Origin of the sequence: Ruminococcus sp. 5_1_39BFAA (assembly GCF_964240875.1) — a bacterium.
In the GTDB taxonomy this organism is placed as follows: domain Bacteria; phylum Bacillota; class Clostridia; order Lachnospirales; family Lachnospiraceae; genus Blautia_A.
The window spans coordinates 1-57,671 of sequence record NZ_CAXSVO010000001.1 but is presented as its reverse complement, the minus strand read 5'-3'; the positions used below and the strand labels follow the sequence as shown (position 1 = coordinate 57,671).

General features: G+C 47.0%; 57 protein-coding genes and 1 pseudogene (1 of these 58 running past the window's edge). 16 read left to right on the top strand and 42 right to left on the bottom strand.

Annotated features, from left to right (window positions below; all coding sequences use genetic code 11):
* Nucleotides 1–12, top strand: partial view of a polysaccharide deacetylase family protein gene (locus ACESZH_RS00290; RefSeq protein WP_373215990.1) — the 3' portion only. The gene continues 696 nt to the left of window position 1, outside the view; 12 of the gene's 708 nt are visible here — the last part of the coding sequence; the start codon falls outside the window, past its left edge; the stop codon is at nt 10–12.
* Nucleotides 13–83: 71 nt separating this feature from the next.
* Nucleotides 84–1,409 carry a replication-associated recombination protein A gene (locus ACESZH_RS00285; protein WP_373215988.1) on the top strand — a complete coding sequence of 442 codons (1,326 nt, stop codon included), beginning with the start codon at nt 84–86 and terminating at the stop codon, nt 1,407–1,409.
* A 15-nt stretch (nt 1,410–1,424) separates the two neighbouring features.
* On the opposite strand, the gene ACESZH_RS00280 is transcribed toward ACESZH_RS00285, so the two are convergent.
* The 3 genes from ACESZH_RS00280 to ACESZH_RS00270 are packed head-to-tail and all read right to left on the bottom strand — an operon-like array spanning nt 1,425 to nt 3,574.
* Nucleotides 1,425–1,937 carry a DUF4364 family protein gene (locus ACESZH_RS00280; protein ID WP_373215986.1) on the bottom strand — a complete coding sequence of 171 codons (513 nt, stop codon included), beginning with the start codon at nt 1,935–1,937 and terminating at the stop codon, nt 1,425–1,427.
* A 24-nt stretch (nt 1,938–1,961) separates the two neighbouring features.
* Nucleotides 1,962–2,882: a TIGR01212 family radical SAM protein gene (locus ACESZH_RS00275; protein ID WP_373216132.1), complete on the bottom strand. Its 921-nt coding sequence runs from the start codon at nt 2,880–2,882 to the stop codon at nt 1,962–1,964.
* 2 nt (nt 2,883–2,884) lie between these two features.
* Entirely contained in the window at nt 2,885–3,574 is a 690-nt protein-coding gene (locus ACESZH_RS00270; RefSeq protein WP_373215985.1) for a YesL family protein, read from the bottom strand.
* Nucleotides 3,575–3,771: 197 nt separating this feature from the next.
* Between ACESZH_RS00270 and ACESZH_RS00265 the strand changes: the two genes are divergently transcribed.
* Nucleotides 3,772–4,092, top strand: coding sequence for a YerC/YecD family TrpR-related protein (locus ACESZH_RS00265; RefSeq protein WP_373215983.1), 321 nt, complete (start codon nt 3,772–3,774; stop codon nt 4,090–4,092).
* A gap of 26 nt (nt 4,093–4,118) precedes the next feature.
* On the opposite strand, the gene ACESZH_RS00260 is transcribed toward ACESZH_RS00265, so the two are convergent.
* Both ACESZH_RS00260 and ACESZH_RS00255 read right to left on the bottom strand, forming a co-directional pair.
* The gene (locus tag ACESZH_RS00260) at nt 4,119–4,748 is read right to left on the bottom strand and encodes a DUF1836 domain-containing protein (RefSeq protein ID WP_373215981.1); all 630 of its coding nucleotides are present in this window, start codon (nt 4,746–4,748) and stop codon (nt 4,119–4,121) included.
* A gap of 90 nt (nt 4,749–4,838) precedes the next feature.
* On the bottom strand, nt 4,839–5,645 hold the full coding sequence (locus ACESZH_RS00255) for an AraC family transcriptional regulator (RefSeq protein ID WP_373215980.1): 807 nt from the start codon (nt 5,643–5,645) through the stop codon (nt 4,839–4,841).
* Between the two features lie 405 nt (nt 5,646–6,050).
* Here ACESZH_RS00255 and ACESZH_RS00250 point away from each other — a divergent pair, with 405 nt between their 5' ends.
* The 5 genes from ACESZH_RS00250 to ACESZH_RS00230 all read left to right on the top strand — a co-directional run bounded on the left by ACESZH_RS00250 (nt 6,051) and on the right by ACESZH_RS00230 (nt 13,328).
* The gene (locus ACESZH_RS00250) at nt 6,051–8,240 is read left to right on the top strand and encodes an alpha-galactosidase (protein WP_373215978.1); all 2,190 of its coding nucleotides are present in this window, start codon (nt 6,051–6,053) and stop codon (nt 8,238–8,240) included.
* A 297-nt stretch (nt 8,241–8,537) separates the two neighbouring features.
* A complete protein-coding gene (gene pcrA / locus ACESZH_RS00245; protein ID WP_373215976.1) occupies nt 8,538–10,769 on the top strand; it encodes a DNA helicase PcrA in 2,232 nt (743 codons plus the stop codon).
* A 160-nt stretch (nt 10,770–10,929) separates the two neighbouring features.
* Nucleotides 10,930–11,160, top strand: coding sequence for a hypothetical protein (locus ACESZH_RS00240; RefSeq protein WP_373215975.1), 231 nt, complete (start codon nt 10,930–10,932; stop codon nt 11,158–11,160).
* Nucleotides 11,161–11,286: 126 nt separating this feature from the next.
* Nucleotides 11,287–12,921 (top strand): 23S rRNA (uracil(1939)-C(5))-methyltransferase RlmD, encoded by a 1,635-nt coding sequence (rlmD, locus tag ACESZH_RS00235; protein ID WP_373215974.1) that lies wholly within the window; start codon nt 11,287–11,289, stop codon nt 12,919–12,921.
* 35 nt (nt 12,922–12,956) lie between these two features.
* On the top strand, nt 12,957–13,328 hold the full coding sequence (locus ACESZH_RS00230; RefSeq protein ID WP_373215972.1) for a TnpV protein: 372 nt from the start codon (nt 12,957–12,959) through the stop codon (nt 13,326–13,328).
* A gap of 61 nt (nt 13,329–13,389) precedes the next feature.
* On the opposite strand, the gene mobQ is transcribed toward ACESZH_RS00230, so the two are convergent.
* From mobQ to ACESZH_RS00200, 6 genes are all read right to left on the bottom strand, one after another.
* Entirely contained in the window at nt 13,390–15,093 is a 1,704-nt protein-coding gene (mobQ, locus tag ACESZH_RS00225) for a MobQ family relaxase (RefSeq protein ID WP_373215970.1), read from the bottom strand.
* Between the two features lie 427 nt (nt 15,094–15,520).
* Nucleotides 15,521–15,742 (bottom strand): DUF3847 domain-containing protein, encoded by a 222-nt coding sequence (locus ACESZH_RS00220; RefSeq protein WP_373215969.1) that lies wholly within the window; start codon nt 15,740–15,742, stop codon nt 15,521–15,523.
* A gap of 191 nt (nt 15,743–15,933) precedes the next feature.
* On the bottom strand, nt 15,934–16,767 hold the full coding sequence (locus ACESZH_RS00215; RefSeq protein ID WP_373215967.1) for an ATP-binding protein: 834 nt from the start codon (nt 16,765–16,767) through the stop codon (nt 15,934–15,936).
* Complete coding sequence (locus ACESZH_RS00210) at nt 16,764–17,480, bottom strand: replication initiator protein A (protein ID WP_373215966.1); 717 nt, start codon at nt 17,478–17,480, stop codon at nt 16,764–16,766. Before ACESZH_RS00210 ends, ACESZH_RS00215 begins: the two co-directional genes overlap by 4 nt.
* Before the next feature lie 24 nt (nt 17,481–17,504).
* Nucleotides 17,505–17,888, bottom strand: a complete 384-nt coding sequence (locus ACESZH_RS00205) for an adenylate cyclase (RefSeq protein WP_373215964.1) — start codon at nt 17,886–17,888, stop codon at nt 17,505–17,507.
* Nucleotides 17,889–17,891: 3 nt separating this feature from the next.
* The gene (locus tag ACESZH_RS00200; protein ID WP_373215962.1) at nt 17,892–18,809 is read right to left on the bottom strand and encodes a ParM/StbA family protein; all 918 of its coding nucleotides are present in this window, start codon (nt 18,807–18,809) and stop codon (nt 17,892–17,894) included.
* A 265-nt stretch (nt 18,810–19,074) separates the two neighbouring features.
* Between ACESZH_RS00200 and ACESZH_RS00195 the strand changes: the two genes are divergently transcribed.
* Entirely contained in the window at nt 19,075–19,599 is a 525-nt protein-coding gene (locus ACESZH_RS00195; RefSeq protein ID WP_373215961.1) for an N-acetyltransferase family protein, read from the top strand.
* A gap of 90 nt (nt 19,600–19,689) precedes the next feature.
* Here ACESZH_RS00195 and ACESZH_RS00190 read toward each other — a convergent pair whose 3' ends face one another.
* On the bottom strand, nt 19,690–20,544 hold the full coding sequence (locus ACESZH_RS00190; protein ID WP_373216130.1) for a helix-turn-helix domain-containing protein: 855 nt from the start codon (nt 20,542–20,544) through the stop codon (nt 19,690–19,692).
* 232 nt (nt 20,545–20,776) lie between these two features.
* Here ACESZH_RS00190 and ACESZH_RS00185 point away from each other — a divergent pair, with 232 nt between their 5' ends.
* Nucleotides 20,777–20,983 (top strand): hypothetical protein, encoded by a 207-nt coding sequence (locus tag ACESZH_RS00185; protein WP_373215960.1) that lies wholly within the window; start codon nt 20,777–20,779, stop codon nt 20,981–20,983.
* A 5-nt stretch (nt 20,984–20,988) separates the two neighbouring features.
* Nucleotides 20,989–22,167 (top strand): sugar MFS transporter, encoded by a 1,179-nt coding sequence (locus ACESZH_RS00180; RefSeq protein WP_373215959.1) that lies wholly within the window; start codon nt 20,989–20,991, stop codon nt 22,165–22,167.
* Nucleotides 22,168–22,236: 69 nt separating this feature from the next.
* Here the strand turns inward: ACESZH_RS00180 and ACESZH_RS00175 are convergent, their stop codons facing one another.
* Nucleotides 22,237–24,447: an NB-ARC domain-containing protein gene (locus tag ACESZH_RS00175; protein ID WP_373215958.1), complete on the bottom strand. Its 2,211-nt coding sequence runs from the start codon at nt 24,445–24,447 to the stop codon at nt 22,237–22,239.
* A 323-nt stretch (nt 24,448–24,770) separates the two neighbouring features.
* Here ACESZH_RS00175 and ACESZH_RS00170 point away from each other — a divergent pair, with 323 nt between their 5' ends.
* Nucleotides 24,771–24,932 (top strand): hypothetical protein, encoded by a 162-nt coding sequence (locus ACESZH_RS00170; protein WP_283683709.1) that lies wholly within the window; start codon nt 24,771–24,773, stop codon nt 24,930–24,932.
* A 34-nt stretch (nt 24,933–24,966) separates the two neighbouring features.
* Here the strand turns inward: ACESZH_RS00170 and ACESZH_RS00165 are convergent, their stop codons facing one another.
* Nucleotides 24,967–25,905 carry an Abi family protein gene (locus tag ACESZH_RS00165; protein ID WP_373215955.1) on the bottom strand — a complete coding sequence of 313 codons (939 nt, stop codon included), beginning with the start codon at nt 25,903–25,905 and terminating at the stop codon, nt 24,967–24,969.
* A gap of 273 nt (nt 25,906–26,178) precedes the next feature.
* Here ACESZH_RS00165 and ACESZH_RS00160 point away from each other — a divergent pair, with 273 nt between their 5' ends.
* From ACESZH_RS00160 to ACESZH_RS00145, 4 genes are all read left to right on the top strand, one after another.
* Nucleotides 26,179–29,139, top strand: coding sequence for a DEAD/DEAH box helicase family protein (locus ACESZH_RS00160; RefSeq protein WP_373215954.1), 2,961 nt, complete (start codon nt 26,179–26,181; stop codon nt 29,137–29,139).
* Between the two features lie 10 nt (nt 29,140–29,149).
* Nucleotides 29,150–30,835, top strand: coding sequence for a recombinase family protein (locus ACESZH_RS00155; RefSeq protein WP_373215953.1), 1,686 nt, complete (start codon nt 29,150–29,152; stop codon nt 30,833–30,835).
* Between the two features lie 209 nt (nt 30,836–31,044).
* Nucleotides 31,045–31,683: a CatB-related O-acetyltransferase gene (locus ACESZH_RS00150; protein WP_373215952.1), complete on the top strand. Its 639-nt coding sequence runs from the start codon at nt 31,045–31,047 to the stop codon at nt 31,681–31,683.
* Entirely contained in the window at nt 31,680–32,201 is a 522-nt protein-coding gene (locus tag ACESZH_RS00145) for an adenylate kinase (protein WP_373215951.1), read from the top strand. Before ACESZH_RS00150 ends, ACESZH_RS00145 begins: the two co-directional genes overlap by 4 nt.
* A gap of 69 nt (nt 32,202–32,270) precedes the next feature.
* On the opposite strand, the gene ACESZH_RS00140 is transcribed toward ACESZH_RS00145, so the two are convergent.
* The 28 genes and pseudogenes from ACESZH_RS00140 to ACESZH_RS00005 all read right to left on the bottom strand — a co-directional run.
* Nucleotides 32,271–33,839 (bottom strand): recombinase family protein, encoded by a 1,569-nt coding sequence (locus ACESZH_RS00140; protein WP_373215950.1) that lies wholly within the window; start codon nt 33,837–33,839, stop codon nt 32,271–32,273.
* Entirely contained in the window at nt 33,839–34,255 is a 417-nt protein-coding gene (locus ACESZH_RS00135; protein WP_373215948.1) for an integrase, read from the bottom strand. Before ACESZH_RS00135 ends, ACESZH_RS00140 begins: the two co-directional genes overlap by 1 nt.
* Nucleotides 34,256–34,259: 4 nt before the next feature.
* Entirely contained in the window at nt 34,260–35,819 is a 1,560-nt protein-coding gene (locus tag ACESZH_RS00130; protein ID WP_373215946.1) for a recombinase family protein, read from the bottom strand.
* A 52-nt stretch (nt 35,820–35,871) separates the two neighbouring features.
* A complete protein-coding gene (locus ACESZH_RS00125) occupies nt 35,872–36,078 on the bottom strand; it encodes an SHOCT domain-containing protein (RefSeq protein WP_373215945.1) in 207 nt (68 codons plus the stop codon).
* A gap of 115 nt (nt 36,079–36,193) precedes the next feature.
* The gene (locus ACESZH_RS00120; protein ID WP_373215943.1) at nt 36,194–37,165 is read right to left on the bottom strand and encodes a GH25 family lysozyme; all 972 of its coding nucleotides are present in this window, start codon (nt 37,163–37,165) and stop codon (nt 36,194–36,196) included.
* A 1-nt stretch (nt 37,166) separates the two neighbouring features.
* Nucleotides 37,167–37,580, bottom strand: a complete 414-nt coding sequence (locus ACESZH_RS00115; protein ID WP_373215941.1) for a holin family protein — start codon at nt 37,578–37,580, stop codon at nt 37,167–37,169.
* 79 nt (nt 37,581–37,659) lie between these two features.
* Nucleotides 37,660–40,098, bottom strand: coding sequence for a glycosyl hydrolase family 18 protein (locus tag ACESZH_RS00110; RefSeq protein ID WP_373215940.1), 2,439 nt, complete (start codon nt 40,096–40,098; stop codon nt 37,660–37,662).
* A 29-nt stretch (nt 40,099–40,127) separates the two neighbouring features.
* Nucleotides 40,128–40,706, bottom strand: coding sequence for a hypothetical protein (locus ACESZH_RS00105; RefSeq protein WP_373215938.1), 579 nt, complete (start codon nt 40,704–40,706; stop codon nt 40,128–40,130).
* Nucleotides 40,707–40,898: a hypothetical protein gene (locus tag ACESZH_RS00100; protein WP_373215937.1), complete on the bottom strand. Its 192-nt coding sequence runs from the start codon at nt 40,896–40,898 to the stop codon at nt 40,707–40,709. It lies immediately after the preceding gene.
* Between the two features lie 13 nt (nt 40,899–40,911).
* On the bottom strand, nt 40,912–43,434 hold the full coding sequence (locus ACESZH_RS00095) for a phage tail spike protein (RefSeq protein WP_373215935.1): 2,523 nt from the start codon (nt 43,432–43,434) through the stop codon (nt 40,912–40,914).
* A gap of 6 nt (nt 43,435–43,440) precedes the next feature.
* Nucleotides 43,441–44,220 (bottom strand): distal tail protein Dit, encoded by a 780-nt coding sequence (locus tag ACESZH_RS00090; protein WP_373215933.1) that lies wholly within the window; start codon nt 44,218–44,220, stop codon nt 43,441–43,443.
* A 1-nt stretch (nt 44,221) separates the two neighbouring features.
* Nucleotides 44,222–46,942 (bottom strand): phage tail tape measure protein, encoded by a 2,721-nt coding sequence (locus ACESZH_RS00085; protein WP_373215932.1) that lies wholly within the window; start codon nt 46,940–46,942, stop codon nt 44,222–44,224.
* Nucleotides 46,943–47,121: 179 nt separating this feature from the next.
* Entirely contained in the window at nt 47,122–47,499 is a 378-nt protein-coding gene (locus ACESZH_RS00080; RefSeq protein WP_373215931.1) for a hypothetical protein, read from the bottom strand.
* Between the two features lie 11 nt (nt 47,500–47,510).
* Nucleotides 47,511–48,104 carry a major tail protein gene (locus ACESZH_RS00075; protein ID WP_334636643.1) on the bottom strand — a complete coding sequence of 198 codons (594 nt, stop codon included), beginning with the start codon at nt 48,102–48,104 and terminating at the stop codon, nt 47,511–47,513.
* Between the two features lie 5 nt (nt 48,105–48,109).
* Nucleotides 48,110–48,435, bottom strand: a pseudogene (locus tag ACESZH_RS00070) (hypothetical protein).
* Nucleotides 48,432–48,818, bottom strand: coding sequence for an HK97 gp10 family phage protein (locus ACESZH_RS00065; RefSeq protein ID WP_373215930.1), 387 nt, complete (start codon nt 48,816–48,818; stop codon nt 48,432–48,434). The pseudogene ACESZH_RS00070 and the gene ACESZH_RS00065 overlap by 4 nt, the downstream one beginning before the upstream one ends.
* Nucleotides 48,815–49,147, bottom strand: a complete 333-nt coding sequence (locus ACESZH_RS00060; protein ID WP_373215928.1) for a phage head closure protein — start codon at nt 49,145–49,147, stop codon at nt 48,815–48,817. The genes ACESZH_RS00065 and ACESZH_RS00060 overlap by 4 nt, the downstream gene beginning before the upstream one ends.
* A complete protein-coding gene (locus tag ACESZH_RS00055) occupies nt 49,144–49,479 on the bottom strand; it encodes a head-tail connector protein (RefSeq protein WP_373215926.1) in 336 nt (111 codons plus the stop codon). Before ACESZH_RS00055 ends, ACESZH_RS00060 begins: the two co-directional genes overlap by 4 nt.
* Before the next feature lie 19 nt (nt 49,480–49,498).
* Entirely contained in the window at nt 49,499–50,734 is a 1,236-nt protein-coding gene (locus ACESZH_RS00050) for a phage major capsid protein (protein ID WP_373215925.1), read from the bottom strand.
* 15 nt (nt 50,735–50,749) lie between these two features.
* A complete protein-coding gene (locus ACESZH_RS00045; RefSeq protein WP_373215923.1) occupies nt 50,750–51,478 on the bottom strand; it encodes a head maturation protease, ClpP-related in 729 nt (242 codons plus the stop codon).
* Entirely contained in the window at nt 51,475–52,803 is a 1,329-nt protein-coding gene (locus ACESZH_RS00040; RefSeq protein WP_373216129.1) for a phage portal protein, read from the bottom strand. Before ACESZH_RS00040 ends, ACESZH_RS00045 begins: the two co-directional genes overlap by 4 nt.
* Before the next feature lie 16 nt (nt 52,804–52,819).
* Complete coding sequence (locus ACESZH_RS00035; RefSeq protein ID WP_373215922.1) at nt 52,820–54,421, bottom strand: terminase large subunit; 1,602 nt, start codon at nt 54,419–54,421, stop codon at nt 52,820–52,822.
* A gap of 122 nt (nt 54,422–54,543) precedes the next feature.
* Entirely contained in the window at nt 54,544–54,792 is a 249-nt protein-coding gene (locus ACESZH_RS00030; protein ID WP_373215921.1) for a hypothetical protein, read from the bottom strand.
* 4 nt (nt 54,793–54,796) lie between these two features.
* Nucleotides 54,797–55,162 carry a hypothetical protein gene (locus ACESZH_RS00025; RefSeq protein WP_195389584.1) on the bottom strand — a complete coding sequence of 122 codons (366 nt, stop codon included), beginning with the start codon at nt 55,160–55,162 and terminating at the stop codon, nt 54,797–54,799.
* A 131-nt stretch (nt 55,163–55,293) separates the two neighbouring features.
* Complete coding sequence (locus ACESZH_RS00020) at nt 55,294–55,470, bottom strand: DUF5049 domain-containing protein (protein WP_373215920.1); 177 nt, start codon at nt 55,468–55,470, stop codon at nt 55,294–55,296.
* Nucleotide 55,471: 1 nt separating this feature from the next.
* Nucleotides 55,472–55,696: a DUF4314 domain-containing protein gene (locus ACESZH_RS00015; protein ID WP_373215919.1), complete on the bottom strand. Its 225-nt coding sequence runs from the start codon at nt 55,694–55,696 to the stop codon at nt 55,472–55,474.
* Complete coding sequence (locus ACESZH_RS00010; protein WP_373215918.1) at nt 55,687–56,358, bottom strand: virulence protein; 672 nt, start codon at nt 56,356–56,358, stop codon at nt 55,687–55,689. The genes ACESZH_RS00015 and ACESZH_RS00010 overlap by 10 nt, the downstream gene beginning before the upstream one ends.
* Nucleotides 56,359–56,503: 145 nt before the next feature.
* Nucleotides 56,504–57,671: DNA modification methylase (locus ACESZH_RS00005; protein ID WP_373215916.1), on the bottom strand; the 1,168-nt coding region annotated here is incomplete at its 5' end.

The window sequence follows — 57,671 nt, the reverse complement described above, 5'->3', positions numbered from 1 at the left end:
GTTGTTTTGTAGAAAGCATAGGTTGAAAAAAACGGGGGAATGTTTTATAATAAAGAACAAATGTACGATTGGAGACTGCCTTTATGGATTTATTTGAATATGCAAAAGCAAAGACAATGGAAAAAGAGTCGCCGCTGGCTTCCAGGCTTCGGCCATCTTCTCTTGACGAGGTGGTGGGGCAGCAGCACATTGTGGGTAAGGATAAGCTGCTTTACCGTGCGATACAGGCAGATAAGCTGACCTCTGTTATTTTTTACGGTCCTCCCGGAACAGGCAAGACCACTCTGGCAAAGGTGATCGCAAACACCACAAGCGCGGGATTTACCCAGATAAATGCCACGGTAGCCGGAAAAAAAGACATGGAAGAGGTTGTGAAGCAGGCTCAGAATGATCTGGGCATGTACGGAAAAAAGACGATCCTTTTCATAGATGAGATCCACCGTTTTAACAAAGGGCAGCAGGACTATCTGCTCCCTTTTGTGGAGGATGGAACCATTATCCTCATCGGGGCGACGACAGAAAATCCTTACTTTGAGGTAAACGGGGCGCTTTTATCCCGATCTATTGTATTTGAGCTGAAATCTCTGGAAATTCCGGAAATAAAGACGCTGATCCTGAGAGCCGTACAGGATTGCGAAAAGGGTATGGGAAGCTACCACGCGGAGATTGACGAGGATGCCCTGGAGTTTCTTGCGGATATGGCGGGAGGGGATGCCAGGAGCGCATTAAATGCGGTGGAGTTGGGCGTGCTCACCACGCCCAGAAGCCCGGACGGAAAAATACATATTACCCTTGATGTGGCATCGGAGTGCATCCAGAAGCGTGTGGTGCGCTATGACAAAAATGGGGACAATCATTACGATATCATCTCTGCGTTTATTAAAAGTATGCGCGGTTCAGACCCCGACGCTGCCGTCTACTATCTGGCAAAAATGCTTTATGCAGGGGAAGACGTGAAATTTATTGCAAGGCGAATTATGATCCTGGCGTCCGAGGACATCGGAAATGCAGATCCCCAGGCTATTTGCGTGGCCGTGGCAGCCGCACAGGCAGTAGAGCGGGTGGGAATGCCGGAATCCCAGATCATTCTCTCACAGGCTGCCTCCTATATGGCGTGTGCGCCAAAGAGCAATGCTGCGGTGAATGCGATCGCAGCAGCCATGGATTCCGTGAAACGGACAAAGACCACCGTGCCTGCGCACCTTCAGGATGCGCATTACGGCGGGCATGAAAAGCTGGGTCATGGAATCGGATATAAATATGCCCACAATTACCCAAATCATTATGTGGAGCAGCAGTATCTTCCAACGGAGATTCTTGGTACGAAGTTTTATGAGCTGAGTGATATGGGATATGAGAAGAAGCTGAAGGAGCATATGAAACGCATCAAAGGAGAAGAAAATAGCTGAACCGCAGAGAGGAGCTTACAAAAGCTCCTCCATTATTTTTCCGAAAATATCCTGGCATTTGTCGGGCCAGCGGCGGCACATGGCCTTTGCTGCTTCCAGATTCGGCGCGGCAATGTTCAGATCGATCAGGGACGTATTCCGTTCAATGAGCTGGCAGCGGACTGCATACCCGCCCTGGGTGTTAATATAATAGTCTGCAGGCATAAGGATCTGTGTGGGCGTTTCACAGCCGTTTTTTTTCAGATATTCCCGAACCTCTTTTTTAATATCCTCAGATAACTGGTTTTCAAAATAGGACAATGTATTTTTTCCATCCTCAGTCAGCCTATAGTAGGAAGAATTGGAAATCGTCTGCTTCTCTACCAACTCGGATTCCACAAGTTCTGAGACAGCCTGCTGAAGATGAAAATAATTGGTGTACTCGTGCTCCAGAATAAACTCGGAAATCTGGGAATTGGTAAGGGATTCCCGGGAATTTTGAAGCATATATAAAACAATAAGTTTGTAAACCGTAAATGGTGTTGCCATTTTGTACCTCCTGTTCGTGGCACATTAAGTAGCTTTTCCCTGGAAGCTGCCCCGTTCCTTCATGCGGTGGTGAAGACAGTTCAGAACCTCTCTCTTCCGGCTTGCCCACAGCGGAGCGATGAGCAGATCTTTGGGTCCGTCCCCGGTGACACGGTGAATGACAATGGAAGGTTTCAGGTGCTCCAGGCAGTCTGCGACAAGGTCAATATACTCGTCCCGTTCCAGGACCCGGAATTTTCCGGCTCTGTAATCCTCAGCCAGATCGGTTCCTTCCAGAACATGGAGAAGCTGCAGTTTGATTCCCTGGATATCCCGTGAGCTGAGATAATCCATGGTTTCCAGGATATCCTCTCTGGTTTCACCGGGCAATCCCAGGATGGTGTGGACGATCACTTCCAGGCCAGCCGCCCTGAGACGGCTTAAGGCATCCTCAAAACAGCCCAGTGGATAGCCTCTGCGGATATACCGGGCAGTCGCTTCATGGATGGTCTGAAGTCCAAGCTCTACCCACACTGGCTTTAGACGGTTCAGCCGTTCCAGAAGCTCTATCACCTCATCATCCAGGCAATCCGGCCTTGTCCCGATGGATAAAGCGGCAATCTTTGGATGAGAAAGTGCCTCTGAAAAGATTTTTTCCAGATATGCCACAGGTGCATATGTATTAGTATATGCCTGAAAATAAGCGATATACCTCTCGATAGGCCGTTTTGCGCTTACAATGGCAATCTGTTCATTGATCTGTTCTGTGACGGAAAGGGAAGCATCTGCGGCAAAATCCCCGCTTCCTCCCTCGCTGCAGAAAATGCAGCCTCTGTGACCAAGCTTACCGTCCCGATTGGGGCAGGACATCCCGCCGTTTAAGGTGACCTTATAAACCTTTTCTCCAAAACGCTCCCGCAGCATGTAGTCAAGAGAGTGATAAGGCTTTCCGTTCCAGGATGTCATTTTCATAAAGAGGAGCTTCCGGAATCTGGCAGCTCACCGGCAGTTTCCTGCTCCTCATCCTCTTCCTTGGGGATGTAATTGTCAAAAATTTTCACCAGGAAGCGGGAGTTGATATAGGCAACCGTGGAGAAACCAAGCAGCACAAGCAGCATTATGATCGTGGACTGGATCTGGGCGTTGGGAATGAAGAAAACTGCCAGCGGCAGAACACTGATCACGATCATTAAAAACGTATAAGGCAAATGGCGGATGGACATCAGAAAGGCATTAGTAAAGGTATTTCTGATGGTATTATAAAATTTCGCCAGCACCGGATAAATGTAAGTAAACAGCATCAAATACAGAAGAAGGATCACCATGAAAACAAACACCATGACAGTTCCCAGAGTACCTTCTATGTTTCTTGAGATGGTGAGATCAATGTACAGCATGACCGCAGCCAGAAGCATGATGATGTTGATGATCGTTGCCTGTTTGAAATTCTCCTTAAAGGATTTAAAAAAGCTTCTCAGGATATAGGATTCCTCATCCCGGGCCATTTTCAGAGTGACATAAAACATGGCGGTGATAGATGCGCCTGCCGTGATAATGGGAAGGCAGCAAACCACACACAGCAGGTTCAGGATCACCAGATCCGCAACTCTGCTCATGAAACTGAAAAACTTATTATCCATGTTAAAAAAACGTTCCATTTAAACAACTCCTTTTCAAGCGGGTATTTGATAAAGAATAGTATAACGAATATATGGTAAAAAAGCAAATAACAATTATGTCTTTTTATAAAATCTGCCAAAAATTGCTTGATTATCGCGAATTAGCGTGTTAAAATACTGATATTGGGCGGTAATCGTCAGAGGTGAACTTGAATATCATTCAAAGGAGTATAAATATGAGCAAAAACATCAGAACTGAGGCTGTCGACCATCTTTTTGAGGCGATTCTGTGTCTGAAGGATAAGGAGGAATGCTACACATTTTTCGAAGATGTGTGTACCATCAATGAGCTTCTTTCCCTATCCCAGCGCTTTGAGGTTGCAAAGATGCTGATGGACAAACGGACATATCTGGATATTTCAGAAAAAACAGGGGCATCCACCGCAACGATCAGCAGAGTCAACCGTTCTTTAAATTACGGAAATGACGGTTATGAGATGGTCTTTGCCAGAATGAAAGAAAAAGAAGAAAACGGTAAATCTATAGATGAAAAGTAAAAAGCAGGCAGCCAAAAGGCTGCCTGTCATTTTTCTTTAGGAGCTTTCTTTCCTTTCTTAGGCGGCTGCTCAGGAGTCATGGAATCGATCATCTTTTCAATCAGTACCTTTTTCATATACACATCAAAGCTCAGCAGACAGATAAAAGAAAAATTCTTCAGGAAATCCCTGTCTTCCTCCGGAGCGTCGTCAAAGGTGGCTCTGGCAGCATTGTAGTCGCGGAGGAGATTCTTTGTCAAAAGCTCTATCTGTCTCTTTTCCATTCCGAAAACTTCATTATAAATATAAGTCATGTCCTTTTCCGGCGCACCCTTAAAGTATTTGTCCGTAATGGGTCCGAGAAGCGTCTGGATATCGCTTATGGAAAGGATATTTTTAAAATAATAAATAAAGATCAGAACAAGAAGATGCTCTTTGGAATAGCGCTTTTTTTCCGGGGAAGGAAGAAGATTATTCTTTGCATAATTGTTGATCATGGTCTTAGTCAGGATTTTGTCATCCGGATAACGCTTAGTAGAGGAAAGCTGTTCATCCATAAATGTGGTCACCTGATCCATATACAGATCAATATTAGGCAGATCGCCTGGCTTTATATAATCAATCTGGGAAATACCTTTCAAAATACTGTTAATTAAATCCTTCTCGTCGATAGTCATTTTATCACCTCGTACATTTTGTTGTGAGAAAGAAAATTTTCATCTGCAAGTTATATTATATAGTTTTAAATACTACTTGTAAATGTTTTTTTAAACCAATTTGTTTTTTTGACGGTATTCGCGCGGAGAAATGCCGTATACATTCTTGAATGCCCTGGAAAAATGAAGCTGGTTGGGATACCCCGTCTGGACACCCACATCACAGATAGAAAAATCAGTGGTAGTCAGAAGCTGCGCCGCCTTAGACATACGATACCGGATGAGAAAGCTCTGAGGCGACTGTCCCATAGTTTCTTTAAAAATCTTACCAAAGTAACTCCGCTCCAGATTACACCTTGCCGCCATATCCTCCACAGTAATGGGCTGGGCATAGTTCTGCTCGATAAAAGCCACTGCTTCCCGTGTATAAAATTTGGAAAGCTTTCCGTCCTGAATCTTCCGTTTTCTGCTGGAGCCCTGCACAAGAGCATCCATAACCAGATAGACGTGCCCCATAAGATGCAGGGAGGATTCATGGGAGTGCGAGGTCAAATAAAGCATTTCCTGTCCCACCTTTTCTGCATACTCCTCAGACTGCGGAAAAAACACAGGATTAGATGCAGAAAGCCCTGCACTTTCCAGAATTTCCCTTGCACGAAGCCCCGCAAATTCAATCCAGCAATATTCCCAGGGAGCACTTCTGTCTGCAAAATAAGTAGTAATCTGTCCCGGCTCAATAAGAAACCCAGAATTTGCACCAATCTTATACTCCGAACAACTATAATCCGCATTTTCCACACGAAGCGTCCCTCTACCCGAAAGAACATAATGAAACAGATAATTATTCCGTATAAAAGGCCCATACGAGTGAAGCGGCTGACACTTCTCATACCCATATTGATATATATTCAAATCCATAAACCGTTCATCCGAAAGAATATTATATAGAAAATCCGACATAAAATATCTCACTTTCTGCTAAATATACAAATCCATCCAATATCATACACCCCAAGGTGTCCGACTTCGCCCGAACCCAATTTCCTTTAACACGACCAAATAACGTCTTCGCTTGCGAGGCAAAAGCTTCCCGTCAAACAAGCGGGCCAACAGGGGGAGCGCGAGGGGGCATTCGGCCTTCGCTCTCCGAGATTGCCCCCTCGCCCCATTATATACCAAAATGCGTCCCCACTTCAACATTATCCGTGAAAAAAGGCATTATGGTATAAAATAAAAGTATCTTTATATTTACCCAAACGAGCGGGAATGATAAAATCATGCTATCAATCGTTTCGTAAAATACAAAACAGGAGGAATCACATTATGTCTATTATTTTTAATGAAAAAGAATCTCTGTTCAGCCTATACACCAGGAATTCCCTTTATCAGATGAAAGCAGACAACTACGGCGTGCTGCTTCACACGTATTATGGTAAAAAAACAGAGCATATGGATTATTCCTACCTATTATGTGAAAGAGAACACAGCTTTGCGGGAAGTCCATATGAGGCGGGAAATGAAAGATGGTATTCACTGGAAACCCTTCCACAGGAATATCCATCTTACGGCGCAGGCGACTTCCGCAGAAGCGCGCTGCAGATCTGCCGTGCCAACGGTGCCAGCGCGCTGGAGCTTCGCTTCGCAGGTTACGAGATTAAAGAAGGAAAATACAACATCCCCGGACTTCCAGCCGTTTATGCCGAGGAAGGTAATCAGGCGGACACCCTGATCGTGACCTTGAAGGATACAGCAAGTGACCTCTACGTGCATCTCTATTACGGCGTACTGGAGGATCTGGATGTTATCACACGTGCAGTGCGCGTAGAAAACCGCTCTGGCGAAGAGATCTATCTGGAAAGAGTTATGAGCACCTGTCTGGATTTCATGTACGGAGCCTATGATCTTGTTACATTTTACGGGAGACATGAGATGGAACGTCTGTTTTCCCGCACAGCAGTCCACCACGGTGTCCAGTCTGTGGGAAGTACAAGAGGCGCATCAAGCCATCACTACAATCCCTTTGTAATCCTGGCAGAGCAGGGGGCTGGCGAGAAAAGCGGTGAATGCTACGGCATTTCCTTCCTTTACAGCGGAGACTTTCTGGCAGAAGCAGATCATGACCAGGTGAAACAGACCCGCCTTGTGATGGGAATTCACCCGGATAACTTCCATTACTTGTTAAAACCGGGCGAAGAATTCTGGAGCCCGGAAGCAGCTATGGTTTACAGCAGTCAGGGCTTTGAGGAAATGACCCATGCTTATCATAAGGCTGTACGTAACAATATTTGCAGAGGAAAATTTAAAAATGCCCGCCGTCCGGTTCTTTTGAACAACTGGGAGGGGACCTACTTTACCTTTACCGGGGAAAAGCTTCTGCAGATGGCGTCCGAAGCAGCCGATATGGGTGTTGAACTATTCGTTCTGGATGACGGCTGGTTCGGAAAAAGAGATGATGACTGCAGCGGTCTTGGAGACTGGTACGTAAACGAGAAAAAGCTGGGCTGTACCCTAGGAGAGCTTTCCGAAAAGATCAATGGGATGGGGCTGAAGTTCGGACTGTGGTTTGAGCCGGAATGTATTTCCGAGGACAGCGACCTTTACAAAGAGCATCCGGACTGGGCATTCCAGGTTCCGGGAAAATCCCCCATGCGCGGACGGTATCAGCTTGTACTGGATTTTTCCAGAGAAGAAGTGAGAAACTATATTTATGACCAGATGTGCAAGGTTCTGGACAGCGCTCACATTGAATATCTGAAGTGGGATTTCAACAGAAGTATTTGCGATGTTTACAGCGCAAGCCTTCCGGCAGCACGTCAGGGAGAGGTTCTGCACCGCTATGTATTGGGACTGTATGACATTTTGGAGCGCCTGAATCAGAGATACCCGGATATGCTTATTGAGGGCTGCAGCGGCGGAGGCGGACGGTTTGACGCCGGAATGCTTTATTATACACCTCAGATCTGGTGCAGTGATGACACAGATGCCATTGAGCGTCTGAAAATCCAGTACGGTACTTCATTCTGCTATCCGGTGAGCACCATGGGAGCACATGTATCTGCGTGTCCGAACCATCAGACAGGAAGAATTACCCCGATCGGAACAAGAGCCACAGTTGCCATGTCCGGCACCTTCGGTTATGAGCTGGATCCCGCAAAGATTTCCCAGGAAGAGAAGGAGGAGATCCGCGGGCAGATTGAAAACTTCAAGAAATATTATGAGCTGATTCAGCACGGCGACTATTACCGTCTTACCAGCCCGTTTGACAATAGCTGCTACCATGCGTGGGAGTCTGCGGCTACTGACGGCAGTGAGGCACTTGTGAGCGTAGTGGCAAACCATACCTACCCAAATATGGCGCAGGAGACGATCAAGCTCCGCGGTCTTACACCGGAGGCATATTACGAGATGAATGGAAAGAGCTATTTGGGAGCTGCACTGATGTATGCAGGATTTCCTATGCCAAAGCCAACGGTTGAGTACGAGAGTTTCCAGTTCCATTTTGTAAAAAGATAAGAAAATAGCCAGGCTGTTTGCTGCGGGATGAAATGTCCCGCAGTTTTTTTGGTTTCATAGGAATTATGTCGCTAATGCGGTCTGCGCTCCGCTTTGGTCGTTGCTAAACGAGTGCCACTGACACTCAGCAACCCGCCGCAGGAGGAGTATTCCAGCGGACAGTAACTTTTTTCGAACGTATGATTGGATTTTCGGCAGGTTTCGGGTTGTGGGAATGGGAGCTGTTATGTTATAATGTTCGGAAAGGGCTGAGCCAAGGGAAAGCCCGATCAACTTAAAATAAGCAGGAGATTAAAGATGAGTATATACGATACATTAAATCCGCCGCAGCAGGAGGCTGTCCTTTATACAGAGGGGCCGCTTTTGATCCTGGCTGGTGCAGGTTCCGGAAAGACCAGGGTTTTGACCCACCGGATTGCATATCTGCTGGACGAAAAAGGCGTGAATCCCTGGAACATTCTGGCCATTACCTTTACGAACAAGGCGGCACAGGAGATGCGTGAGAGAGTGAACAGGCTTGTAGGCTTCGGCTCCGAGAGCATCTGGGTTTCCACCTTCCACTCTGCCTGTGTGCGGATTCTGAGGCGCCACATTGACAATCTGGGCTATGACAACAATTTTGCCATCTATGACACAGATGACCAGAAAAGCATTATGAAGGAAGTCTGCCGGAAGCTGAACATAGACACAAAGGTCTATAAAGAGCGTGCCCTGCTGGCGCAGATTTCCCATGCAAAGGACGAGCTGATCACTCCGGATGAGATGGAAATGAATGCCGGCGGAGATTATAATATGAAAAAGGTGGCTGCCGTTTACCGGGAATACCAGGCCACCCTTCGGAAAAACAACGCTCTGGATTTCGACGACCTGATCGTAAAAACAGTAGAGCTTTTCCAGAATTGCGGCGCTGTACTGGAATATTACCAGGAACGGTTTAAATACATAATGGTGGATGAATATCAGGACACCAATACGGCACAGTTTAAGTTCATCAGCCTTCTTGCATCCCGGTATGAAAATCTCTGTGTAGTAGGTGACGACGATCAGTCCATATATAAATTCCGTGGGGCAAACATTGGAAATATCCTGGGCTTTGAGCGGGTTTTCCCAAACGCACGGGTCATCCGTCTGGAACAGAATTACCGCTCCACCCGGAATATTCTGGACGCTGCCAACGGCGTGATCGCAAATAATACGGAGCGTAAGGAAAAAACGCTCTGGACTGAAAACGAAGAAGGGGAAAAGGTACATTTCCGTCAGTTTTTAAATGGTTTCGAGGAAGCGGAATATGTGGCCGGGGAAATCGCCAAGGCCCGCAGAGAAGGGCTTTGCCAATACAAGGATTGCGCTATCCTGTACAGAACGAACGCCCAGTCCCGTATCTTTGAAGAAAAATTTATTGCGGCAAATATCCCCTATAAAATCGTAGGCGGCGTAAACTTTTATGCCCGCAAGGAGATCAAGGATCTGCTGTGCTATTTGAAAACCATAGACAATGCCAGAGATGACCTGGCAGTGCAGAGGATCATCAATGTCCCAAAAAGAGGGATCGGTGCTACGACTTTAGGCCGGGTGCAGGACTATGCGGATAATATGGGAGTAAGCCTATACGAAGCGCTTCGGGTTGCTGAGGAGGTACCGGGTATTGGACGTGCGAAATCGAAAATCGATGGTTTTGTCACCTTTATCCAGGCGTTGAAGAGTAAGGCAGATGCGCTGACGGTGGAGGAGCTGCTGCAGGAGGTGATCGACTCCACTGGCTATGTGGCAGAGCTTGAGGCCGAAGACACGGAGGAGTCCAGGGCAAGAATTGAAAATATCGATGAGCTGATCTCCAAGACGGTCTCCTATCAGGAGGCCATGGAGGAGCAGAACCAGCCGGCAAGCCTTTCAGGATTTTTAGAGGAGGTTGCGCTGGTTGCAGATATTGATACAGTGGATTCCCAGCAGGATTATGTGCTGTTGATGACCCTGCACAGTGCAAAAGGACTGGAATTTTCACGGGTATTTATGACAGGGATGGAGGATGGGATTTTTCCAAGTTATATGACGGTTACCTGCGGCGATCCCTCGGAGCTGGAGGAGGAGCGGAGACTTTGTTACGTGGGAATCACCAGAGCCATGAAGGAGCTTACCCTGACCTGCGCCCAGCAGCGCATGACCCGGGGAGAAACGCAATATAATAGAGTATCACGTTTTGTCAGGGAAGTCCCCCGGGAGCTGGTAGACCTGGGACACACCATCCAGGAGAAAAGGCCCAAAGTGGATGACATCATACCAGCAAAAAGCAAATATTCCCATATGAAGGAAATCATGCAGAGCCGGAACTTTAAGCCCAGAGAATTTAAGGTAACAAAGGCGGATTCCCTGGAATATGATGTAGGCGACACCGTGCGCCATGTGAAATTCGGAGTGGGAATGGTAAAAAACATCGTGGAAGGCGGCAGAGATTACGAGGTCACAGTAGACTTTGATAAAGTCGGCGTGAAAAAAATGTTCGCAAGCTTCGCAAAACTTAAAAAGATATAAAATTTTATATAGGTTATGGTAAAATACAGCGGAAGGTGGTATAATATCCACAAATACCATGAGTTGCAGGCTCTTGAGCGTTGCATTGCGAGGTTGTGGTATAAGCTAGAAATTTCGGTTCGTGTCAGTCGGGCCAGATAAAAGAGAGGATGGTATCATTATGAATATCAAAATGGATAAAATCGAGGAATTATTATCAGCATTAAAGAAAAAAGAAGAAGAAAAGCAGAAAAATACAGTCCTCTGGGTACTGGCCATCATCGGTGCAGTAGCTGCAGTGGCAGGAATCGCTTTCGCAGTTTACCGCTTCTTTGCTCCGGATTATCTGGAAGATTTTGAAGAAGACTTTGATGATGATTTCGATGACTATTTTGAGGATGAAGAAGAGTAAGGAAATTGCTTCGCGGGGCAGAGAGGCTTCGTTGGGATCGACATGAGTCACTCCCGTTCCTTAATGAGTATGTAAATATAAAGTAGCTCCGGCATGGACCGGAGCTATTTTTTTAGAGAGGGCATTATGAAAAAAGGTGAAATTTACGAAGGTATCATTGAAAAAATAGATTTTCCCAATAAAGGAATCGTAGAGGTGGATGGGCAGAAGGTGATCGTAAAAAATGGTATTCCCGGTCAGAAGGTCCGCTTCATGATAAACAAGAAACGCTCCGGAAGGGCGGAAGGCCGTCTCCTGGAGGTTCTGGAAAAATCTCCCCTGGAGACAAGGGAGCCGGTCTGCAACATTTTTCCGGCCTGCGGAGGCTGCATGTACCAGACTATGGCCTATGAAGACCAGTTGAAAATGAAGGAGCGCCAGGTTCGGGAGCTGCTGGAGCAGGCTGTGGATACGGATATCCACTGGGAAGGGATTCATGGCAGCCCGATAGAATTCGGCTATCGCAATAAAATGGAATTTTCCTTTGGGGACGAATATAAGGATGGTCCACTTTCCCTTGGACTGCATAAAAAAGGGAGCACTTACGATGTGCTCACTGCGGATGACTGCAGACTTGTACATTCTGATATGAACAAAATTCTTACCTGTGTGCTGGACTTTTTCAAAGAGCGCGGAGCTTCTTATTATAAAAAAATGCAGCATACCGGATACTTACGCCATCTGCTTTTGCGCCGCGGTGTGACTACTGGGGAAAACCTGATCCATATTATTACCACCAGCCAGGAGGATTATGATTTCGAACCCCTGGTATCCGCTCTTCTTGCCCTTCCTTTGGAGGGAAAAATCGTAGGAATTCTTCATATTATTAACGATTCCCTTTCCGATGTGGTACAGAGTGATGAGACACGCCTGCTCTATGGTCAGGATTATTTCTATGAAACGCTGTTGGGACTGCGTTTTAAAATTAGCACCTTTTCCTTTTTCCAGCCCAATTCCCTGGCTGCGGAGGTGCTTTATTCGGTTGTCCGGGACTACATCGGCGACACAAAGGACAAAGAAGTGTTTGACCTCTACAGCGGTACAGGTACCATAGCCCAGCTTCTGGCACCAGTGGCAAAGGAGGTTATCGGCGTGGAAATCGTGGAGGAGGCCGTGGAAGCGGCACGGGAAAATGCAGCCCTCAATGGCCTTTCCAACTGTCGTTTCATCGCCGGGGATGTCCTGAAGGTGCTGGATGACCTGACGGAAAAACCGGACGTCATTGTTCTCGACCCGCCCCGCGATGGTATCCATCCCAAGGCATTGCCCAAGATACTGTCCTATGAAGTGGACAACATTGTCTACATCTCCTGCAAACCCACCAGCCTCGCCCGTGACCTTCCGGCCTTTCTGGAGGCGGGTTACGAGATTATGAGGACATGTAGTGTTGACCAGTTCTGCTCTACGGTGCATGTTGAGACGGTTGTTCTTTTGTCCCAACAAAAGCCAGATGACACGATAGAGATCGACTTGGATCTGGATGAGTTGGATGCAACCAGTGCAGAGACGAAAGCGACCTATCAGGAAATCAAAGATTATGTGCTGAAAGAATTTGGCTTGAAGGTTTCAAATTTATATATTTCTCAAATCAAAAGGAAATGTGGAATCGAAGTGGGAGAAAATTATAATCTTCCGAAATCGGAAAATTCTAAAGTTCCAGAGTGTCCGAAAGAGAAGGAGGATGCTATCCGAGCTGCCCTGAAATATTTTGCGATGATCTAAGATAAGGCATCGCCAATTTCAAGGAGGAATAGCACATGAAAAGCACATTTGAAAAGATGGGTGGAACCTACACATTGGGAGCAGACGGAATATATTATCCGGATGTTGTCAGTACAGATGAAGAACCGTATTACGGGAAATATGGAATGCTGCGAAGAACATATCTGAAAGAGCATCGTCCGGCAATCTATTCACTGTATATGCTGGAAGACAGACTGACGGCACATCTGAACAAGGTGGATGATGAGGCACAGGAACGAATGGAAGCTCTGGTGCAACAGATGATGGATAAGAAAGGAATTACAGAAGAGTTAAAAGCTCGTGACCAGATGGCGTGGGTTGGAGCAGTAAATAATATCCGGAATGTTGCGGAAGAGGTTGTGTTGACTGAATTGATTTACAGATAACAAAAGAAGCTGAACAGGTACAGATATTTACTGGCTTGTTCAGCTTTTGTATTTTACATTTTTAAAGTTCAAAATCTCGATGTTTCTTTTGTGGTTTACGAGATTGATGATGCATTCGATCCTGTTCCCAGGCTTTCTGCCGGGCACGTTCCCGGAAAAGATAGGGATCTTCCTGTATAAAGCCATCAATGTAATCAGAGGCATCGTTCAATCTATCGTACTCAAATTTCTTTCCATAAACGTCACGCAGTCTGGAAACAATCCGATCACGGACAATGTCACGGAAAGATATTCTAGCATCAAGTAATTCTTCGGATTTTTCAGAGGCTACAGAAAATTTCAGGTTTATGAATTTTTTGAGGTTTTTTCCCAGTTGTTCATTCAGTGACTGACGTTGTGTAGCCAGTTTTTCCAGAAAGGCGGACTGTTTCTTTAGAGTAGATTCTGCATTTTTCATTTCTGTGTCATTATGGCAGTAGATTTCTCCCATAAGGAAATTCTTTTTTGACTTGAGTTCTTCGATCTCCTCAGTTAATGTGGTAATCTGCTGGTTCAGCTGATAATGCTGTAAAGGATTTATGATGCTAAGTTTCTGCTTTTGGGTTTTCAATATTTTCCGTTCTTCCTGCTTTTTGTGGATCTCCTGTTTGATGGCTTTGCATTTTTCTATCACGGGTTTTGTCATTTTTATCCACTCTTTAGTGGAAGCAGTCTGCATTTCGTTATGGAGCATCTGGTATTGGAAGATGATCATGGCACCACGGATATTTTCCAGTGCTTCGGCGATTGCAGGGATGCTCTCTTTGATAGATTTTGTCAGTTTTGCGACCTGATTTTTCAATTCTCCAAGCAGACGGTTATCTGAACGGATTTGTCGATTCAGTTCGCATCGGTCAGAAATCATGCCTTTCTTTTCCATATCTCTTGCAATATAGCCTTCGTGGATTGTCGGCTGTTCAGTAATGCCCTGATCGGAAAAACTACGATGGTCAATCCGTGTATCAATCTGACGGCATTCTAACTCTCGATTGACGGTATCTGCCCAGTTTGCTCTCCAGAGGCAGAGCTGTTCATCACTGTTCCACTTTTCGGAAATAGGATTTTGCCTGCCATACCGGGTACTTTTCGGATGCTTGTCAACACGTTCATAGCCTTTTTTCTGTGCTGCGGATGGAGTCAGATAGATTTTCTTTTTTTCTGCCTTGTAGCGGTATTGTTTTTCCCAGCCTTCTTTTTGTGCTTCTCTAAATTCAGAAGCAGTAAATCCTTTTTCTTCTCCGTTCTTTATGCAGAGGTATTCTTTTTCTGTTTTGTACTGCCATGTACCGTCTTCGTTCAGAGACCGGACAGTCAGGAGAATGTGTGCATGGGGATTATGTCCATCGGTATCGTGGATGGCAAAATCAGCACACATCCCCATATCTATAAAGTTCTTTTGAATAAAATCCTGAAGAAGAGAGATATTGCTGTCAGTGTCCAATTCTATAGGGAGGGCAACAACGAATTCTCTTGCCAGCCGGCTGTCTTTTGTTTTCTCTGCATCTTCCACGGCATTCCAGAGCTGTTCCCTGTCTTTCCATTCAGCCAGAGCCATCGGCGGAAGCATCACTTCCTGATAGACTAGACCATGTTTCCGGGTATAGTCGTGCTGGATTCCGTCGTAATCATTGTACATCCGGCTGCAGCTCATATAGGCAGAAGCCGCAACCGCAGACCGCCCGGATCCACGGCTGATGACCTTGGCTTCCATGTGGTAAATTGCCATAGGCATGTACCTCCTTTCTGTGATGGGCATTATCTGAAGTGGGTTTTAATGGATTTTTTTTGTTTTATCCAAAACTGAATAAAAGCTGCCGGGGGCAGGTTTTTTCACGCAGCCATATCCGGTAAAAGTTTTCTTTGCCGGAGTGTTTCGGAAAAGTCCGAAGCACATACAATCGTTGGGTATCCGATTGTTAATGGCTGCATAGCCGGTGTTGCCTGCAACAGCGGATAGCCCTCGGCAGAGCGCACGTGCCTGACCAACGGGAAGGATACTACCGCCTAAGGGGTCCCCGCAAAGCTTGCTTTGTGGGGAGAGGAGGAGCAAGGGAGTGTCCGTAGTTTTCGCCAATAGCGGAAACGAAGGTAAGCGGACTTTGCGACGACGAGGTGGTGAGTAAGTGCGCCCTTCGGGAGTAAAATATCTTTATTTAAAGCCCTCGTAGCCGGATCATTAGTTCCCGCTTCAGGAGATCCAAATCCATTTCCCGGATATGTGGAGCAACGCTTTCCAGAATTGCTCCTTCCTGGATCAATCGGTGCGTTCTGGCGTTACGTTCTTTCCTGCGGTTCCTTGCTTCGGCTTCCTCCTGCCGGTGTTTTGCCTGTAAAAATGCTTTTTCTTCGGATGTCATTGTTTTTTTATCTGCCATATCTGGCGCCTCCTTTTCTATGCCCGTATCCGGGCTTTTTGGTCTTACAATTCTTTAAATTGGTACTGTTTTGAATAGTCAGTGGCAGTGATACTTTCTCCCATGTCTGGAAAGGCAGATTGCAGTATCACCGCCTGAGAATAGTGGTAATAATGCGGTAACATTTCCTGAAATAATTAGTACCGGATTCATTACAGCAGTATTTTCTTCGCTTTCTGCAGATTGGCAGAGGCATTGTCCTGCCGGATGTTGCGGTTGTTGATCCGGATGGGGGCACACCGTTCCAGAATCCGATCGTAAATTCTTCTATGTGCCACGTCAGGTGCATTATTCAGTTCCGTCAATGTGAGATTAGTCGTTACAATCAGCGGTTTTTTGCTGCGATAACGGCTGTCGATTACATTGAATACCTGTTCAAGGGCAAATTCAGAATTGCGTTCAATCCCAAGGTCATCAATGATCAGCAGGCTGTATCGGTTCAGACTGTCAATGAATTGGTTCCTGTCTTCAAAATGCATTCCAGTCAGGGTATTCAGAATCCGTGAGAAATTTGTCATCAGCACCGGAACGCCTTTTTCCAGAAGGGCATTGGCAATGCAGCCTGCAAAGAAGGATTTCCCAGTACCGACATTTCCCCAGAGGAGAAGACCGGAGGAATTGGCTTTCATATCTTCCCAGTTCTCCACATATTTGTGGGCGTATGCCATCTCCGGGTTGATGCCGTTATCTTTGTCAAATGTATAATCATAGAGTGCCTTATCCTGCAACCCGCTGGCTTTCATCCGTTCGATTTCTGCCTGTTTTTCCAGCAGTTTCCGTCTGTTTTCTTCCTGGTCATAGAGTTTCTGCTGGCATTTGCACCGGATGGGCGGCATGAATACCCTGCCCTGCAAGGTGTACCTGCCCTGCCGGGGCGTATGGCATTTGGCGCAGTAGATCAGGCGGTCGGATTCATGAAAATATTCATCCGGCTGCAATTCTCTGGTTGGGACCTGATTGGTCAGTTCTTCTGTAATCTTTCTCATAATGTTTCGTATTCCTCACTTTCGTAAATGCTTTGCCGGGAAGGGGGATTGTCCTGCCTTGCCCAGTTGATGATGGTGGCTGCATGGTTCTGGTAGTGCTTTCCGGTGGAAGCCATGTAGCCGGATAACCGTTCAATATATTCCTGCCAGTCTGAAATCGACTGTCTGACTTCTTCCAGTTCTTTTTCTGACAGAAATACATTTTGAAATTTTCCATAGGGAGAGCGTTTCTCCTGACTCTCTCTTTTTGATAAATCGTTCTTATCTCTCTCTTTCTTATTACCGGACAGTTTTCTGTCTGTCTCAGGGAAAGAATCCTGTCTGTCAGCAGGACAGTTTTCTGTCTGTCTTAGGGAAAGAATCCTGTCTGTCTGGCAGAAAGCCCCTGCCGGGAATTTCACATAGATCCGGTTGGGATGCCCGGCTCCCTGACGTTTTCGAAGGATCAGATCCTGCTTTTCCAGTGCTGCCAGGGATGTTTTGATGGTCATCTGGCTTTTGTGGAGAACCTCCGCCATTGCTTCAATGGTAAAGTAGAGGAACACATGACCGGATGTATCTGTCCAGCCTTCGTTTTTCAGGGAGAGCCTTGCACGGTCAAGCAGAATCATATAAAGCAGCTTGGTTGTTTCATTCAGCTCCATATCTAGGAGAAACCTGGGAAATACCATATAGGGCGGAAGGCTGGTATTTTCTGTCAGAAATTCCGTCATGTGTCCACCTCCTTTACGTCCCGGTTATTCTCCGAGAAAATCCCAGTCTACATCTGTCTCTGGCTCCGGTTCTTCATGAGACGGTAAGGATGCCCTGCTTTGGGGCTCCCTTTGTGCCATCCCTGCTGTCAGACCGGAAAGAAAAAGGGGAAGCGTTTGTTTCAGGCTCTTTTCCACGGCTTTTATAATCTGACCGACAAAACGTTCTTCCCGTTCCCTTGTTTCCAGATAGGGGTCTTCCTGTGTGCGGTAATAACGGTCAAAATAATCGACCAGTGCAAGGGCGATCGCATGGCTGTAGGATCTGAATTCCTGCTTGTCCATGGCCTGCAGATATTCCCATGCTTTCCGCTGCAGGTCTTTCTCCAGATTGAAGCGCAGATTTGTGCTTCGGATGTTGTTTGCCATGGCTTATTCCCTCCTTTTCAGGCTCATCAGGGCCAGATATTCATATCCCTTGGCGGTGGCACAGATATCATCAAGGATCGTGACACGGGATTCGTCATACGTTCCGAAATTACGGGTCAGGCATCCGCCACCACCGACTACGTACAGCCGCATCAGGTCGGCATTGTATTCATATTTGCGGAGCGTAGAAAAGATATCAGCCACATACTGTCTGGCAACAGCTGTAATACAGTCCAGATATGGGGTGGAGATATTCGCTGCTTTGAACCGCAGAACCTGTTCTACTGTAGCTTCTTCGATTTTTACACCGAACCGGTCAAGGATGGCATTCTTTGCGGCAATCATGCACTGGTTAACCCCGAATTTCTCTGTCCAGCAACGGCTTTCCTGTGCTTTTTTATTGTTGATATACAAAATGTTCATGGTTCCGTTCCCGATATCTGCAAGGAGATTGGTTCCTTTCAAGTCGCCCAGACGGTTCACGATAGCCGGGTATCCTTGTGGATAAAGGCTGCATCCAACAAAACGGATGCGGTAATCCTTATTGTTGAAGCGGTAGCTGACTTCTGAATTCTGAAGCAGATAGGAACGGAATTCTTCCCGCTGGTTTCGGATCCATGTCAGGGGAAGCCCGGCAGCCAGATGGACATCTGGTTCCTGGATAGAAAAGACGTTCAGTTCCCTTGCCACTGCCATCAGTGTCAGGAGATAATAGTCTCCATCCATCGCTTTGTCCGGGATAAATTCCTTGTGTCCTTCGCCAATTCGGTAATAGGTGCCGTTATATTCCAGAATGTTCTCGGTAAAGATTGGCTCTGTTTCATAGGCAGTGATGCCGGTAGGTGTGACTGTGTTGGTAGTTTTAATGTTGCCGTAGCCATGATCCACGGCAATGATTTTGGTGTTTCTGATTTCTCTCATAAAAAATCCCTCCATTTTTGTATTGATTTCCCTCGCAGTTCGTACCTTCGTGGTACTGGTCTGCTGTGGGATAAGCATACAAAAGTTGGAGAGATAAGGCATTGAGAGGAAATTGAGTTTGAATTGATTTATAATGATAGCATTTGTTGTGGATAATGAACGTTTGTCTGTATTTGAAGGGCTATACATATCTGTTCAGAAAGAAAATTTTATGATATACTTTGTCTGAAAATTTAAGTAACAGAAAGAGAGTTCAAGACATAACATGATTGAGATAAGAAGAGCAGGATGCGGAGAAGAACATACGATTTTAGAATTTTATTATCAATTGATTGATCATATGCAGGATACAGAGTATCCTCTCAGATGGAAAAAGGGTGTATATCCTGTATTGTCGGATATTGCTGATGCTTTGAATATGGGGGCATTATATGTAGCAGAGGAGGATGGTAACATAGCAGGAGCGTTTATTGTGAACCACATCCAGGGAGAGGGATATCAGTTAGTAGACTGGAATATAAAGGGCAGTGACACAGAGATTGCAGTGATTCATCTTCTGGCGACCGCTCCGGAATGCCAGGGAAAAGGAATCGGAAGAAAAATGTTGGAGAAAGCAGTGGAAATCTGCAGAAGTGAAAATGTTAGTTCCATTCGTCTGGATACACTCCCATGGAATCTGCCCGGAAAGAAACTGTATGAAAGTTTTGGATTTCAGTATAAAGGAGATATCAAACTGGACTATCCGTCTACCGGAAAAATATCTTTTAGTATGTATGAATTTGATTTGTAATAATATTATGAGAAAGATGAATCATATCAAAAAGGCGTCTCCATAAAACCGTGGAGGTGCCTTTTCTTTCGGGAAATATGGTAAACGGGTTTACAGAAAGTGTTTCTGTTTCCGGTATTCTGTTGGGGTTAACTTGTAGTGTTTTTTGAATAATCTGCAGAAATAGTCAACGTTATGAAATCCTGTCTCAGAAGAAATGAGACTGACTTTTTTCTCGGTTTTTGAAAGCAACTGACCGGCCTGTTTTAAACGGTAATTAATGAGATAGTTAACCGGCGTTATATGTAAATATTTCCGAAACAGATTCAAAGCTGTACTCTTACTGACCATTGCCTGTTCTGCAATGTCATCCAATGAGATACTCCGTGAGTAATTCAGGTGGATAAATTGCATCATGAGCTGTAAACGGGCTTGAGAAGCAGTGGAATACTTCTTGTGTTCTTCCGGGTATGAAATGTCTGTGTTTTCAAATATTTCCAGCCAGAGATTCTGAAGGAGAGAACTGGTAAGGAGTTCTTTGGTTGAAACGGAATCCTGTGCAGAAATAATTTGCCGCATGATAGATAAAACCTTTGCCTGCCAGCATATTTTTTTATGAAATATGAGAAATGGCAGTGGGGAAGAAATAATCGGAAGAATATATTTCTGATAAATCAGGCTGTCGCGAGGGGCAATAAAAGAAGGCATAAATACGAAATTGGGAATGAGGGCTTTTGATGGAGAATAAAAGCGATGGAGTACCTTTGTATTAATGAAGATCCCATTTCCTTCGGTTAAATCAAATCGGTCTTCTCCAATCCAGAAAGTAACGGTTCCGGATTCAATAAAAATAAATTCCAATTCTGTATGCCAGTGCCATTCGATACAGTTGAAATCAAAAACGGACAGATCTTCATAATAAAACTGGAAAGGATAGCGATTGCTTCCGTGCTGAACTGCCTCCATTAAATCTTCATCTGTAATGATTTTCGTATAGGTTGTATTTATATTCATAGAAATGTCCTTCTTTGAAACATACTTTACGATATTATACAATAAATATCAGAAATAATTCAATGAAAATAACAGAATTATATTATATAATTCAATAAAAAATGAGGTGAAAGGACATGATGTTCAAATGGTTACATGAAAGTAAAATAAGGATGGTGATTCCTGATATTTTATGAGAACAATTGTGAAGATAGAGAATTCCGTATCCGGAAAGAGTCTTTCTATGTATGTAGACAGTACGAGTAAAGTAAATGAATTAATGCTCGAGCTGATAGAGGCAGGATTTACCGTTGACTATGAGCCTCGTTATATATCGGGAAATTATGAAGGATGCTTTCTGTGTGAGGATGGAAATGTGATTAAAATATGTTGTAGAAAACAAAAGGAGTGATGACCATGCCAAATTATCAGAAAACAAAAAGAGCCTGTTATATGGGATTTATTACACAGGCAATTGCAGCTAATTTTGCCCCATTGTTATTTTTAAAATTTCATAATGATTATCAGATTACACTTGGAAAAATCGCATTGATTTCTACCTGCTTTTTCCTTACGCAGTTGTTGGTAGACTTGTTTTGTGCAAAGTTTGTGGACAAAATAGGGTATCGTATCTGTATTGTTGCTTCTGAGATATGTTCCGCAGCAGGATTGGTTGGTCTGGCTTTTCTGCCGGAGCTTTTGCCGGAACCGTTTGTTGGAATTATCCTGAGTGTGATTGTATATGCAGTCGGAAGTGGTCTGATTGAAGTGCTTTGCAGCCCGATCGTAGAGGCGTGTCCATTTGATAGCAAAGAGGCAACGATGAGTCTGCTTCACTCTTTTTATTGTTGGGGAGCAGTGGGAACGATTGTGATCTCCACACTGTTTTTTGCAGTGTTTGGCATGGACAGCTGGAAATGGCTGGCTGTATTATGGGCACTTGTTCCGGCCATAAATATCTATAATTTTGCAACCTGCCCGATTGAGCATTTGGTAGATGAGGGGCAGGGAATGGGAATAAAGGAACTGTTTCGCAAACCTCTTTTCTGGCTTTCCATATGCTTAATGATCTGCTCCGGTGCATCAGAACTGGCTATGGCACAATGGGCATCTGCTTATGCGGAGGCTGCTCTGGGACTGTCAAAGACAATTGGCGATCTGGCCGGTCCCTGCATGTTTGCTGTTACAATGGGAATCAGTCGTGTGATTTTCGGAAAATATGGTGATAAAATGGATCTGATGAAATTTATGACCGGATCCGGAATTTTATGTGTGATATGCTACCTGCTGGCTTCTGTTTCGTCGAATCCGATAACAGGTTTGACTGGATGTATTATCTGTGGTTTTTCTGTTGGGATTATGTGGCCCGGCACAATCAGTATTTCATCAGAAAGATTTCCGGCAGGTGGAACGGCTATGTTTGCTTTGCTTGCTATGGCGGGGGACCTGGGTGGAAGCATAGGTCCGGGGATTGTTGGACGTGTTACACAAAGTGCTGGAGACAATATTCGTGCAGGTATGGGAGTTGGACTTTTGTTTCCGGTTACTTTATTAATCATGCTTTTTATTTTTGCAAGGCAAAAGAATCATAAATGAAATCTTTTTCCCAAAAGTGGAAAAAAGGCTGAGAATAGTCAACGGCGGATAATGATGTCCGCCGTAAATTTATTTCTGTTTATTTATTGAAGCCAAGATACCTTTGGCCAGTGCGATACTAATCTGTGGGTACAATTCCTGAATTTCCTGATATTTTTCTTCAATCAATTCCGGCTCATCTGCCCAGACATCCTCATAGATTTTCATAGCCTTTTTGAAATGGGTTTTAGCTTGTGAGATATTTGCTGTAATCAGGCAGATATTTCCCATGGCTTCCTGCACCTGTGCATAATCCAGACAGTGATCTGAATTATAGTGTTTGATAATCTGTGCCAGTTTCTGGAGAGCTGACATTGCCCGCTCCGGTTCCTGCATTTCTGTCAATAAGGCGGCGTAATTGTTGATCTGCGGGATACTGTCATTGGTATAAAGCAGATTATACTGTTCCAGTAGCAAGATACCCTTTTCCATGTGTTCTTTTGCACGTTCTGTCTGACCGTTCATGCGGTAAAGACCACCAAGATTGGCATACAGGTTGGAAACAAGGTGGGCATTAGTTTCTGTGATTTCTTTGATCTGCGCAAGTGCTTCTTTTTCCAGTTTGATGGCTTTTTCTGGTTTTGTTTCCACTGTTGCCTGGTAATCCAGCAATAGTGCCCGGTCAGAAGCGGTGCCATAAGTATTTCCTTTTAAAAGTTGCTTTAATTCTCGGAGTATCTCTCTCATACCCTTTTGGTAGTGGTATTTCTCCATATATGGGAAGACATCCTCTAAAAACAGAAGGTATTTGGACATATCATCTTTTTTAATCAGGTGAATGACATTTTCCACTGTCTGGAACAATTTTTTGTAATAGCTGACCTCCATGCCATGCATCAAGCATATTTTTTGAAGGGAATCCAGTAAAGTGTGACAACTCGTGATGGAAGGTCTGGTTTCAGAAAGGGCAATTTCCTGAATCATTGGATGCAGGGAAATGGTATGCCGGGTGTTTGCCTGTACAAAACCTGTCTCAATCAGGTCATTGATGTCATTTAAAGTAGTCAGTCCAAGCCAGTCAGCAAAGATGCGGGCGGAAATACCGGCAGGAGGAAGAAAACACAGATCACGCATGATATCCTGTTGTTCCTGTGAAATGGAATAAAGGGAGAACAGGGTGTGAATATGGTTATAGTAAGTTGCCTTGTTGTTCTGTCCGTCTTTGATAGCACTGATTTTGTCTTCATTTTCAAGGGATGCCTTTTCCTCCCGGAGTTTTTCCAGTAATTGCTCAGGAGGCAAAATCCCATTTTCCAGAAGTTTTGCCGCCAGTTCTACCGCAAAGGTATGGCGGTGAACAGTTTCTATGATCTCTTCTACAAGTGTTCGGTGTTCTTCTGCTTCCGAATAAAATGCAGATGCCAGCTGAAACAAACAGGAGGGTTCCCGTATTTCTTTTAGCTGCAGAATGCAGTGTCCATCAAATTTACTCCTTGTTGTAAAAAGAATCCGGCAGCGGTATTTCAACACTACTGATAGAAAACTGTCCTGTGTAACAGTCACATTGAAATTATCTATGATGAGCAGGGTATCATCTTTCAGAGAGCGAAGAAAACGGTTGTGTTTTCGGAATCGTTCTTCTTCGTTGTCTTCCGGCAGATCGTCAGTGAAATCCATATCTGTAACTGACTGATGCAAATCGCCAGAATATTCAACATAAAGGATGTTTGTATAATATTTTTTGTATTGCTTTGCATATGCTTTCGCCAGTTCACTTTTTCCAATCCCGGCAATCCCATAGAGAAATACTTTGCTGTTTTCTTCCAGCATTGTGTGTAATTCTCCCAGTTCTTCTTCCCTTCCTACAAAATGTCGGCATGGTCTGGGTACTTCACTGTCCATGATATAATCCAGGACAACCGGGGAGAGGGCACCACCTGCAATCAGTTTCTGGTTTTTCGTATCTCTTTTGACAAATTGACGCTCCATACCAAAGGAGATCAGCTTTGCCAGAAACAGGAGCCGTGAATCCGCAGGTTTGTATAGTAATGCCAGTTTGTTCTTTTTCGCTTCGGATACGGTGGGATCCTGCATAAACAGGGTGTAAACATCCTGTAGTGCCTTGTTGCAGTCGGTCATCAGTGGCAGAAGATTTTGATGTATTGTTTCAGCCAGTTTTTCCTGCTTACTTGGTTTCGCATAGTAAGTAGAAATTTTGGGACTGATCTTCGCCTGTCCTGTCATCCACCGGCAGACAAGCCCATTATCAAAAGAAAAATCTTTGCTTTCAGGGCTGTTCATAAAATCCTCAAATACTTCATATAAAAATTCAGGCTGGCTCATCTGGTTACTTTCGCTGATATGATTTTTCAAACATGTCATTATAGAACTAAAATCGCATCGATCCAATCGCAATCCCACCTTTTCGTATCATTTCTGGTTTTTATCTGGTACTAGATTTCTTTTATCATAGCACAAACATATGTTCTGCACAACGGTATTTCAACTCTATGAACAAAAATAACAGGGTAACAGTCAATCTATACTCAATTTCTGTTCAATGAGAATCTAAAAGCTTTCCTGTAAAATGACCACAGAATAAAAAAACGGGGAAGGAGAAGCTTGTGAAACAGAATGTTGAATTTGAACGGTGCATTGATTTTCTTGTGCGGATGTTAGATAAATATGGCGAAGAGCTGCTCCGGGAACTGGAGGAAGAAAAGAAAAACAATGGACAGGAGAAAACAGAAGAAAATGAAAAAGAAAAAGAAGCGGCAGCTTCCTGAGATGGAAATCGCAGGGCTGCCGTTTTATATGATTTTAATATAATTTATATCTGCAAATCTTTTCCCAATTTTCAGGGAATCCCATTTGTTTTAATAGTTGTGCCTGTGTTAAATGTGGGCACTGTTTAAGTACTCGCTTGATTAATTGGCTAAGAGAACGTTTAAAAGATTTAAAATCATCATTGTTGATGAGATATCTGAGTGAAAGAACTACAGCAAATAAATCGTGTTTACCAAGCGTATAACTCCCCTTTTTCAATGGAATAGAAAGCTTTTGGTGTAGGAGTGTATTAGGGATTGTATCTTGAGTTCGAAAATCATATAATCGTTCTCCATGAGCACATACATTCCGGCACTTTGCAATAATAGTGATAAATTGATGCAATTGTTTTTCTGTATAGCCTGGGAAATGTTTACTGACTTTTACTTGGACATCGTTTGGCATATATTGATAAAAGGCAGAAAGTTGTCCAAATGTAACAGCATTCATTGCAACCCAAAGTGGAACATTACCATATACCTTGGAATAATGGGAAATGTAATTATAATGGGAAGGCATCGAAATACAGTTTTGCATAGAATGAATCAGACGATTGACTGCTTTTTGGTTTTTCTTTGCAGAATTAAAATTTTCAGGGTTTAAATATTCTGCCTGATTTTCACCAAATTTTTCACAGAAGTGATAGGAAATCAAAGATTTCAGATGCCGTTCTACATGAAGAATATACTTTAAAAATAAAGTCCGTAACTCTTCATCAAAATAATAAAATGCAACAATTTCTTCAAATGTAACACCATATAGGTATTTTCCGGAAGGTTTATGTTTGAACAGATTTTTGTATCCGCCAATCAAAGAATAGTAGCTGATATGCTCTAGCGTATGGATGGCAGTTGGAACATCTGAAATGGTTAATTGTTTTTCATTCTGCAATTTTTCAATTTGCTGATCGTATGTAAGAAATTTTTTCTCCATAATATATCACTCCTATATAGTAAAAAAGGAGCCCACGCATGAGCTCCTCCGGCTACGGGCCCCTCGAGCATCCGTAGCACAACCACTAAAAATACTATACAGGATTGATTTCTGAAAGTCAATCTGTTTTTTAGTGGTAGTATTAGTTTATTCATATAAGCGTTAAATATTCGGAAACAAATATTGAATATAGTTGGAACAAATGATAGAATATGGTTGGGACAAAAGATGCGGAATAGTATTGTGAAGAAATAAGAATTGCAGGTGACAGAGGTGAACGTAGAAGCATACGATGTGGATTCGTTGAGAAAGATGGTTCGGATACTTGAATATGAGAACAGATTATTAAAAGATAAATTGAAGAAAGCAAGTATTCCATATGATGAGGTAAATCCTTTCGAAGAAAAAATAGAAAGTGCAGAAAAGTATGACCCGGATCAGGGGGAACGTATTGTGAATCCTTCGTTTATTTCAGAAGAGATGGCAATCCGTTTCTTTTCGATGTTTTGGGGAAGAGAAGATGTATATGCCAGACGAGGTAAGAACGGTGGTTATTTTCCCCAATGTGATAATCGTTGGAATGACAGGCTTTGCCCTAAGCAACGTAAAGAGAAGGTATTTTGTGATGAGTGTGAAAATACCAAATGGACAAGGCTGGATGTTAAAAAAATAATTGCTCATTTGTTGGGATTTAAGGAGGATGGTTCAGATGTAATCGGTGTATATCCTCTATTGCCAAATGGTACATGCAGATTTATTGTATTTGATTTTGATAACCATGAAAAAGGAGCGGAAGTTACCGATTTTGCCAATACGGATAATGAGTGGCATAAAGAAGTGGATGCTCTTAGAAAAATGTGTGAGCTTAATGGTATCAGACCTTTAGTTGAGAGATCCCGCTCCGGGAAAGGGGCACATGTATGGATTTTCTTTAAAAAGGCAATACCGGCGGCAACGGCAAGAAATTTCGGATTTCTCTTATTGGATAAAGGTTCAACTTCCATTAATCTGAAATCGTTTCATTATTATGACAGAATGTATCCTTCACAGGATGTGACAAGCAGTATAGGTAATTTGATTGCATTACCGTTACAGGGACAGGCACTAAAGAATGGAAATAGTGCTTTTGTAGATGAAAATTGGAATGCATATCCTGATCAATGGGATATTCTATTTAATAAAACGGAGAGGCTGGGCATAGAAGATATTGAACAATACATGGCAAAATGGCAGGGAGAATTAGCAGAAGCTAGAGGAATGCTTGCTAATATTGATAAAAACTCCAGACCGAAACCATGGAAAAAGAAGTGCGAGTTTTCTAAAGCTGATGTTGTGGGCAAGCTGCATATGGTATTGGGTAATGGAGTTTATATTGATACTTTGAATCTTATGCCAAGAATACAAAATCAGATTCGTAGTCTGGCAGCATTTGATAATCCGGAATTTTATAGAAATAAAAGGCTTGGATATTCAAATTACTACAATTTTAGTGCTGTGTATTTAGGAAAAGATATAGATGGGTACATACAGGTCCCGAGGGGACTGAGAGAGAAATTAATAGAAGAATGTGAAAAGGCAGGGATTTCTGTTGATGTTTCTGATCAGAGAGAAACAGGACATCCAATCCGAGTATCTTTTAAGGGAGATTTGCGAACGCAGCAGGAGCTGGCGGCAGAAAAATTACTGTCACACTCGGATGGTGTTCTGAGTGCGGCAACTGCATTTGGTAAGACGGTAGTATGTAGTTATCTTATTGCTGAGCGAAAAGTAAATACGCTTATCCTGTTACAAAGCAAAGACTTACTGAATCAGTGGGTCGATGAACTGAATAAGTTTTTGGAAATAAAAGAAGAACCACCGGAATATGAAACAAAAACAGGAAGAAAGAAAAAGAGAGACAGTGTGATAGGAATTTTGCACGGCAGTAAAAATACATTAACAGGTATCATAGATGTTGCAATGGTTGGTTCTATGTATAGCAGGGGAAAGTTTAATGAACGGATTAGTTCTTATGGAATGGTAATCATGGATGAATGCCATCACGCAGCTTCCAATACATCCATGGAATTATTACAGAAAATTAATGCAAAGTATGTGTATGGTGTTTCAGCTACACCAAAACGTGGTGACAGCCTTGACAGGATCATTTATATGTTGCTGGGTCCACTGAGACACAGGTTTACTGCGTTGGAGAGAGCGCAAGAGCAGGGAATCGGACATTATTTTGTCCCGAGATATACAAGAGTAGTCGATAATGCAGAAAGCAAGGATGATATCAATAAGGCATATAGTCTGATTAGTACCAGTCGGGTACGTAATGAGATGATTGTAAACGATGTGATAACTTGTGTTACAAGAAAACAGACCCCGGTAATTTTGACAAAGTTTAAGGAGCATGCAAAATTTTTATTTGATGCTTTGAAAGAGGAAGCAGATCATGTATTTCTTCTATATGGTGATAACTCCGATAAGGAAAATGCAGAAATACGAGTAAGGTTAAAGCAGGTTCCTGAAAATGAAACGCTTATTTTAGTTGCAACCGGTCAGAAGATAGGAGAAGGGTTTGACTTTCCAAGACTGGATGTATTAATGCTTGCAGCTCCTGTGTCTTTTGAAGGGCGTCTTGAACAGTATGTGGGAAGACTGAATAGAGATTATCCCGGAAAAGAAGCTGTTTATGTGTATGATTATATTGATTCTCATGTCCGCTTCTTTGATAAGATGTATGCAAAAAGGTTAAGAACATACAAAAAGACAGGATTTTCAATATGGACGGGAGAGTTGCAGTCTAAACAGATGATAAATGCAATATTCGATTCCGGAAATTACACTGAAAAGTTTGAGCAGGATATAGTGGAGGCAGAAAAAATGGTGGTAATTTCCAGCCCGGATATCAGACAGGACAAGATTGAACGATTCTTATTCCTGATGAAGGGAAGACAGGAAGCAGGCGTAAAGGTAACTATCATCACAACAGATCCGGAAGAGATTGTTTATGGAAGTTCGGATGTATGCCATGAGTTAATCAGAACAATGCAGCTGGTAGGAATGAATGTAGTAACAAAAACAGAAGTAGAAGAACGGTTTGCTGTCATTGATGATGAATTAGTATGGCATGGGGGCATGAATCTTCTTGGAAAAGTAGATGTTTGGGATAATTTAATGCGTATCAGGAATCATCAGGTTGCAGCGGAATTGTTGGAAATTGCACTGGGATATTTATCAGAAAAATAAGGAGATACTTATGAAAAAAAAGACAAAATGCTATATCTATATCCGTGTATCCACCACCATGCAGGTGGATGGTTACAGTCTGGATGCCCAGAGAGATAAACTGAGAAAATATGCTGAGTATCAGAACATGGAGATTGTACAGGAATTTGCAGATGAAGGAAAATCCGGTAAAAGCGTAGAAGGCAGACCAGAATTTCAGCGTATGTTGGACAATATTGAAGATGGTACGGACGAGGTACAGTTTGTGCTTGTATTTAAGCTTTCCCGTTTTGGACGTAATGCGGCAGATGTTTTGAATTCATTGCAGCGAATGCAGGACTTCGGCGTTAATCTGATCTGTGTAGAGGATGGCATTGACAGTTCTAAAGATAGCGGCAAGCTGATGATCTCTGTTTTGTCAGCGGTAGCAGAAATTGAGCGTGAAAATATTCTGGTGCAGACTATGGAAGGACGGAAGCAGAAGGCCAGAGAAGGAAAATGGAACGGTGGCTTTGCTCCCTATGGTTACAAACTGGTAAACGGAGAACTTCAGATTGCAGAGGACGAAGCAGAGGTAATTCGATTGATCTTTGATAAATTTATCCATACCAATATGGGAATGAGTGCGATTGCGTCATGGCTGAACCAGCATGGATATAAAAAGAAAAAGCGACAGAATAATACACTGGACGCATTTGCAACTTCATTCATCAAAGGTGTTCTGGATAATCCGATCTATTGTGGGAAACTGGCATTTGGTCGCAGAAAGAATGAAAAAGTTCCCGGAACAAGAAATGAATATCGGATTGTGAAGCAGGAAGAATATATGCTGAATGATGGCATCCATGAAGGTATCATTTCAGAAGAGGATTGGGAACTGGCACATCAGAAACGGCAGAAAACAGGAGTATCATACGAAAAGACCCATAGTTTAGATCATGAGCATATTTTATCCGGCATTTTGAAATGCCCTCTTTGTGGTAGCGGAATGTATGGGAATGTCAATCGGAAAAAAAGAAAAGACGGTACGGCATATAAGGACTATTTTTATTATGCCTGCAAGCATCGAAGGCTGGTGGATGGGCATAATTGCAGCTACCGCAAACAATGGAGTGAAGATAAGGTGAATGATGCGGTAGAGGAAGTAATCCGGAAACTTGTGCAGAATCCCAAATTTGAGGAGGCAATTATAAAGAAGATCGGTGCAAGGATTGACACGTCGGAAGTGGAAAAGGAAATTGAAGAACTGGAGAAACAGCACCGACAGCTGACCGGAGCAAAGAACAGGCTAGGACAGCAGATGGACAGCCTGGATATTACAGATCGATTCTATGAGAAAAAATATCAGGATATGGAGACAAGATTGTACCATCTTTATGATGAAATTGAGGGTGTGGAGAACAGTATCAGTGAGGTAAAGAACCGATTACTGAACATCAAACAGAAGAAAATTTCGGAAGATAACGTCTATCAATTCCTACTGTATTTTGATAAACTGTATGATAAGTTCACCGACTTGGAGAAAAAAGAGTTTTTAAGCAGTTTTGTAGAGCAGGTGGACATTTATGAGCAGGAGCAGCCGGATGGCAGATTCCTGAAGCACATTAAGTTCCGTTTTCCGGTGTATTTTAATGGTGCGGAAACAGAAGAACTTAGTTGGGACAATGAAAGTACCGTCGAGACGGTAGTATTGATGTCAAGGGTTGAAGGGAAATAGGCTCGAAAGCCCAGTAATACTGCGGTTTTCGGGCAATCGGGCAATTTTGGTATCTGGCAGACGAAACGCTTCTCGGTAACTTATCCAAGGGCAATCCGGCTCAAAAAGTGTGAGAGTTGAGTTGCCACGATAGATGTCACTATGTTGAGTTGCCAAGTTAGATGTCGGGTAGTTGTGGCTGTGAGATAGATGTCAGAGGAGGAGATAAGATGAAACATGGGAAAGCACCCGATCCGAATATGATCCATCCGATTGCAGGATATGATAAAGAAATCTATGTAAAGCCCACAATTCAGAATCCGAATATCACTGTCGGAGACTTTACCTATATTGCCGATTCGGAATTTGAGAGTCATGTGACGAACTTTTATCCATGGAGCAAGGATAAACTGATCATCGGGAAGTTCTGTCAGATTGCAACGGGCGTTGAGTTCATCATGAATGACGCCAATCACCAGATGAGCGCTGTATCCACATTCCCGTTTTATACGCTGGATGGATGGGATATGGAAGCGCCTTCAGCATCGGATATGCCGTTCAAGGGTAATACCGTAATTGGCAACGATGTGTGGATCGGGCAGAATGCAGTAATTCTTCCCGGAGTAAACATAGGGGACGGAGCAATCATTGGAGCTAACAGTGTTGTCGGCAGTAATATTGCTCCCTATACCATAGTGGCAGGAAATCCGGCAAAGGTCATAAGAAAACGATTTGATGAAGAATTGATCGATCTGATGCTTCGCTTCAAATGGTGGGATAAAAGCATCACAGAAATCAATGAGCTGATTCCTCTCCTGACGTGCAGCGATTTGGAAAAGGTTAGAGAGGAATTGAAGGCAAAACTATGATCATACTGATTACGGGCGCATCACACACCGGAAAAACGCTTCTTGCACAAAAGATGCTCGAAAAATACAACTATCCGTATCTGTCCATCGATCATCTGAAAATGGGACTGATCCGCAGCGGGAATACCGATCTTACGCCGGAGGACGATGATGAACTTATAGTTTATCTTTGGCCGATTATCCGAGAGATGATAAAAACAGCAATCGAGAATAATCAGAATCTCATTGTAGAAGGATGTTACATTCCATTTGGTTGGAGAAAGGATTTTGATGACAAGTATCTGGGAAACATTCGATTTATATGCCTTGCAATGACGGCTAAATACATTGATGTACATTTCGATGAGATAAAAGCACACGCTTCTGATATTGAATCAAGGTTTGAAGACGAGTATATTACGGTTCAGCAGCTGAGAGAAGATAATCAGGCGTACATCAGGGGCTGCTATGAGAATGGCGAGTCTGTAACTCTGATCGACGAGGATTATGAACAAGTAATAAAACTACTTTTGAAATGACCACCTCCATTTTTCAGACAGACCAAGGCTCCTCACTACCGGCAATTACGTCGGCGGCGAGGAGCCTTTTTATGCTTCGATGTCGATTGTGATCCCGGACTTGAATTCCACAGTGAAGTGGTCAGCGAAGACGGTGATCTTCTCGATGAGCTTTTTGACCAGAGCCTCATCAAACTCTGTGATATCGGTTTCCTGTCCGGCGATAAAGTCCTGCAGCTCCTTGATCCGGTTCATAGCTTCTTCCCGGTGGTGGCTGTCGACCTCGGACTGCTCCTTCTGGTCGCGGAGCCGGAAAATCTCGTCGGCGATGGCATCGTAGTCCTGCTTGTTGTTCGCCTTCTTGATGAGTTCCTTTTGCAGTTCCAAGAGCCTATTCTGAATGCCGTCCGGCGAGAGTGTATCAGCGTTGACCACGGCCTTGGCGATGTTTTGCTGTAAGGTTTTAAGAAACACGTCTCTCTCGGTGAGAATCTGATTGATGGCCTTGACCGTAACCTCCTGCAGCAGGAGCTCGTTAACCGTCCGGTTGGTACAGTTCTTTTCGGCGGAGGTGGGCTCCAAGCGGCTGATGCAGCGCCAGACGACGGATTTGCAGCCGTGATTATTCCAGTGGACGCGCCGATAAAGTTCACCGCAGTCTCCGCAGTAAACCATCTGTGCAAAGCAGTGATTGCAAGAGAAGCTGCGTTTCTTGCCTGTCGGGCTGACGTGTACTACCCGTCGGCGGACAAGTTCTGCCTGCACCTGCATGAAGAGCTCCTTTGGAATGATCGCTTCGTGGTCGCCCTCGACGTAGTATTGAGGAACGGTTCCGTTGTTCTTGATCCGCTTTTTCGTCAAGAAGTCTGTGGTATAGGTTTTTTGAAGCAGGGCGTCACCCATGTACTTCTCGTTGCGGAGAATCTTGTTGATGGTGCTGGTGTGCCATTTTGTCTTGCCAGCGCCGGTGAGGATGCCGTCAGCCATGAGCCCGTCTGCAATCTTATCCATACTGGAGCCTTCGAGGTATTCTCGGTAGATGCGCTTTACGATTTCTGCCTGCTCCGGATCAATAATCAGGTGCCCGTCGTCATCTTTGGTATATCCGAGGAAGCGATTGTGATTGACTTGCACCTTACCTTGCTGGTAGCGGTATTGAAGTCCCAGCTTGATGTTCTGGCTCATTGACTGGCTTTCCTGCTGGGCAAGGCTCGCCATGATCGTGATCAGCACCTCGCCTTTAGCGTCCAGCGTGTTGATGGCTTCCTTCTCAAAATAAACAGGTATGTTTTTGTCTTTCAGCTGTCGGATGTATTGGAGGCAGTCGAGAGTGTTTCGGGCAAATCGGCTGATGGACTTGGTGATGACCATGTCGATGTTACCGGCCATGCACTCGTCGATCATTCGGTTGAATTCGTCACGTTTTTTGGTGTTGGTACCGGAAATACCGTCGTCTGCAAATATGCCCGCAAGCTCCCATTCTGGATTCTTTTGAATGTACTCGGTGTAGTGTGTGACCTGAGCCTCGTAGCTTGTTTCCTGTTCTTCGGAATCTGTACTGACGCGGCAGTAGGCTGCAACACGGAGCTTTTTCTGATCTGATTGTTTTACCGTATTTCCGACCTGTCGTCTGGCCGGAATCACCATAACATTTCCCATTAGCTTACCTCGCTTTCAATGAGGCTGTAGAGGTATTCTGCCTGCAGCCTCGGATCTTCATAGTGTTGCTCTGCCGCCGCCATACGAAATCCTGTAGGAGGCGTTGCAGGTTTTGAGTTCTTTTTCCTGTTCAGCCTGCCCAGTTTCCCGGCGCGTTCAAGCCGGATTGCAGCAGCTTTATCGAAGGTTACCTGATCGATAATTGCCGGGTAAAAATCGTCTCCGAGGTAGTGCCTGTTTTCCATCAGGCGCTTTGCCGTGCCGTGGTAGGTTTCAATGCCAGCGGCGGCAGCAGCCTTGGCCAGAGCCATTCCGGAGAGGTAATTCTCGTAGAGCTTTCGTATTTTATCAGCCTCGTCCTCGTTAATCGTGGCGCAGCCGTTTTCTATGCTGTAACCGTAAGGTGTATGTCCCATGTTCTCACATCCTTTCTCGAAGCTTTAGACCGCATTTCAATTCAAAGCACACTTCATTTCTGGAGCGCACGATGATGCGGTTCACATATTCTTCAAACAGACCATCATCGAATTCCTGAGGTATCCCGCCTTTTTCTGTAAAGTGCAGAAGCGCTGTGGCTGCGGTAACCTTTGTTACATCTCCGGAAACAGCGTTTTTTAAGGCATTGATCTCATCACGGAAACTGTCCGCCTGAGAAAGCAGCTCGTTCGTCTCCTTGTTAAAAAGGATCGGGTCAATGATGCCCTGTGTCATGAGCTTTGTCAGAGTCTCGCGCTTTTCTGTATTCTGCGCCAATAAGGTCTGTATTTCCTGAATGCGCCGAAGCGAGTCGTCCGACGATGTGTTTTTCAGCGCGTCCACATATGGCTTTAGGATGATCCGGTGTGCGTAGACCAGCTTGTTCATCATGGTGATAAAAGCCTGCTTCAGATCATCGTCTTTTACAAAAAGCATATGGCATTTATCCTTATCCTTGATATGGGTATTGCAGCACCACGCAGCGTATTTGTATCCAATGCAGCTGTGAATCCGGCGCTTAAAAGTATCGCCGCACTCGCCGCAGATGATCTTGCCAGAGAAGGTGTAGCGGTTTTGGTATTTGTCGCTTCCTTTGACGACGCCTTTTTCCGTAGCTCGTTGGCGAATAAAAGCGTGAGCGGCTTCAAAATCCTCCCGGCTGATGATTGCCTCGTGATGATCCTTGACCATGTACTGCGTCTGCTCGCCGTGGTTGTTGTGCCGAACAAAGCGTGAATCCGAGTATGTTTTCTGGAAAAGGCAGTCGCCGACGTACTTTTCATTGGAAAGCATCCCGCGAATGGTTGTGGCCGTCCAGCGTCCGTTTCGCTTGGTAGGAATGCCACGCCGGTTTAGGTCGTCGGCAATGGCGTGGGTGCCTTTTCCGGAGAGCAGCGCTGCGAAGATTTCCTTTACCACAGCCGCCTGCTCCGGATTAATGATCATTTGCTCGCCATCCCAATCGTAGCCGTAGGGTGGATAGCTGACTTTATAGGTGCCGTTCTCGAAGCGTTTCTGGATTGCCCACTTGTTGTTTTCTGATATAGAAACAGACTCGCCTTCGGCCATGCTGGAGAGGATTGCAAGAAAAAGCTCGCTCTCCATTGAACCGGTGTTGATGTTTTCCTTCTCGAAATAGATGGGAATGTGCAGGGCTTGGAGCTTCCTGACCAGTTCCAAACAGTCTGTTGTGTTCCGGCTAAAGCGGCTGATGGATTTTGTGATTACAAAGTCCACCTTACCGGCCTTGCAGTCATCAATGAGTCGGAGCAGCTCCGGACGCTTGTCCTTCTTGGTGCCGGTAATGCCCTCATCGTAGTAGAGGCCTGCAAACTCCCAGTCATCACGCGATGTGATGTAATTTTCATAGTGGGTTTTCTGTGCATCAAGGCTCTCAAGCTGGGCATCAGAATCCGTAGAGATGCGGCAGTAGGCAGCTACCCTGATCTTCTTGAGCTTAACTTTCGAGTTCGCTGTTTCCGCGATTTTCGTGACTTTTTTCAAGGGAAGTCCCTCCTTTCCGTACGTCTATACATCACTCTAAAGCGACTACATATCAAGAGATTTTCGGCATTATTTCCGCGAACAAGGGAGAGAAAGTTTCTCGATTGATGGCGGTTAATTTGTTGAATTCAGCCACAGAGATCAGGCCGTCATCAAGCAATTTTTTTGCGATTTCCTGCGCCCGGCGATAGTCGAGATCGCCCTGAATCCGTTCCTGTGTGAAATATCCAGATTGAACTTTCGCATTTACGTTTGGCATAACATATCCACCTCCAGTTTCCACTGGAGATGAGCTGCAGTTTTGAGCGGAGGAAAATAAAAAAACCTGCGGGCATTCCGAAGAACACTCGCAGGCATACAGATTGGATATTCAGTTATTTCACTCTGATCTTCCAGCCGGTCAGAATGAGGTTGACGTTTTTGATGAGCGTCGGATTGAGCTTCTGGATTGCAGAAACCGTGGTGCCGTACTTCTTAGCAATCCCGGAGAGGGTATCGCCGCTTTTTACGGTGTAATAGACCGGAGCGGATTCCTGCTTTTTCACCAGAGCATTGACCTTGGCCTGAACGGCAGAATAGTCGTATCCGGCTACAGTCAGGCGTTCCTTGCGGTCAGTTCCGTTTCCCCATTTACCATCCAGCACCTCCTGCGCCAGCTCATCCACGGTCTTTGCCGAAGTGACCGGAGCGGGAGTAGCAGGCGCGTTGTCATCAGACGCAGCCTTTGTATAGCCATTAAAGCCGCCATTTTTGATGATGGTCGGATAATCCACATAGCCGTAGTCCAGATCCACGTTGCCGCTGATACCATCCACAGAGCCTTTGGAAGAATACTGCCAGATGCCGTAGTCGCCTTTATAGGAGCATTTGCTGGCATACTGCGCTACCCAGTGGGCGTAAGGTGTGAGCTTCGTGTCATCCATACGTTCTTTGAAGCCGGAAACAGCGGAGCCGTAAATGCCGACGAAATATCCGGCTGCTTCCAATGTCTCGCAGAAAGCGATGGTAGCCTCAGTGATACCTGCCTTAGCAGAAACAGGCTGCGCTTCGTTATCCATATAGACCGGGTATTCCAGCTGCTTGCCCTTCAGAATTCGCAGGAAGCGTTCAGCATCTGCTTTCCCGGCGGCAGCGGTGACGCAGTCCTTTCCGACAAAGTAGTAAGCGCCGATAGGTATATCGACGGCCTTCGCACCTTTGTAATTTGCTTCCCACCTACTGTCCGTATAAAAACCGGCATCGGAGCCACCAGCCTTGATGATGGCAAACTCGATACCGGCCTTTTTGACCTTGTTCCAGTCAATGGTTCCCTGCCAATGACTAACGTCGATTCCTTTTCTCGTCATGTTATTTTTCCTCCTCGCTTTCACGGTCGTGGAGCTGTTCCAAGACCTCCTTTAATTTTTCCGGTACCGGCAGGCCGAGATGTGCTGCGTTCTCCGTCAGAGATAGTCCTTCATTGGACAGGTAGAAAAAGATAATCGCCGTGCGGAGCACTCCCGGATGTCCGAGCACCTGAACATCAACGACGTTTCCGATGCCCACCAGCAGGAATATCAGCACCTTGCGGCAGATTCCCTTAAAGCCGACCTCGCTGGACAGCCTCTTGTCGGCAATGGCGCACATGACGCCGGTAAGGTAGTCACAGGCCACAAAGATCACCAGCGCTATCAAGAGCCCGTCGCAGCCACCAAGGAAATACCCAAGCCATCCTCCGACAGCGGCAAATACAAGTTGAATCGTGTTCCAGAATTCTTTCATGAGAAAATCCCTCCTTTGTGCAAAATAAAAGCCGCCTGCATTTTGCAGACAGCCTTGTGAACTGTATCCGTGTATGAAGTTATATCTGCTTTGGCAGTGCTTCCCAGAGCCGCATATCCTCTTGTCCCAGCGACCACATGGCAAAACCTCTCACTCCCCAGCGGTAGGCCGCTTCATTTGCCCAGTAAACAAGCGAATCCACGTCCTGATAGTAGAGGATGGAAAAGCCGTCTGCGTCTCCGAGGAAAAGCCTCGCTATCCATATATCGATGTCCTTCGGGGTGATGGTCACCGTATAATCGTTGCCACAGGTCAGGGAAAGTTCGTGGGAGTGGTAGAACTCATAATCCAGTGAAATGCTCTCGCTGCGTGTCGCTTCTTCCTCAACATCAGAGGTTAGAGTAAACACCTGAAATTCCGTATCCCATGTGGCATTCGACCGGCTGATCCTGCCATACTGTGTAATGGTTCCGTCTGGGAAAGTGACATCAAAGCGCTCGTAGGGCTCGTAAGTCCACGCATCGCCAAGACGAAGTAACTCGCAGACCGTTCGGTTATCTGACCGGTATCCGGCATAGCCTCCGGAAAAGCCGCTGACCGTTGCCGTGAAGCGCAGCGTATAGGAAGAACCGGAATAGACGCGCACCTTGTTCCCACGGATACGCATCTCGACCGTGTACATTGACGGATCAGTTCGAAGGGCACTGTTTGCTGTTCGTTCTATGGTCTGACTGTAGCTGCCAAGGAGCGTGTTGCCGTTATATAATTCAACGGCCTGCGTGTTGTAATTCAGACAGCAGAACATATCACCGCAGAATACTCCAGCCCTGCCACTTCCTGTCGCAGGGAAGGCCAGTCTTGCTCGCAGGTGAATATCGGAAAATCCGTCGTATCGCCATGCGAGCTTTCCGGAGCCATCAAGCTGGGAGTAGACGCGGCTTTCGGAATACTCATCCTCGCGCCATACCGTCCAAGAGCCTGAAAGGGTCGTATAGTAGTTTGTTTGCAGCACGCCATAATCTCGGAAGTCCTCATACCAGATAAGGGCGGAGTCCGGCTTTCGTCTCAGCATTTCGCAGGTGAGCTTGAAAGCCCTGTCCGGCTGGCACTCGTTGCCGTCCACATCGATAAAGTGGCGTGGAGAGAGCGTAAAGGACGCGCTACCCGCAGAGGGAGCCTCTGAAAAGCTGCTGCAAACGCGATAGCCGTAAAACTGCACGCCTTTTACATCAACTGAAATCTTGATGGTGTGGCTTCCTGACGAAAGAGAAATATTGCTGGCAAGCGTTGTCCAGAAGGTGCTTCTCCAATACGGCCACCAGAGCCTGCTTTCCGTAAAATGCGTTGTACTGCCATCAATCGAAACATAGATGCCATTCTTATCCCAGAAGGGATAACAGAGTCGGATCGCAATATCGTAGGTTCCGGCGCTTGAAACAGTAAAAGTGTAGGTCGCTTCTCCTGCATCGCCCAGCGTAGCCACACCGTTTTCGAACGATACAATGCCGGTGTAGGAGCTTGTCGTTCCATTCGCATCCACATAGATGGTGCCAAACTCAGTGTGTTGCTCTTTGCTGTAAGCCGTCAGGTAGTGTCGCCTGTTATAGGTTCCGTTCATCAGCGGATACTCATAGCTTGTGGCATCTCTGCCTTCCATGAAGTCGTAAACCTGTGGCAGCGCCCAAGGCACCATGTCGTAGTCATCCCAGTATGCGAGAATTGGAATGAAGGGCTGCGGAGGAGCATCGTCCGTGAAGTTATATTGTCCGGTCATCCAGTTCTTCGCCGCATAGTAGGTATTTGACGTGCCGCGATAGGTTTTACCGAGGTTTACGGGAAGATCGTAAATCTGCCAGTTCCAGCCGTATGCGGGAAGTCCGAAGAATATCTTCTCCGGGTTCATGACCGTGACAGCATAGTCGTAAATGCCTTCAAGCCAGTCCCTTGGAGAGACAGCACCGGGAGCAGAGCCCGCCCACGCCATACCATAACTCATGATGGCTGCTGTATCGCAGTAAGCGTTGAGGTCGCCATAAACGCACCAGTTCTCGCCGCCGACCGAACCGTTGATGGCATTCATGCCCGGAAGGCAGATGTTCATGAGCTTGCTGCTGTCATAGCTCTTTACCGTGTTATAGATATTCCGAAACATTGCCGTGGAGGCAGCGTGTGTGGAATAACCATCGCCTTTCTCAAGGTCAATATCGATGCCGTCGCACCACGGATATTTTTCCATAATGCGGACAATCTCCGAAAGGAAGGTATCCTGAGCGCCGTTTGTGTTATCCCGGAGAGCCGCAAAGATACTGTTTGTTCCATCGTTGGATATCGTCAGTAGCCATTTGATGTGCGGCCATCGGTTGATGTAGGTCAACATATCGGAAATTGCCACGCCGCTTTCCGTGATGACACCGGTGCGCGATACCTTAAAAGAAAAGAGACCTACCTGCGAGAGGCGGTCTCCATAGGCGGCAAGAGCCTGATACATTCTGGTATTGCCCATGAATGTCCAGACCATGCACTTGCGGCCTTTCAAATAATCATAGCTCACAGGGCATCACCTCCGTTCTGCATTTCCTGAAACTCCACATAGATGCGGGCAGACTTTTTATCCTCTACAGTAATTGGGTGCTTGCTGTCACCGGCAGCAGAGTATTGGAAAAAGCCGTCCTTGGCTGTTGCAGCACCGTTCTTCAGGCACTTCCTCGTAGAAGCGAAAAGGTCAAACTCGTCACCGGCAGCCGCCGCTGCTTTGAAAGTTGCTTTATGGGCACCTTCACCCAGCGCGAGCGAAACACTCCCGGCAGCCATTGCCTGAATCGGATAGACCTTGTAATCAAGACCGGCAGCAGTGGAACCGAGGTTATAGATAATGCAGGTCGCAGCAGAGCGGACGATGCCGTTATAAAACCTTTTTCCGGTTGTAGCATCATCGCCATCGTATTTTTCCAGAAGCGTTCCGGTGTTGATGGCGAAGCCTGTAACTTTGTCGCCTTCCTGTAGCATGAGGTCAGTAAACCAGACGGTACCGGTGCAGTCCGTGACAGTGGGCTTTACCGTGATGTTTACGACACGCTTATCCTGTTTCTTTGTAATTGTCTCTGCAAAGCGTGTAAACTCCGGCATTTATCCGTCCTCCGTCCATTGAATTTCTGAAACATGTCCTTCCCAGCCGGTTGCGATGGAGCCGCCCTGCAGGAGCATATCTGTGATATATACAGTACCGGTGCAGTCAGTCACGCATACCCGGATGGTGATTTTTGTTACGCGGCCATACTGAGGAGAGATGTCCTGTGCCACGTGTGTGAATGAAGCCATAGAGATCCCTCCTTCAAATCAAGTCTATAAATCGTGTTTCTGTTGTGCCGTCTTCGTATTCGAAGGTCACCTCAATACCCACCTGACCGCCAGTACCTTTTGCGAGATTTTCTGAGGCAATCTGTGCCGAAAAGGTATAACACTGCCGGTTGGCGGGTGTTATGGTTTGCGAGAGGCTCTTCGTGGTATTCAGAGCACCTTCGCATTTGAAGGAAGCCGTGCCGGATACACCATTATCCGCATCTACGTTAAAACCGGAGTTTTGCCAATAGGTAAGGCCGGAGTCTGCTCTGGAATTACGCAGGTGATTAAACGGCACAAGATCCTTCATTTCCTGACTGTCTATCAGATCAGTTGACTCCAGCGTATCGGCTGCACTGTCCCAGCGTGAGGAGGAATCACCCAGCTCCCGGAGGGTAGTGGAAAGCTCCAGCACCGTATTCCAAGGCTCCTGAAGGTTGTATTCCCTGCGGACGATTCTGGTCTTTACAGACAGGTTCAGATCGTCATCCTTCACCATAACAGTATCGCCCAGATCCCAAGTCTCATGCTCGTAGCCGGTCAGTACCGACAGATCCATCGCCTTTAGCACATATGAGATACGCGGAGAGGCATAGTCCGCAAGACGCATGTTGGCATATTCCAGCATCTGATACGGATTGGTAAAGTTCGAGCAATCCAGCGTAGCAATTCGTATTTCGGAAGTGTAGGTCGTGTCCTGCACATACTCGTTGCCGCCATTGATCGAAGCAAAGGTCATGCCGTCCTTGCCGTAGGCATAAAGCCTTGTAATCAGGTTGGTCGTATCAATGACGCGCTGGATGGATTTCATATTTTTCTTATAGCAGAACAGCACGCCGGAATCCTCACCGGAGAAGGTCAGGAGCTTCACGATCCTATTCGCGTTATCAAAAATCAGGTCGCCGCCGTGAATGTTCTGTACTGCCCGCAGAATCGCCAGTGCGTTTTTCTCAGAACAAGTCCAAGTACGCTTTGTAGAGACATTAACCGTGCCCACATCCCAGTCGGTGCCTTGCAGGGCATAAGCAATCGGAACATCAGCAGTGTCCGCGTTAAAGGTGATCTCATCCTTTTTTACAGAGTAGGCAAGATCATAGAATGCTGCCTCCGCATAGACCGTAGTGATGGCTTTGCCGCTTTCTTCCTTGTCGTCCGTAATGGTGCGGATGCGATAGGTGTCGCTGACAATGCGCACGTTTTTTTCGTTGTCGATATAGGCGCGTTTGCTGTCCTGAAACGGTAGCTTAAATTCCAGTTCATCCACGCCGTTGATCTCACTGGTCACGATGATGTCATAGGCGTTATCCAGCACTGCCTCCGCATTACCGTCCGAGTCCAGAACGACCGGCCTTGCATATCCAAGTTTGGTATATAGAGGCTTCGGATTATCGTATAGACTGATAGATGTCAGCGTAGGCGTCCTCGCTGTATTCGTGGTGGCGAGTGTGACGCGGTATTTGATGTATTTCTTTGCAGGAGATTCCAGCTCGCCGTTTGCGCCGACAGCCTGCCACTCTGTCCAAGTAGAGAGGTCATCTGAGGTAGCTGTTTCCACAAGTGCGATAGAAGTTTCTCCCGGAGAGTAATCTGCTTTCACAGAAACTCTGCCGTTCCCGATTACGCCACAATCTCTTGCTGCGGTAATGAGCTGGCCGTTTGACGGGTAGACTGAGTCAGTGGGGCGAAGCGTAACGACATCCGGTGTCGTCAGGCCGTCCACATCACCGGTCAGATCCGCTCCGTTTGCGGAGAGTGATTCCAGAAAATATTTTGCGAGGTCATCAGCTGTAAGATCAGAATCGCAGTCGAGGAACCAGTCATCAAAGCCGCCTGCATACCAGTAGGAGTCCGCGTGCATTCCCCAGATGAGGTCTGCCACACAGCTACGATTCAGCTCTCCGGTAAAGGTCAGCACACTTGACTGCCAAACCGTGCCGGAGCTCTTATCGCCAAGGATATACTGCGCCGTCTTTGCATTTGGCTTAATTACGCATGCAATAAAATACCAATAGCCGTTTAGCAGAGAGAACGAAGGTGATACCGATGTGTCAAGAATCAGAGAGCCGGAGGAGTTATACAGCATGATCCTTGGTTTTCCTCTGATCAGCGACAGATAGAAAATAGGCTGTCCGGAGCCATAGCGGGTATTCAGAATCGGAGTATAGGTATTACCGACTGAATATGTCGTAGGCTTCATCCAACCACCGATCACGATGGTTTCTCCGAGGCTTGAGAAGATGCTGCCGTCGTTCTCCACCTTTAGGTAGGTTTTCTCTGAAGAAGGATTATTGATGTTCAACTGGAAATAGCGACCGAAATTGCCTGTTTTCATATCAGCGGTGGTGCCGCTCCAGTTATGAATATAAGCCTTGCGATCCTTCCCGGAGGAATCTGCCAGATAATCATCTGCATCCGGCTCTGATTCGTTAAAGCGCCAGAGGCCGTCGGGAGCCCATGCAGCCGGGAACTCGCCGGTGAAGGCATCTTGGGTATTCAATATATTTTTAATAGCCATGCAAAATCACCTCCAGCGGCTTCTGGCCTGAATGTTCAGTTCCGTAAATGTAGTATTTGTACCGACCGCAGCAATCACGATGGTGTTATCTCCAGTATTTAATACTGGGAAGTTTAGCTCCGACAGAAGCGGGAGACCGTTTCGAAGAGTTTCTCCGTTGGAATCCACCACCTTTGCCGTCATAAGGTCAGAGTCAATAATCAATGTTTCCCCGGCGGCAAGTTGTCCTATAATCTGAAGCTCGTTGCCGTTTGTGGTTATGGAGATATATGAGTCTGTCCCGGAGGGAATTACACCCTTTAAGGAGTAGACCGGGTAGGACTCGATATTCCCCAGAGCGCGAGAAGCGATAAAGGTTCCTGCTTCCGCAAAATCAAAGGACTCGTCCGATATGGCATAGCCATAAGGGTCTGGGCAGAAAAATTCCAGATCAAAGGTGCAGGAATTGCGGACTGCCCGGTCAAAGGAAAATCCGGACGTCAGCCTTGCTTCATACACTCGTCCCGGTTCCTTGTCCAGAATGAGCTGGCAGAGGCCGTTGTCCGGATTCAGCCATTCGATAATATCGTCCTTCTTTGAAAGAAACTGTTCGTCTGTCTTTCCCGGAGGAATGAAGCAGGAGATGAGTATCTTTCGCTCGGATACTGTTTCTCCGAAATCAAATACGCCGTGCCATCCGGGCATGGTGATCGTATTGTTTCTAAGCTCAGGCATCCGATATTCGTTTGTAATCCTTGTCGCAAGTCCCATAGACTGGGAGGTTGTTCCGTTAAATGAAAATCCCATATTACACCAGTCCTTTCGCCCTGCGTCCGGCAGTCAGCAGTGTGTTGAGCTGCTGAGAAATCTTCCGGATATCGTCGTCGCTTCTGACGCTCATTTCCTCGATATTGATGAGAGGCTGGTCGCCTGAAATGCTGAGGGTAGCACTGCTTACAGCATCCTGAATCATGGATCGCAGAGAGCTTACACCGACAACAGCCTCATCACCAGCCTCGCCGCCGCCAAGCAGTGTGCCGCCGCTCTGTCCGAAGATGGTCGCATCCTTTAAGATCATGCCGCCGGACATCGCCTTCTTATACCAGTCCACAGAAAAGTGCGGTATGGATGGCGGGTTCAGCGAAAAACTGCCTGTTATAGAGAAATGCGGCAGCTTGATCTTCGGCAGGCTCCAGCTGAAGTTGAACACGCTCTTTAGCTTATTTACGATGCCGGATACCGTGCTCCAGATCGTATTGAATACATTGGAGATCGTATTTTTGATCCCGTTTACGATATTGGACACCGTGCTCTTGATCGCATTAAAGCCATTGCTGATGCCGGACTTCATGGTATTCACCACATTCATGACCGCGCTCTTTATGCCGTTCCAAACTGAAGTAACCACGCTCTTTACAGCATTAAAAATCGTAGAGGTCGTAGTCTTGATGGCGTTCCAAGCGGTGGCGATGACCGTCTTTATGGCATTCACGACAGTTTCTACAGCTGTTTTTATAGCATTCCAAACAGTGGTCACCACGGTCTTTATCACGTTCAGGACGGTTTCAATGATCGTCTTGTAGATGTTGAAATAGGTGGTCACCACAGTTTTTATTGCATTGAATATGGTTTCAAAAAAGCTCTTGATGCCATTCCAAATAGTAGAGATAACCGTCTTTATAGCATTCATCACGGTTTCAACCGTGCTCTTTATAGTGTTCCATGCTGTGGATAGAAAGCTGCTGATCGCATTTACCACAGTGGTGAAGGTCGTTTTTATGGCTTCCCAAATGCTGACGAAGAAGTCCTTGATCGCCGTCCATATAGTGATGGCGATTTCCTTGACCTTCTCCCAGAGATTGATCCAGAATTCCCTGAAGCCCTCGCAGTTGTTCCACAGGTAGATAAAGGCTGCCACCAGAAGGCCAATAGCCGTAATGATCAGTCCTATTGGATTTGCCGCCATGACTGCATTCAGGCCTGCCATCGCCGTCTTTACTCCGGCCATAGCAGTGGTTACAGTAGGAATGATCGTCATAATCGTACCAACAGCGGATATCACCTTGCCGACTATTACAAGTACCGGCCCGATTGCAGCAGCCACGAGCGCAATCTTTACAATCATCTGCTGCATGGGCTCTCCGAGGTTGTTCCACCATTCGGCGAGGGATTTCAACTTATCAGATAGCTCCTTCAAGACAGGAGCAAGAACTGACATCAGGGAGTTGCCGACCTCAGCACCGGTTTCCTTCAGAGAGTTCATCGTCATCTGGAACTGGTCAATCGGGTCGAGTGTCTCATTGAAGGTATTTTCGACACTGCCTTCAAAATCACCGAGGAAGCCGGAGTAATCCGACAGGTTGAGTTTTCCTGTTTGCACGGCATTGTAGATGGAGGCACCGGCCTTACTGCCGAAAAGGTCATAGGCCGCCTGCAGCTTTTCTGCATCGCTTCCGCTTCCCTGCATGGTAGTAGAGAATTCCGCAAGCACCTGATCCAGCGTTTTGCCGTCTGCCGTTGCATTCTTCATGGCTGTCTTTAAGCCCATCATAGCAGCAGAGGTATCAAGACCGGACATTTCCACCATGCCCATAAAGCCAGCGGCCTGCTGGGTGGTGAGTCCCATTTCCTTCAGCTGCGCGGCATTGGAGGAGAGGGCGTTTGCCAGCGTGTCCATATCGATGCCGGTGGCCTGGCCGGTAGCGTTTAAGGCGTCCAGAAGATTATCCGCCTCAGAAGCGTCCATACCGAAGGCATTCATGACGGAGGATACATTGTCGATAGATGTCGATACATCGGTATCGTTGAGCTGGGCAAACTTGATGAATTTTGCCGAGAGATCATCCAGTGCCTGCCCGGTCAGGCCGAAACGCGTATTGACCTCGCCGACAGCAGCACCGGCAGTTTCGAAGTCAGTCGGTATCTCGGTGGCGAGGTCTTTTACGATCTGGTTCATTTCTTCCAGAGCTTGACCTGTTGCACCAGTTTTCTGCGCTACGATATCAAGCCCTGCGTCCACTTCGTTAAAGGCGGCAAGGGAGGCAGCGCCGATAGCGACAATAGGAGCTGTGACATGCGTCGAGAGGCTCGTGCCGACATCAGATATTTTCCCGCCGACCTCCTGCAGCTTGGAGCCGGTTGCCCGGAGTGTTGCCGTTATAGAGGTATCTGTTTCCCGACACTGCTGTTCGAGGTTTTTGAGCTCGTTTTCGGTCTCTATAATCTCACGCTGCCATGCATCATATTGCTGCTGGGTGACGGTACCGTTTTTAAGTCCAGCATCCATCTGGTCTTGCACGGACTTCAGCTGTGTGAGCTTTTCTTTGGTTTCGGAGACTGCCTGTTGTAGGAGCTTCTGTTTCTGTTCGAGCAGCGTGGTATTTGTCGGGTCGAGCTTCAAGAGCTTGTTGACGTCCTTTAGCTGCGACTGAGTTGATTTAATTTCTTTGTTCACGCCGGAGAGGGCTTTGGAAAGGCCGGTCGTATCGCCGCCGATTTTCACGGTTATGCCTTTAATTCTGTCAGCCATGCGATGACCTCCTTCCTGTTAAAATCGATCCATCTGCTCCTGTGTCGCGAGCGCAGGATAGTTGTAATCGTCGTTGCTCATTTCTGCGTACATGTCATTGACAGTCCCGATGGTGAGCAGGTCGAGCTCCGAAATGGAAATCCCAATCTGCACGCACCGGAGTAAAAAGAGCGGGGTTGTCATTTCCCGCTCTGTCGGATGATGTTTTTTTTAGACTCCACTTGCTGTTCCACATTCAGTCCCCACAGTTCGATGATCTGCGGCAGGATTTCATAGATGGAGAAGGTGTTGAACTGGTCGAGCCAGTCCTCCGGTGTATTTGGGACATCCGGATTCTGATGCTTTGCCATCAGCCATGCGATGTTCTCAAAAAGTTCCAGACTGAAAGTGTCCAGATTGGAGCTTTCTGCATCGTTTTCATCGATGCCTTTCTGTAATTCGTTTAAATCCTTGTATATGTCCCTGTGGAACTTGTTTCTGTATAGGCGAGGAATGGCGGCAGAGGCGCGGAATTGTACCTCCTTGCCGTCAACCTCGATTGTTTTTGTTACAGCCATATTGCGCCTCCTTACTCTCCGTCGTCACCGTTGCTTACCGAAGCACTCGGCTCATATACAGCGTTGTACCATGCGTCGTAAACAGTGCTTGTAGTGTTCGTGCCGGTTTTGACCTTCACGATGCCGGAAGGCAGCGGAGAGGCTGTAATGGAAAGAGTCTCTGTCTGCACCTCAGTAGAGTCTTCCTTGGTGCTGCCAGTGACGGAAGGGCGGGTCGCGCTGCAGTAATACATGCAGTGACGGATCTTCCTCTGGTCACCGGAGAACTCAAAAAGCAGAGCGAAATGCTCTGGCTCCACATCCTTGTTCTCCACAATGACACCGTTGGCGTCCTCAGTTTCGTGCATGACGTCCGTGAGAAAGCTCTCCGGAATCAGCGCCAGTTCAAAGTCGCCGGAATAGCCGTTGTTGTTTGAAACCATGTAATATACGGAGTCGTCCGCATAAAACGGATCATTATCCCCCTCAGCATCCAGCGAAAGGGATACGGCACCGGGCATTGCTACAGGCGTGCCAAAGGTAACAGTACCGTCAGCGGCAAGTGTAGCAATGGCGTAGTGGCAGTTTTTCAGGCCGAACTTGACCTTGTTACTTGTGTTAGACATAGTATTTAACCTCCTATAATCTGTGTTTGATATAAGACCTCGTACAGCTTCTCCGACTCGATCCACACCTCAGATTTCTCGTAAGGCAGGTCGTGGGCGATTAAGATGTCCTCGATCCGGGTTTCTGTTTCTGGGTCTTTTACGTCCGTGTATAATTCGATGTTCAGCTCATCAATTTTCTGAAACACCGTGTCATCCGCGAACATATTGTCAGAGCCCGGATATAGAAAAACGAGGAAGGGTGGGTTGGTGACTCACCTTCGGCAAAGTGGTCATAGGCGAGCGGCAGACCGACTTCCTCTAACATGGTGATTACATCGTTGTATGTCATGATCCACCTCCCAGCTTCTGCTTGATGGTATCGACGAGCTTTTCGTTTCCGCGCTCTTCGGCGGAGGCGATATGAGGCTGTGCCGGAACACGTCCGCCGCCACGCTTTACATGCCCGTGCTCCAGAAGGTGTGCCAGTTGATAGCGGTTTCTCGAATGCACCACGAGGTCGATGCTCTGTGAATCCTCGTGCATATTCTTGACCGACCAGCTTTTCTTGTATTTGCCGGTATCGACAGGCGCACCTGCCTGAATATCCTTGCGGACGGAAGCGGCAGTCTCTTTCACAGCAGCCTTTAGGTCATCTGTGGCGAGCTTTGAATATTTTTCGAGTTCCTCCATAATGGCGTCGCCCATCTCGCTTATTGATACATTTCTACTCATGCGTTTTTCTCCAGCTTGCAGTTGAATTTCAGGCTGTTGTGCTTGTAGCCCATCGGGTTTACATAGGTGATGTTGTAGGTGCGGCCTTCTGCGATGATCCGGTATTTTGTCGATTCTACATCCGAAAGCTCAGAGCAGTAGCGGCAGGTGAAGTCCAGCGATTCCTCCGGATTGATGACTACACCGGAAGATTCGGAACCGGAGCTCGTGCCGACAGTCGCCCAGCATGAGAAATAATCCGCCCAGCCGGTTTTGTGGTTTCCATATTTGTCGACGATGACCGTATTTTTCTGGAAGGTGACGCGCACTCTCATAGCAGCTATATTCATGAAAACGCTCCTTCCCGTATTGCAAAAAGAAGAGAACGTAGTGTCATGGTAAGAGCATGGTGGTCGGCTTCCTCCTTGTGCTCGAAGAGATAGGCACAGGTATAGAGGATAGCGACCTTCATGATTTCACGGATTGCAGACAGCTCCGCCTCAGTAAATTCATCAGAAGAAGCAGCATCGGAGTCGATCACTTCCCACTGATCATCCGTAAGTCTTGCAATATCAATACATAAGCGAATTGCGGAAGCCAAGAGGATACCGACCGTGGCATCCTCATCAGACGAATCTACGCGCAGATAGGCCTTCGCATCTTCAGTTGAAATCAAAGCCACGGTCGTTCACCTCCCTGCCTTAAGAACCGGAAGTTGCCTTCATGTCGAGAATCTTGATGCCCTCGGAAAGGATCAGCTTGCCGTCAACACGCTCCGTGCAGGTAAAGCCGACCTGACCGTTGGTAGCGTAAAGCTCGTTGAGGCGCTTGATCGTACGACCGGCTCTATCAGCGATCCAGTAGCAGGAGAAGTCGCCGAATGCAATGGCTCTTGCTCCTGCGGCCATTGTAGGTACCTTCGGAGAGGTGTAGAGCGGATAGCCAAGCAGTCTGTCGGGTTCTCCGGCAGTAAGTGCAGGCTGCCATACATAGACGCCGTTCAGATCCTTGAGCTTTCTGATAGCTGCGACAGTGGCATCGTTCATGAGGAACTTCGCCTTGCTGCGATACGGAGCCTTGAGAGAGTACACAAGGCTGATCAGCTCATCGGCGGTAATTGCCGTAGCGGAAGCTGCAGTTACGCCGGAAGGAGCACCACCAGCGGCAGAAGGGATGAACAGGCCAGTAGGTCTGTCGATAGCTGTCTGTCCGGTCTGCACAGCACCGTTGATGAAGGCATCCTCTTCAGCTTCACCGAAGGCACGACCGAATTCCTCGGAGATGTAGCCCTCGATATCAAAGAAACTGTCAGAAAGAAGCTCGTCGGACACCTTGATGAGGTCAGTCAGCTTGAAAGCGTCAATGCTGGTCTGAGCGAAGGTCGGATTGCTCTCGGTGTAGGCACCGTTCTCGGCAGTCCATGCCGCCTGCGTGTGGCCATTTGCCACGGGGATCTTGCGCTCGTTTTGCGTGGTAATGACCTTGCAGCCGATGGTACGCATGATGTTATTTTCATTGAGCGCCTGAACAAGGGTGTGCTCGAATTCAATCGGAACAAGGTATCCGCCGTTTGCATCGGTTCCTTCCTCAAGCACGTCTCGGATTGCGGGATTGCCGGGATGACGAATGTTGTCCCAGAAGGCCTTCTTGTAGGCTGCGGAAGCTCTGCCGGGTTTATCATCCGGTTCATCTTTTACACCGGGCTTTCCGGTGAGCGGAGTAGAAGTTGGAGCACTCATCATCTTGTCGATCTGCTCCTGACGCTGCAGGCGCTCGATATCCTTGGTGAGGTCGGTGACTTCCTTTTCCATCTTGTCGTAGGTTGCGGCATCCTCTGCAGAAACCATGCCGCCATTCTGAGAGTGGCTATTAAGAAACGCCTTAGCGGCCTCCCATGCCTTCGCTCTCTTTTCCATGAGTTCCATAATCTGAGTCATAGTAAAAATCCTCCTTTAATGTGCGAGAAGCGAAAGGCGCTTCTCAAGATCGGTTACTGGTACCATGTGTTTATTTGCTTCCGGCTTCTTCTTAGGAATCAGTCGGGAAAGCAGCGAATCAGTAACAGCCTTGCGAGAGAAAAGCATCTCCGCGTCAGCCGTATCCTCTGGGACAGATTTTTCTCCATCCCTGAACAGAATCTCGTCAGCAAAGCCGAGCTTTACGGCTTCTTTGGCGTTCATCCATGTCTCGGCATCCATGAGCTGTGAAATCTTGTGACGGGAGAGCCCGGACTTGATTTCGTAAGCGTTCATAATGGATTCCTTGACTTCGTTTAACATGTCGATGGCTTTCTGCATCTCTTCGGTATCACCGATGGCGATGGTCGCAGGGTTGTGTACCATCATCATGGCCACGGGACTCATGCAGACCTTTGTACCGGCCATAGCGATGACCGATGCCGCCGAAGCAGCAAGGGCGTCGATCTTGACCGTAACGTCGTGCGGGTAATCCATCAGCATGTTGTAGATCTGTGCAGCAGCAAAAACATCACCGCCCGGAGAGTTGATCCAGAGGGTGATGTTTCCATCGCCTGCATGTAGTTCTTCATTAAATAGCTTGGGTGTTACTTCGTCGCCGAACCATGTCTCATCGGAAATTTCCCCGTCGAGGTAGAGCGTTCGGTCGGAGCCAAAGCTGTCCGGCTCCTCGTTTCGCACCCAGTTCCAAAACTTTCTGGTCATAGTGCCTCCTTCTTTCTGAACCGGGTGCTCCCGCTTTCGGGTTCCGGCTCGGTTTGTGTTTCCTTCGTTTCATCAGCTTCCTCCTGCGTCTGTGCCGAGGCCGCAAAAATTCCTGCGTCCTTGAGCTTGGTCATATTGCCGTTGATCAGGTACAGGTCGCCGCCTTCCTCCTCCGGAATACGATCGAGGTTTTCAAGCTCCCTGATATCGTTAGCGGACATCCAGCCGTTTTGGCGTCCGACCGCATAACCGTTCATGCGGCTCTGGTAGTCGCCTCTGAGTAACCCGTCAACATTGAATTTGAAGAAGTATTCCTTCTTCTCATCCGGTGAGAGCAGGGCTCTTTGCATGGACTGTTCCCAGCGGCATACCCACGGGTCGAGCGTGTATTTCACGAACTCCAGAGATTGCTGTTCGATGTTTGAGAAGCTCGATTTCTCAAGGTCGCCGATCATGTGAGGCGGGATGCGAAAGATACGAGCGATCTCGTTGATCTGGAACTTCCGCGTCTCCAAAAACTGCGCCTGTTCCGGTGAGATGGAGATAGGCGTATATTTCATGCCTTCCTCCAGCACAGCCACCTTGTTTGCATTAGAGCTGCCGCCGAAGGCAGAGTTCCAGCTTTCTCTCACTCGCTCCGGGTCTTTTACCACGCCGGGATGCTCCAAGATGCCGCCGGGAGTCGCGCCGTTAGCAAAAAACTTAGCGCCGTATTCCTCGCAGGCAATTGCCATGCCGATGGCGTTTTTTGCCATTGCAATCGGGCTGTAGCCTACAAGGCCGTCAAAGCCGAGACCGGGAACGTGCAGCACGTCGGATGGCTGGAGCCTTACACGGCTGCCATTCATCGTGTGCGCTTCATCCTGTGACGTCTGATATTCGTAATAAAGCTCTCCGTTTTCATCGCGGTTGACCGTCATGCGATTTGGCATCAAGGGATAGAGCGCGACCACTTCACCTTTGCCGTTTCGAATGATCTGCGCGTAGGCGTTTCCCCACAGCAAAAGGTGCGTCATCAGTGTCTCCCGGAATACAAAGGATGTCATTTCCGGATTCGGCTCATCGTGGAGCAGGAAGTAGAGCGGATGATTTGTCGCTTTTTCTTTGCTGCCGCCTTCGCCGTATCGGTAGAGATGAATCGGCAGGCCTGCAATAGCCTCGGACAGAATCCTCACGCAGGAGTAAACCGCCGTCATCTGCATGGCGGAGCGCTCTGTCACAGCTTTGCCGGAGGTCGTGCCGCCGAAGAAGAAGCGGTAGGAGCTTCCGGTCGTCGAATTGGTAGGCTTGTCTCTTGAACGAAACAGTCCTGAAAATATGCTCATATTGATCACCTGCCTTTCAGATGAATAAAATGCCTCTGCCATCATAGACAGAAGCGCCGTTGTCGTTGCCGCAGCGGATCGCACGGTCAAGCGCCATGATGGTGGCGATGGCTCCGTCGATCTTCTCTGTAGATTTTTCTTTGTCAGCCTTGATGTTTCCGGCTGGGTCAGTACGGATGAAGATGTTATCCATATTCCAGCGGAGCACCGGATGGCCTCCGTGGGCGAGCTTTTTCTCAAGCGTCAGCTTCATGAGTTCCTTTGTGGGCGGACTCATATCCTTAAAGCCCTGTCCGAAGGGCACGACAGTAAAGCCCATGTTCTCCAAGTTTTGCACCATCTGGACGGCTCCCCAGCGGTCGAAAGCAATCTCTCGGATATTAAAGCGCTCACCGAGGCGCTCGATGAATTTCTCGATATAGCCGTAATGGATGACATTGCCTTCCGTGGTCTGCAGCATGCCTTCCTTCTCCCAAGTGTCGTAGGGCACGTGGTCGCGCCGGACACGGAGGTCGAGGGTATCCTCCGGTACCCAGAAGTACGGGAGGATCACATACTTGTCATCCTCATCCCTTGGCGGGAATACCAGCACGAAGGACGTGATATCCGTAGTGGAGGACAGGTCAAGACCGCCGTAGCAGACGCGGCCTTCGAGGTCGTCTTCATTCACGGGATAAGCGCATGCATCCCATTTATCCATTGGCATCCAGCGGACGGCTTGCTTTACCCATTGATTGAGGCGCAGTTGTCTAAAGGAGTTCTCCTCGCCGGGATTTTGCTTTGCCGACTCGCAGGCGGCTTCCACCTTATCGATGCCGACCGTGATACCCAGAGACGGATTCGCCTTTTTCCAAACCTCTGGATCAGTCCAGTCCTCGTCAGACTCCGCGCCATAGATAACAGGATAGAAGGTTGGATCGACCTTCCTGCCATCAAGGATGTCCTGCGCTTTCTGGTGGACTTCATAGCAGATTGTGTTTGTATCGTTTCCGGCAGTGGTAATCAGGAAATATAGCGGCTGCATTCTGGCATCGCCGGAGCCCTTGGTCATTACATCAAAGAGCTTCCGGTTTGGTTGGGTGTGCAGCTCGTCAAAGACCACGCCGTGGATGTTAAAGCCGTGCTTAGAGTAGGCTTCAGCGGAGAGCACCTGATAGAAGCTGTTGGTCGGCTCATAGATGATCCGCTTCTGGGAGGCAAGTATCTTCACGCGTCGGTTCAGCGCCGGGCACATTCTCACCATATCCGCAGCAACATCAAAAACGATGGTGGCCTGCTGTCTATCGGCAGCGCAGCCATAGACTTCGGCGCGTTCCTCACCGTCACCGCAGCAAAGGAGCAGGGCGACCGCAGCGGCCAGCTCTGACTTTCCCATCTTCTTTGGAATTTCGATGTAGGCCGTATTGAACTGACGGTAACCATTCGGCTTCAGGACACCAAACAGGTCGCGGATGATCCGTTCCTGCCAGTCAATCAGCTCGAAGGGCTTTCCTGCCCACGTGCCTTTGGTGTGGGTGAGCTGCTCGATGAACATTACGGCGAAGTCTGCCATCTGCTTGCTGTAGTGGGAAGTCTCTGCCATGAAGCGGGTCGGCTTATAGTTTTTCAGTTTTCGCATTGGCACGGTGGCCGCCTCCTTTCAGGGCAAAATAAAAGACCGCCAAAGCGATCCGGTATCAGTACGAGAGAAAGAGCCTTCTGGCTCAGTCTCCCGGAATATTCGTATTCAGGGTTTAATGCTTAGTTGTGGTTCTCAAGCAGGATGCAAAGCGCCATCTCTGCTTCTTTGCAGGTGGGATGAATGTCCCAGCCTCTGTCGTAGTTGCAAACGGTCTCACCGTCAATCTTGATCATGAGCTTGCTGATCCTGCCGCCGTTTATGCCGTAGGTCTCGCTTGGCTCATCGTAGTGCTTTACCCAGTAGTGACACTTGGTGTATTTTGCCTTGTCCTTGGCATCCGGGATGCCGATAACTCCTTCGCTCCACATTTCCTTACGCCTCCTTTACCGTCATCTTGAAGGCCGGGATGAGGGCATGCTCGTCGCTTCCGAAGTGGGTGTAGCGCTCCTTGACCTTTACAATTCCGTCCAGTGTGCAGCCGAGCTCCTCAAACTTTGCAATGGTCTCGATAAGGCTTGAGAATGTGGAGCTGATTGTGAATTCCTTCACTCCGAGCTTCCGGCAATCTGCAAGGATCGCTTCGATGTCGTAATCCCAGATGACTTCGGCGAAGTTCGGCAGGTCGTTTCCGGCTTCCTTGCTGTAAAGGTAGGCCTGTCCCAGCGTCCAATGGCATCCGATCTCTTCCCAGCGCATTCCGGGCTTCGCGTTTTCTATGGCTTCAATTGTGTACTTCATGGTGGTTCCTCCTTGTGGTTGTTTTCCCTTTTGGTATGTACATATATCACTCTGAACGCCTGTAATAGCAAGCTATTTATCGAAATATATGTGACAATCCTGTGGGAACATTCGAGGCCTAAATTGTGTAGTTAGCCTTCCCCGGTCATGATGAATTTCACGTATTCAGACCGGTGATCCTCAAGGTATAAAACCAGTTCGTAAAAGTCCCGTTCGTAGGCCAGCCGCTGCACCATGTTTATATCGAACATATTTGTAAGGCCGGTATCCCGGATGGCGAGGATCTGTTCCTTTACCCTTTCATCCATATCAGTCCACCACCTTACGTACACGGTCTATGCCGTAGATGACATTCAGGCCGGAACCATTGTCCCAGTTCACCATGAGGCTCCCGGTATCATCGACTCCCGTAACGGTTCCCTTGGTGCCGATGGGCGGAGCCTGTACATCGTCCATCTGGAGAAGCTCCACGCGGGTGCCTGCCGGGTAGCGGGAGTGGAGCGCCTCAAGCTGCTCTTTTGTGATCATTCGCATGCTGCCACCTCCTTTTCAGGTGCGCCGTTCTTCCAGCTGGAGTTGCCGGAGAGGTTTTGAAGGAGAATCTTGCGCTCTGCCTTGTACTCGTTTCCGATGAAGCCCAGCCGCAGGAGGAAGCAGCGGAATGCGTACTTCTCGTTGTCGACTTCCTTTTCGGTGGCGCTGATGCGCTTCAAATCCCGGCTCATCTTTCCAAGGGCAGCAATGAAGTGGGTGTAGGCCTTGACCTCGTCCGGCTCCGGCATCTCAGTAAACCAAGGGAAGCTGACCGTATCTTCTGTGACCTCAATTCCAAGGTCGTCAATGCCGAGCGCCTTCTTGATGAGGCTTTCCTTGGCGGTGAGGAGGTTGGTGAGGTTTCCGACCGCCACCTTGTCGAGCGGGAGGCTGACTGTAAGGCCGGTGGCTTCTTCTTCGGTACTTTCGACCTCCTCAGTATCTACCGGTGTGAAACCATCCGCGATCAGGCTGTGGATGATGCGTTCCAGCTTGTCTGCGTCATCGCAGGTTACGCCGCCTTCCTTGTCGACTGTGACGTCGCCGATTTCGTAAGCGCAGGTCGGCATACGCATGTAGACCGCCTTGTCGCCGGTGAGGTTTTCGATGGCTGCGACCAGTGCTTTTCTGTCGTTTCCGGTTACATTGTAATTTGCTTTCATGAGTGTGTTCCTCCTTTGTGAATTAAGGTTTTCAACCGTGCCTTTCGGCATGTATATACATCACTCTGAAAGCCTTATTTATCAAGTGATTCCCGACATTTTCTGAGGTAGAAAATCGCCGAAGAATCCGGGCAGAAATTGTGTACTATACACCTGCCGTCGGAGAGGTCTCGACTTCCTTTGCCAGAGCGGAATAGAAGAGCTTTTCTCCGTTCCTTATTACATACACATTCTCCTCATCGCCGGTGTCTTCCACGTAGCGGCGAAGGATGACAGAGGCGTATTTCGGATCGAGTTCCATCATGTAGCAGACGCGGTTCAGCTGCTCGCAGGCCATCAGAGTGGAGCCGGAGCCGCCGAAGGTATCAATAACTACAGAATTTTCCTGAGAGGAGTTCTGGATAGGATAGCCCAGAAGATCCAGCGGCTTGCTGGTTGGATGATCCTTATTGCGCTTTGGCTTATCGTAGTTCCAGATGGTGGTCTGTTTGCGGTCTGAATACCACGGGTGCTTGCCGTTTTGCAAAAAGCCATAGAGCACAGGCTCATGCTGCCACTGATAATCGGAGCGACCGAGCACGAGACTGTTCTTTACCCAGATACACACACCGGCGAGATGGAAGCCTGCGTCAATGAATGCCTTTCGGAAAGTGAGCCCTTCGGTATCCGCATGAAAGCAGTAGGCGGCTCCGCCTTTTTCGAGGTGGTCAGCCATGTTCTTAAAGGCTGCCAGTAGGAACTTGTAAAATTCCTCGCCCTTAAGTGAATCGTTCTGGATCGTAAGACCGTCCGAGGTTTTGAAGGAAACTCCATACGGAGGATCGGTCAGAACAAGGTTTGCCTTTTTGCCGTCCATGAGTTTTTCCACATCTTCAGGTGAGGTGGCGTCGCCGCACATAACTCTATGCCTGCCGACTGTCCAGATGTCGCCGGGCTCCACGAAGGAAGCTTTCTCAAGAGCAGAGGTCAGGTCAAAGTCATCATCTGCGATGTCTTTTTCATTTCCTGTACCGAGCAGCTTATCCAGCTCACTGGCATCAAAGCCGAGGAGCGAGAGGTCAAAGGACTGATCCTGCAGGTCAGATAATTCGACCGACAGCATTTCCTCATCCCAGCCTGCGTTGAGCGCAAGCTGATTGTCCGCAAGGATATATGCACGCTTCTGTGCTTCCGTCAGGTTCTCGGCAAAAACGCAGGGCACGGTTTCATATCGTTCCTCGCGGGCAGCCATAATGCTGTCGCCCCGCAAAATAAAGTTCCTGTCTCTTGCACAAAAACAGCGAATTATTATATCAGTTCCATAATGATGTCTC

Bases quoted from the DNA above. Each gene is read 5' to 3' on its own strand.
- ACESZH_RS00285 (WP_373215988.1), top strand. From the start codon at position 84: ATGGATTTATTTGAATATGCAAAAGCAAAGACAATGGAAAAAGAGTCG.
- ACESZH_RS00280 (WP_373215986.1), bottom strand. From the start codon at position 1,937: ATGGCAACACCATTTACGGTTTACAAACTTATTGTTTTATATATGCTT.
- ACESZH_RS00275 (WP_373216132.1), bottom strand. From the start codon at position 2,882: ATGACATCCTGGAACGGAAAGCCTTATCACTCTCTTGACTACATGCTG.
- ACESZH_RS00270 (WP_373215985.1), bottom strand. From the start codon at position 3,574: ATGGAACGTTTTTTTAACATGGATAATAAGTTTTTCAGTTTCATGAGC.
- ACESZH_RS00265 (WP_373215983.1), top strand. From the start codon at position 3,772: ATGAGCAAAAACATCAGAACTGAGGCTGTCGACCATCTTTTTGAGGCG.
- ACESZH_RS00260 (WP_373215981.1), bottom strand. From the start codon at position 4,748: ATGACTATCGACGAGAAGGATTTAATTAACAGTATTTTGAAAGGTATT.
- ACESZH_RS00255 (WP_373215980.1), bottom strand. From the start codon at position 5,645: ATGGATTTGAATATATATCAATATGGGTATGAGAAGTGTCAGCCGCTT.
- ACESZH_RS00250 (WP_373215978.1), top strand. From the start codon at position 6,051: ATGTCTATTATTTTTAATGAAAAAGAATCTCTGTTCAGCCTATACACC.
- pcrA (WP_373215976.1), top strand. From the start codon at position 8,538: ATGAGTATATACGATACATTAAATCCGCCGCAGCAGGAGGCTGTCCTT.
- ACESZH_RS00240 (WP_373215975.1), top strand. From the start codon at position 10,930: ATGAATATCAAAATGGATAAAATCGAGGAATTATTATCAGCATTAAAG.
- rlmD (WP_373215974.1), top strand. From the start codon at position 11,287: ATGAAAAAAGGTGAAATTTACGAAGGTATCATTGAAAAAATAGATTTT.
- ACESZH_RS00230 (WP_373215972.1), top strand. From the start codon at position 12,957: ATGAAAAGCACATTTGAAAAGATGGGTGGAACCTACACATTGGGAGCA.
- mobQ (WP_373215970.1), bottom strand. From the start codon at position 15,093: ATGGCAATTTACCACATGGAAGCCAAGGTCATCAGCCGTGGATCCGGG.
- ACESZH_RS00220 (WP_373215969.1), bottom strand. From the start codon at position 15,742: ATGGCAGATAAAAAAACAATGACATCCGAAGAAAAAGCATTTTTACAG.
- ACESZH_RS00215 (WP_373215967.1), bottom strand. From the start codon at position 16,767: ATGAGAAAGATTACAGAAGAACTGACCAATCAGGTCCCAACCAGAGAA.
- ACESZH_RS00210 (WP_373215966.1), bottom strand. From the start codon at position 17,480: ATGACGGAATTTCTGACAGAAAATACCAGCCTTCCGCCCTATATGGTA.
- ACESZH_RS00205 (WP_373215964.1), bottom strand. From the start codon at position 17,888: ATGGCAAACAACATCCGAAGCACAAATCTGCGCTTCAATCTGGAGAAA.
- ACESZH_RS00200 (WP_373215962.1), bottom strand. From the start codon at position 18,809: ATGAGAGAAATCAGAAACACCAAAATCATTGCCGTGGATCATGGCTAC.
- ACESZH_RS00195 (WP_373215961.1), top strand. From the start codon at position 19,075: ATGATTGAGATAAGAAGAGCAGGATGCGGAGAAGAACATACGATTTTA.
- ACESZH_RS00190 (WP_373216130.1), bottom strand. From the start codon at position 20,544: ATGGAGGCAGTTCAGCACGGAAGCAATCGCTATCCTTTCCAGTTTTAT.
- ACESZH_RS00180 (WP_373215959.1), top strand. From the start codon at position 20,989: ATGCCAAATTATCAGAAAACAAAAAGAGCCTGTTATATGGGATTTATT.
- ACESZH_RS00175 (WP_373215958.1), bottom strand. From the start codon at position 24,447: ATGAACAGCCCTGAAAGCAAAGATTTTTCTTTTGATAATGGGCTTGTC.
- ACESZH_RS00165 (WP_373215955.1), bottom strand. From the start codon at position 25,905: ATGGAGAAAAAATTTCTTACATACGATCAGCAAATTGAAAAATTGCAG.
- ACESZH_RS00155 (WP_373215953.1), top strand. From the start codon at position 29,150: ATGAAAAAAAAGACAAAATGCTATATCTATATCCGTGTATCCACCACC.
- ACESZH_RS00150 (WP_373215952.1), top strand. From the start codon at position 31,045: ATGAAACATGGGAAAGCACCCGATCCGAATATGATCCATCCGATTGCA.
- ACESZH_RS00145 (WP_373215951.1), top strand. From the start codon at position 31,680: ATGATCATACTGATTACGGGCGCATCACACACCGGAAAAACGCTTCTT.
- ACESZH_RS00140 (WP_373215950.1), bottom strand. From the start codon at position 33,839: ATGGGAAATGTTATGGTGATTCCGGCCAGACGACAGGTCGGAAATACG.
- ACESZH_RS00135 (WP_373215948.1), bottom strand. From the start codon at position 34,255: ATGGGACATACACCTTACGGTTACAGCATAGAAAACGGCTGCGCCACG.
- ACESZH_RS00125 (WP_373215945.1), bottom strand. From the start codon at position 36,078: ATGCCAAACGTAAATGCGAAAGTTCAATCTGGATATTTCACACAGGAA.
- ACESZH_RS00120 (WP_373215943.1), bottom strand. From the start codon at position 37,165: ATGACGAGAAAAGGAATCGACGTTAGTCATTGGCAGGGAACCATTGAC.
- ACESZH_RS00115 (WP_373215941.1), bottom strand. From the start codon at position 37,580: ATGAAAGAATTCTGGAACACGATTCAACTTGTATTTGCCGCTGTCGGA.
- ACESZH_RS00110 (WP_373215940.1), bottom strand. From the start codon at position 40,098: ATGGTCTGGACATTCATGGGCAATACCAGAATGTATCAGGCTCTTGCC.
- ACESZH_RS00105 (WP_373215938.1), bottom strand. From the start codon at position 40,706: ATGCCGGAGTTTACACGCTTTGCAGAGACAATTACAAAGAAACAGGAT.
- ACESZH_RS00100 (WP_373215937.1), bottom strand. From the start codon at position 40,898: ATGGCTTCATTCACACACGTGGCACAGGACATCTCTCCTCAGTATGGC.
- ACESZH_RS00095 (WP_373215935.1), bottom strand. From the start codon at position 43,434: ATGGCTATTAAAAATATATTGAATACCCAAGATGCCTTCACCGGCGAG.
- ACESZH_RS00090 (WP_373215933.1), bottom strand. From the start codon at position 44,220: ATGGGATTTTCATTTAACGGAACAACCTCCCAGTCTATGGGACTTGCG.
- ACESZH_RS00085 (WP_373215932.1), bottom strand. From the start codon at position 46,942: ATGGCTGACAGAATTAAAGGCATAACCGTGAAAATCGGCGGCGATACG.
- ACESZH_RS00080 (WP_373215931.1), bottom strand. From the start codon at position 47,499: ATGGCTGTAACAAAAACAATCGAGGTTGACGGCAAGGAGGTACAATTC.
- ACESZH_RS00075 (WP_334636643.1), bottom strand. From the start codon at position 48,104: ATGTCTAACACAAGTAACAAGGTCAAGTTCGGCCTGAAAAACTGCCAC.
- ACESZH_RS00065 (WP_373215930.1), bottom strand. From the start codon at position 48,818: ATGAGTAGAAATGTATCAATAAGCGAGATGGGCGACGCCATTATGGAG.
- ACESZH_RS00060 (WP_373215928.1), bottom strand. From the start codon at position 49,147: ATGAATATAGCTGCTATGAGAGTGCGCGTCACCTTCCAGAAAAATACG.
- ACESZH_RS00050 (WP_373215925.1), bottom strand. From the start codon at position 50,734: ATGACTCAGATTATGGAACTCATGGAAAAGAGAGCGAAGGCATGGGAG.
- ACESZH_RS00045 (WP_373215923.1), bottom strand. From the start codon at position 51,478: ATGACCAGAAAGTTTTGGAACTGGGTGCGAAACGAGGAGCCGGACAGC.
- ACESZH_RS00040 (WP_373216129.1), bottom strand. From the start codon at position 52,803: ATGAGCATATTTTCAGGACTGTTTCGTTCAAGAGACAAGCCTACCAAT.
- ACESZH_RS00035 (WP_373215922.1), bottom strand. From the start codon at position 54,421: ATGCGAAAACTGAAAAACTATAAGCCGACCCGCTTCATGGCAGAGACT.
- ACESZH_RS00030 (WP_373215921.1), bottom strand. From the start codon at position 54,792: ATGTGGAGCGAAGGAGTTATCGGCATCCCGGATGCCAAGGACAAGGCA.
- ACESZH_RS00025 (WP_195389584.1), bottom strand. From the start codon at position 55,162: ATGAAGTACACAATTGAAGCCATAGAAAACGCGAAGCCCGGAATGCGC.
- ACESZH_RS00020 (WP_373215920.1), bottom strand. From the start codon at position 55,470: ATGGATGAAAGGGTAAAGGAACAGATCCTCGCCATCCGGGATACCGGC.
- ACESZH_RS00015 (WP_373215919.1), bottom strand. From the start codon at position 55,696: ATGCGAATGATCACAAAAGAGCAGCTTGAGGCGCTCCACTCCCGCTAC.
- ACESZH_RS00010 (WP_373215918.1), bottom strand. From the start codon at position 56,358: ATGAAAGCAAATTACAATGTAACCGGAAACGACAGAAAAGCACTGGTC.